The following is a 43,714-nucleotide window of genomic DNA, read 5'->3' as shown; positions in this document are numbered from 1 at the left end:
ATCGCGGACCACATGGTGGCGACCGCGTCGTGGGTCTGACCCCACGACAGCGCGGGCCGCACATCGCGCACGACCGCATCGGGGCCCTCGCCGCGGGGCTCCCGGGGGGGCGGGGGGGAGGCGGCGCGGCCGCGCGCCGGTGGCTCGGGCTGTTCGTGGCGCGCACGCCGGGATTGTCCGGACCGATCGGGCGCGGCCGGTGACTCGGGCCGCGCGTGGCGACCACCGGCGCGCGGGTCGGGCACGACCGGGATCGGTTCGGTTTCGTCGTTCATCTCGCCGTACAGTTTCACACCATCGTGCTGTGGAGAAGCTGAGAAATCGCTTCGGGGGTTGTGACATCCTGCACGATGAGCGCGGCGAATGCACATCCACTGCGGGTCTACCCGGTGCGCGCTGCGCGCAATCCCACCAGGGCGCACAGGCTGTCGAGGTGGCGTTCGAACACCTCGGCGCGGTCGGTGAAGGTGTCCGCACCGTACATGTCGAACACCTCGAAGCTCACCGCGCCGAACAGCCCCGTCCACAGCGAGATTCCGCGCACCAGCGCCCAATCCGGCAGTGTCAGACCGAATTCCGACCGGATCCGCACCAGGTCGCCCGCCAGTCGCTCCGACACCGCCGGCGGCTGCGCGGGTTCGGCGAGAAGGTCTGCGCGATAGGCGTTTTCGAGCACGACGAGCAGGGCGCCGATGACCCGCGTGCCCGGCGCGACGGTCTGTTCGGCCGGGGCGTGGTAGCCCGGCACCGGCGTGCCGAACAGCAGTCCGTAGCCCGCCGGTTCGCCCAGCGCCCAGGTGCGGACCGCGCGACCGATGACGCGCAGACGCTCGGCGGGGTCGGCCGGGGCCTGCGCCAGCGCGGCGTCGACGGCGTCGGCGAGTTCGGTGTAGCCGTCGACGACGAGCATGGTGAGCAGTTCGTCGCGGCTGCTGACGTACCGGTACACCGCCGAGGAGACGACGCCGAGATCGCGGGCCACCGCCCGCAGCGACAGCGCCGCCGCGCCGTGCTGGGCCAGGTGCTCGCGCCCGATGCGCACGATGTCTGCCATGGTGCGGGCGCGCGCACGCGCCCTCGGTGTCGTGGCCATGGTTTCACCATGCCATATCGAGAGCACCGCATCCACATGCGATCACCGCTTCCGGCACCTCGAATGCGATTGCGCTGGTGAGCACTACCGAGTGGTTAGGGGATACCGGGCGACACAGGTACTGTACTCGGTAGTAACGTAAGCAGCGTCACAGGCGACACCGAGCAAGGAGCGGCGACATGGCCCAGCCCGATACCGATTTCGACGTGCTCATCGTGGGCTCCGGTTTCGGCGGCAGCGTCACCGCGCTGCGGCTGGTGGAGAAGGGCTACCGGGTCGGTGTGCTCGAGGCGGGGCGGCGCTTCGCCGACGACGAACTGCCCGACACCAGCTGGGATCTGCGCAAGTTCCTGTGGGCGCCCAAGCTGGGCTGCTACGGGATCCAGCGCATCCATCTGCTGCGCGATGTGCTGATCCTGGGCGGCGCGGGAGTCGGCGGCGGCTCCCTCAACTACGCGAACACCCTCTACGTGCCGCCGGACCCGTTCTTCCACGACGCGCAATGGCGCGAGATCACCGACTGGCGCTCGGAGCTGACGCCCTACTACGAGCAGGCCACGAAAATGCTCGGCGTAGTGCGCAATCCGCACATCACGCCCGCCGACGAGGTCTTCCAGCAGGTCGCCGAGGACATGGGCGTGGGCGACACGTTCGTACAGACACCGGTGGGGGTGTTCTTCGGCGAGCCCGGCAAGCGGGTGTCCGACCCGTATTTCGGTGGCGTCGGACCGGACCGCACGGGCTGCCTCGAGTGCGGCGAGTGCATGACCGGCTGCCGCCACGGCGCCAAGAACACGCTCGTCAAGAACTACCTGTATCTCGCGGAACAAGCTGGCGCGCAGGTGATCCCGCTGACCACGGTGACGGCGGTGCGGCCGCTGGAAGGCGGGGCGTGGCAGGTCGACACCCAGCGCACGGGCGCGTGGCTGCGCAAGTCGCCGCAGTCGTACACCGCCGGGCACGTGGTGCTGGCCGCGGGCACTCGCGGCACCCAGCAGTTGCTGTTCGCGATGCGCGACAAGGGTGTCCTGCCGGGCCTGTCGCCGCGGCTGGGCGAGCTGACCCGCACCAATTCCGAGTCGATCGTGGGGGCGGCGACCCGCACCGTGGATCCGGATCGCGACTTCACCCGCGGCGTGGCCATCACCTCCTCGATCCATCCCACTCCCGACACCCACATCGAACCGGTGCGCTACGGCAAGGGCTCCAACTCGATGGGCCTGCTGCAGACGCTGATGGTCGACGGCGGCGGACGCGTGCCGCGCTGGCTGCGGTTCCTGTGGGAGGTGCTGCGCCATCCACTGCAGCTGCTGTCGATGCTGCGGGTGAAGAACTGGAGCGAGCGCACCGTCATCTCGCTGGTCATGCAGCACCTGGACAATTCGATCACCACCTACACCAAGCGCGGCCTGTTCGGGCGGAAGCTCACCTCGAAACAGGGCCACGGCGAACCGAATCCGACGTGGATCCCGGCGGGGAACGAGGCGACGCGCCGGGTGGCGGAGAAGATCGGCGGTATCGCGGGCGGCACCTGGGGCGAGATCTTCAATATCCCGCTGACGGCGCATTTCCTGGGCGGCGCGGCGATCGGCGCGGACGCCGAGCACGGGGTGATCGACCCGTATCACCGCGTGTACGGCTATCCGACGCTGAGCGTGGTGGACGGGGCGGCGGTGTCGGCCAATCTGGGCGTGAATCCGTCGCTGACCATCACCGCGCAGGCCGAGCGGGCGGCGGCGCTGTGGCCGAACAAGGGCGAGCAGGACACCCGCCCGCCCCAGCAGGCCCCGTACGAGCGGATCTCTCCGGTGGCCCCGCAGCGGCCGGTCGTGCCCGCCGGCGCGCCCGCGGCGCTGGTGCTGCCGATCGTCGAGATCCGCCGCGACACCGCCTGAGCTTTCCGCGCCCCGCCCGACGATCGCCGGTGGAGTCCGCGCCCACCGGCATCAGGCGGCACCGCGCACCCGGAAAGACGCCTGCGACGGCATGACATGCAATGGTGCATCGAATGCATCCATGCACCCAATGCCATTCCGGCGCAAGATTTTACGACCCGGCACCGGGCGAGCGCGGGCCTGCGCCGATGTTCACTGGTCGGGGATGTGGGCGAAGCCCATGGGCGAGGTGGGGGGCGGGGCGGTGGACACCGGTGCGCGGAATTCCTGGAGGGCGGTGAGGACGTCGACGTGGCGGGCGGCGTAGCAGCGGACCTGCGGGAGCGCGTGGCCGACCTCGCTGCGTTCCAGCGGTTCGGCGTCGAGGTAGCCGACGGCGGTCAGGTCGATGCGCAGCCGGTCGGCGATGCGGGCGATGGCCGCGGATTTACGTCCCCAGCCGACCTCGACGGCGGCGAAGGCGGCGTGCAGCCCGTGCCGGTGCAATTTGTCGCTGGTCCAGTCCCATTCGCCGCGGCTGGCGACGGCGTGCACGACCCCGCGGCGGGCCAGAGTGCGTAGCGCGCGCACGGCGTCGGGCCGCAGCGGCCCGCTCGTCGAATCGCACACCACGCCGTCCCACAGCGTGTTGTCCAGTTCCCAGACAAGGCATTTCACGGCCGGTGCTGTCATGTCGTCCCCACGCTCTCGTGTTTTCGGAACGGGCGGTTACAGATACGGCGCCACCAGTGGCACCGCCTCGACCGGATGCCCGGCCTCGATGGGCGCGCCGATCGAGGCCAGCCGCCAGTTGGCGTTCTCGCGATACACCTTCGCCACCACCATGGCGGTGTGCGGGCCGCCGCCGCGCAGATTGCCGCGCACGAGTTCGGCGTTGGTGGAGCCGTCGACCATGCGCCAGTAGCCGTTGCGGATGCGTTCGAAGGTGTGCCCGGCGTAGGAGGTGACGACGAAGACCATCGCCGTCACCTGTGTCGGCAACCGGCCCAGGTCGACGGTGATCACCTCGTCGTCGCCCTTGCCCTCACCGGTCAGGTTGTCCCCGGAGTGCCGCACCGCCCCGTCGCGGGACGCGAGTTGCTGGTAGAAGGCGACATCCACGAGGTCGTGGCCGACGAACAGCAGCGCCGAGGCGTCCAGGTCGATCTCGAGATCGCGCAGCCCGCGCGGGCCGTGCACCTTCACCGGGTCCCAGCCGACCGCCATCTTCACCAGCGACAGATCGCCTTTGCGGATCTCGCTTAGCGCGACTTCCTGCCCGGGGTCGAGCACCGCGGGACCGCGGTAGACCTCGGCGGCGGGACCGCCCACGGGGACGCCGTGCGCGGTGACCAGGGCGGCGAATCCGGCGGGATAACCGTGCCCGAGCGTGCGCACCTGCCACTCGGCGCCGGCGCGGTCCAGGTCGAAGGCGATGACCGCCGATTCCTGGCTCACATCGTCGATCACGTACTCGTACACCAGGTTTCCGGCGGCGTCCTCGATGAGGACCTGCGGCGGCGCGAAACCGGCGAACTGGGCCGCGGTGTCCTCGAGCGACAGCGACACCCGCACGTGCTGGATGTCGGGCGGCAGTTGCCGCAGCGCGATCGACAGCGTCGCGTGCTCGGGCGCCAACCGCACGCCGGGGCCCGCGGGATGGTTGTAGAAGACCAGGTCTTCGGCCGAGCGCACGCGGCCGCCGGTGTCGAGCAGCAGTGCGGAGAGGTCGATCGGCTCGCTGTGCCGAACCGATACCACGATGTCGTCGACGGCGAGGCGGTCGACTTGTCCCTTGGTCAGCTGTGCGGCCACCCGTCCTACTTTACGTTGCCCGGCCCGTGTTCCGGCTCATCCGAATCGGCCCGGCCGGTCTCGCAACCGGCTCGGCAGCAAGCGAATTGCCGCGCCCGCGGCCCGACCGGGTACGGTAGCGGCGCGAGAAGGCACGAGCAGGCAGGAGTTCGCGGTGCGCCACAGCGTCAGGCGGGTGGTCGGGGCGGTGCTGCTGGCGGCGGCGCCGGCGGCGGCCGGGTGCGGCGCCGAGGATCCCGCGCCGGTCGCCGCGCAGCCCAGCCTCACCACGACGATCACCCCGCCCGCCCGGACCGCCACGCCGACCGCGACGGGCACCGGGTCGACGTTCGCGGCGCTGCCCACCGTCGACGAGTACGCCGACAGCGCGCTGATCGACCGCAGCGAGTGGGGCGACGACCCCGACGGCCGCCGCCTGCGCGTCTATCCCAGTCCGGCCGGGCGCGCCGACACCTTCCCCGCCGCCCTGGACCGGGCCTGGGGCGAGGTGGTCACCGCGGCGCCCGACGCCGACAGTCCCGGCATGTACGACCAGTTCAAGTGTCACTGGGAGTGGGCGCGCCTCGTCGCACCGGACAAGCCGAGCTGGAATCTGGAGCCGTGGCGACCGGCGCCGGGGTATCAGGGCACCGTGCAGGCCCGCTGCAATCCCGGCGGGCCCGATCCGGCGGGCAACTGAGCGGCTGTCCGGAGTGCGTGCCCGGGTTCAGAATTCGTTCAGGTCACCCAGATCCGCCGAGAGCCAGTGGTCGGGCCGCATGTACACCGCCGACTGCTCGCCGAGGCTTTCGGCGAACTTCAGGTATCCGGCGACCTTGTCCTCGGGCAGGTAGCGCCGCACCATCGCCTCGTGCAGTGTGTCGGTGGCCGGGACGATCCGCGTGATGGGACCCTCCGCGGTCACGTACCTGACGGTCGGTTCGACGCGTTCGACCATGAGGCTGAACCGCCCCGCGGCCCGCAGCAGCGTCATCTTCTTCGATTCCGGACCGGTCAGCAACCACAGCTCGCCGCCGGGAACGTAGTCGTACCAGATCGGTACGGTGAGTGGTCCGCGGTCGGGTCCGGCGGCGATCGCCAGCGCCCCGACATGCGGTTCGGACAGGAACTTCTCGCGGTCTCGCGGAGTCAGCGCCATGGTGTCCACCGTACCGTGCGCCGTGCGCGCCGCGGCGGCGGCCGAAACTCGTTGTCCGGGAGAACCTTCGAACAGGTCGCGAAATATGCGTATCGTTGAGGGGTCGGATCGTTGGTGAGGTCGGAGCGTCACGACCCGAAGGGAGCGTCGCGTTGCGGTCATCTGCGTCATGGACTGTCCCCGACGGACCGCCACCGACCGTTCCCGCGGCGGCGCTGCGCGAGTTGTTCCCCGCGCTGGCCGAGTCCGCCGAGGTGTATCTCGACAGCGCGTCCACCACGCAGAAGCCGCGCCCGGTGATCGAGGCCGTGCACCGCTACCACAGTTCCCGCACCGCCAACGCCGGGCGCGGCAGCTACCCGTGGGCGACCACCCTCACCCGCGCCGTCGCCGGGGTCCGCGCCCGCACCGCCGAATTCCTCGGCGCCGCACCGGAAGAGGTCGTGTTCACCGCGGGCGCCACCGCGGGCCTCAACGCCGTCGCGCTGGCGTGGGGCCTGGCCACCCTCGACGACGGCGACGAAATCCTGTACAGCCCACGCGATCACTCCTCCAACGTGTATCCCTGGCAGCACCTGCAGGCGACGCTGCGCCGGTTCGGTCGCCACATCCGGCTGGTCCCCTACCGGGTGACCGCGCTCGGCGAGGCCGACATCGACGACATCGCCGCCAAACTCGGGCCGCGTACCCGCCTGATCACGGTCTCGCACCTGCATCACGTGTTCGGTGCCCGCACCACACTCGAGGAGTTGCGCGGCCGCCTCGATCCGCGGGTGCTGCTGTGTTTCGACTGCAGCCAGAGCGCCGGGCACATACCGGTCGACGTCGAGGAACTCGGCGCGGATTTCGCGGTGTTGTCGGCGCACAAGATGTTCGGCGCGCCCGGCACCGGTGTGCTGTATTGCCGCGGCCGCGTGCACGATCAGCTCACCGCGTTCCTGCCCGGCGGCAATTCCGGTGTGGCGGCGACGGATTCGGGGCTGGCGGCGGGCCCCATGCCCGACCGGCTGGAAGGCGGCACACCCAATCTGCCCGGTCTGCTCGCCCTCGGCGCGGCGCTGGAGTTCCTGGACACGATCGGGCTGGACACGATCGCCGCGCACAACCAGGCGTTGACCGGGCAACTGATCGAGGGCCTGCGCGCGGTGCCGGGGCTGGAGTTCCTGCCCGGCCCGGCGTACGCGCCGTGCGAGACCGGGTACGGCATCGTGTCGTTCACTCTCGACGGCATCGGCGCCACCGATCTGGGTTTCGTGCTCGCCGAGTCCGGATTCCTGGTCCGCACCGGCGCGCACTGCGTCCCGTCGGGCAGCGCCGCTGTCGCCGACGACGATTCGGTACGGGTGAGCACCCACCTGTACAACACCGCCGCGGAGATCGACCGATTCGTGCGGTGTGTCACCACCATTGCCACGGAGGTCCGATGACAACCGATCCGGCGCACCCCCGCTACGACCGGCGCGCGGCCTCCCGCGTCCTCGCCGGGCTGGCCCGCCCCGGCCTGTTCGCCGACCCGCCCGATCCCGGACCGCTCGAGAGCGAATACCGCACCGCGGCAATGCGTCCCGAACCCGGCGCCCATCTGACGCTGTCACAGCGGCTGTATCTGGAACGGTTCATGCGGCCCTGCCGCGCCGACCAGGTCACCAGCGCCACCCACCGGGTCGAGTGGACCGACTCCGACGGCATCCCCAACACCGGGCACTTCCATGCCGGCGGCCTGGGCCCGATCGTGCCGATCGCGATGCGGGAAACGGTGCTGCGGCTGTGGCACGCCCTGGCCGGCGACGCGGCCCTGGCCGGCCGGATCACCGCCCTCGGCCCGCGCGATCGCGCCGTGCTGGCGGGCACCACCACCGATCACGACCCGATCGACATCTTCCGGGTCGGGATCGAGGCGTGCGGGCGCGTACTGGCCCAGCACGCGCTGCTGGCCCGCTGGACGCCCTACCGCACACCGGCCGAATTCGCTTGCGGCATCCGCGATTCGGGCATCTTCGCGGCCGTGGCCACCCGCTGGTTCTGGGAGTTGCAGGCCTCCACCTACCGGCGCGGCATGATCCCGGTGACCCTCGCCGCCCAGCCCGACGGCACCGTGCGCTACACCGCCGACACCGTCGCCACCCTGCGCGCGATGAAGGACGCCACCATCACCGACGCGCACACCGTGATGCGCCGCGCCACCGGCCCGGAAGGATTGTCGGTGACCGCGGCGATCGAGAAGTACCACGACGAACTGGATCTGATCTCGCGCCAGTACGCGCTGCTGGCGCCGGGCACCCGCCCGTCGTGCCTGGCGGCGATGCCGCATCGGCTCGACGGCGAACACTCCAGTGTGCTGCCGACGGTGGTGGACCGGTTCGTGGACCTGTTCTGCGACACCATCGCCACGATCACGGTGACCGAGACGCCGGGCGAATCCGAGCCCGGCGCCGGCGATCTCGCCGCCGAGGACCAGATCTTCTATGTGCCGGACATGAACTGCAAACATTGCGTGCGCACCATCACCGGCGTGCTGGAGTCGATGCGGATCCGCGTGCACGAGGTCAATCTGATCAGCAAGCGCGTGGTGGCGGAGTTCCGCAGCCCGCGCAACCGCCACCGCGCGTTCGAGGCCCTGCGCGACGGCGGCTACAACCCGGTGCGGACCCGGCCCGCGGCCGAGCCCGTCGCGTCACGCGGCGCGGAAAGCGCGGTATGACCGCCGCGCTACCCGCGCTACCGGCCAAGATCCATCCGCTGGTGCGCGCGTTCCTCGACACACCGGGCGCGGCCGCCGACGCGCTGGCCCGCTTCGGCTCCCCCGCTCACCTGGTGTTCCCGCAGGTGTACGCGGAGAACCTGGCCCGGCTGCGCGCGGTGCTGGAACGGCGGTCGCCGCGGCACCGGATCTGCTACGCGCACAAGGTGAATCGGTCGCGGGCGTTCCTGCGCACCGCCGAACAGGCCGGGATCGCCGTCGATGTCGCCTCCGCCCAGGAGCTGGCGGCGGCGGCCGAGGCCGGGTTCGGGCCCGAGCGCATCGAGGTGACCGGGCCGAAGGGTGAGACGTTGCTGCGGGGTCTGGTCGATACCGGGGTGACGGTGAACGTGGACAATCTGTGGGAGCTGCGGAGGATCGCCGAGCTGGCCGGGGAGCGCGTGGCTGTCCCTGTCCTGCTGCGTGTTTCGGGGTTCGCAGCGAGTCCGGTGAGCCGGTTCGGGATCGCGCTGGGCGAGGCCGAGGAGGCGTTGGGGGTGGCGGCGGCGCAGCGTGACCGGATCGCGTTGCGCGGGTTCGCCTTCCATATCGATTCCGGCGAACCCGCCGAACGGGTGCGTGCGGTGGAGGCGTGCCTGGGCCTGGTCGAGCGCGCCTATTCCCATGGTCTGGCGCCGGCGGTGCTCGATATCGGCGGCGGCTTCCGGCAGGTGTTCACCGCCGACGCGGACCGTTTCGACGGCTATGTCGCCGCGCTGCGGGAGGCGCTGCTGGGCCGCGGCGAGCCGATGACGTGGGGCGGCAACACTTTCGGCTTCCATGTCGACGGCGCCGGCGTGCACGGCACGCCCGTGTTCCACAAGTACGCCAACACCGTGCCCGCCGCCCGCATGCTCGACGACCTGCTCACCGCGCCGCTCGACGCGCACGGCGGGCGCACCGTCGCGCAGCTGGCCGCGGAGAACCTGCTGGAGCTGTGGCTGGAGCCGGGCAAGGCGCTGGTCGATCACGCCGGAATCACCCTGGCCCGAGTGGAATTCGTCAAACAGGCCGCCGACGGCAGCGTGCTGGTCAATCTCGACCTCAGCCGCGACACCGTCACCCCGGCCGATCAGGAGGTGATGGTGGATCCGATCGTGCTCCCCGCCGCGGGCGACAGCGGCCCCGTGGCAGAGCCCGGCCCGGTGGGAGTGTTCTTCGCCGGGCGGCTGTGCCTGGAACGCGATCTGATCACCAATCACAAGGTGTGGCTGGACGCGCGGCCGCGCCCCGGGGATCTGGTGGTGTTCCCCAATACCGCCGCCTACCATTCCGACCTGTCCGCCGCGGCCGCCTCGATGCATCCGCTGCCGCCGAAACTGGCGGTGGCACACCGGTCCGGGGAGTTCCGGATCTGCCCCGACGCCGACTACGAGCCCGCCCTCGCCGCCTCCGGGACGGTGTGATGCGCTACGACCACATCACCGACCTGATCGGCAACACCCCGCTGCTGCGGCTGGATCCGGCCGTGCACGGGCTCGAGAACGTGCAGCTGTACGCGAAACTGGAGTCCTGCAACCCGTTCGGGTCGGTCAAGGACCGGGTGGCGTGGGGCATGATCCGCGACGAACTCGACGACATCACCGCCCGCGGGCAGACGCTGATCGAGGCGTCCAGCGGCAACACCGCCAAGGCGCTGCGCATCCTGGGCGCCCTGCACGGGGTCGGGTTGCGCGCGGTCACCAACCGCATCAAGGTGTCGGAGGTGCGGGAGCTGCTGCAGCTGTTCGACACCGAGATCGAGGAGCTGCCCGGGTTGTCGGAGTGCCCGGATCCCACCACCCCCAACGACGTGTACTCGGTGATCGAGTCGACGATGGCGAAAAACCCTGGCGCCTACCATCATCCGTCGCAGTACACCAACGAGAAGAACATCGAGGCGCACTATCACGGCACCGGACGCGAGATCCACGAGGACCTCGCCCGCGACGGCGTACACCGCGTCGACTACCTCGCCGGCGGTCTGGGCACCACCGGCTCCACCCGCGGCGCGGCGTCCTATCTGCGCAAGCACAATCCGGAACTGCGCGCGCTGGCGGTGGTGTCGGAACGGTCGGACTTCATCCCCGGTATCCGGTCGGAGACCGAGATGTGGGAGGTGGGGCTGTTCCGGCCCGACTTCTACGACCACATCCTGACCGTGGACTCCGGGCGCGCCATCGACGCCACCGTGGAACTGGCCACCGGCTACGGCGTACTGGCCGGGCCCACCAGCGGCGCCACCTACGCGGCGGCGCTGGATTTCCTGGGCGCACTGGACCATTCGGCCGCCGACACCCCGGTCGTGGCGGTCATCATCGTCTGCGACCGGCTCGAACCGTACCTGTCCTATATCAAGAAGCGACGCCCGGAGTTGTTCGGGCGCAGCGGTTCCCGCACCGAGCCGCCCTCTGCCGCGGAACTGGCCGCGGTGCCGGCGCTGTCCCCGGCGGCACTGGCCGAACTCGACGCCACCGCACACCCGACGATCGTCGACACCCGCGGCGCGATGGCCTACCGGATCGGGCACGTGCCCGGCGCGTCGAACATCCGAGACGACCAGCTCGACGACATGCTGACCCACGGCATACCGTTCTCACGATCGCGTCCGGTGGTATTCGTGTGCCCCGTCGGCGAGGTGTCGCGGCGGTTCGCCGCCCTGGCCCGCCGCGCCGGATTCGACGCGTCAACCCTCGACGGCGGCATCGTCGCCTGGCGAGACGCGGGCCTGCCCATGGAGTCCGCGCCGCGCTGAGTCTCCGCGGCGGTCGAGGGCTCACAGGAGGAGGCCCTTACCGATCGCGCTGGTCGCGGCGGGTGCTGGCAGGATGGGCGGGGTGCATATCGCTGTCGGGCTGGTGATCCTCGTCGCCGTGGCGGTCGCGCTGGCGGCGCTGGCGCGCCGGCTGGGCATGGCCGAGCCGCTGCTGCTGACCGTCGCGGGCGTGGTCGCCTCGTATCTGCCGTTCATACCCCAGGTCGACATCAACTCGGAGCTGGTGCTGCTGGGGTTGCTGCCGCCGCTGCTGTACACCGCGGCGATCAACACCTCGCTGATCGAATTCCGGCCCAAGAAGCTGTCGATCGCGCTGCTGTCGGTGGGCTTGGTGCTGGCGACGACGTTCGCGGTGGCGGCGGTGGTGTGGTGGCTGCTGGGGGTGCCGTTCGCGGCGGCGGTGGCGATCGGCGCGGTGGTCGCCCCGCCGGACGCGGTGGCCGCGATCGCGGTGGCCCGCCGAGTGGGCATGCCGCGGCGCATCGTGACACTGCTCGAGGGCGAGTCGCTGTTCAACGACGCGACCGCGCTGGTGTCGCTGCGCACCGCGATCGCGGCGATGGCGGGAAGTTTCAGCGTGTGGCAGGCCGGCGGCGACTTCTTCTACGCCGCCGGTGGCGGCGCGCTGATCGGGGTGGTCGCGGCGGCGATACTGGCGCTGCTGCGCCGGCGCATCACCGATCCGGTGCTCGACACGAGCCTGTCGCTGCTGGCGCCGTTCGCGGCGTATCTGCCCGCCGAGGCCGCGCACGCCTCGGGGGTGATGTCGGTGGTGGTGTGCGGGCTGATCCTGGGCCAAGGCGCGCCGGTCTGGCAGACCGCGGCCTCGCGCATCGCCGAGCGCACCAACTGGCGCACCATCCAGTTCCTGCTGGAGAGCGCGGTGTTCCTGCTGATCGGCCTGCAGGTGCGCCATATCGTCGAGGACGCCTGGAACAGCGGGCTCGATCGCCCCACGATCGTGGGAACCTGCGCCGCGGTGCTGCTGACGGTGGTCGTGGTGCGCCCGCTCTGGGTGTTCCCCGCCACCTATTTCGCGTGGTTCGTGGAATCGCGGCCGCGCGGCAAACCGCGCCCGGCGTGGACCGGCCCGGCGGTCGTGTCGTGGTCGGGCATGCGCGGCGTGGTGACCCTGGCCGCGGCGCTGCTGCTGCCCGACGACACCCCCGAACTGGCCACACTGAAACTGATCGCGCTGGTCGTGGTGGGCGGAACACTACTGCTGCAAGGCATTTCGCTGCCGATGCTGGTGCGGCTGCTGCGGCTGCGCGGGCCCAGCCGCGCCGAGGACGCGCTGCAGGAGGCCAATCTGCTGCAGCAGGCGACCACGGCCGGGCTGGCGGCGCTGGAATCGGAGATCGCGCCGGAAACGCCGCCGGAGGTGGTGACGGCGCTGCGGGATCGGGTGTCGCGCCGCGTGTTCGCCGCCTGGGAGCAGCTCGGGCGCGCGGAGTCGGTGCGGGTCACCCCCAGCGGCGAATACCGCAGGCTGCGGCTGGCGATGCTGGCCGCCGAGCGCGCCACCGTGCTGGAGGTGCGCGACGCGGGCACCGTCGACCACGAGGTCCTCGCGCACGTGCTGGGCGCACTCGACATGGAGGAGTCGACGATCGACCGGGTCGCCGAGGTCGACGACGAGCCGAGCGGGCCGCTGCGGGCCGCGGGCGGCGGTGACTGCGAGCATCTGCGCGAGGCCCCGCACACCGCCCGCCCCGATACGCCCGACGCCTGCGCCGAATGCGTCGCCGAGGGTTTGACCTGGGTGCATCTGCGAATGTGCCTGTCCTGCGGGCACATCGCCTGCTGTGATTCCTCGCCGGGCAATCATGCCGGTGGCCACTTCCGCGCCACCGGGCATCCGGTGATGCGCAGCGTGGAGCCGGGCGAGAAGTGGCGCTGGTGCTATGTCGATGAGCTGCTGGGCTGAGGGCCGTTAGGGTGGGCGCGTGCACACTGGTCAGGACTCCGCCGGCGCCGAACCTCGGATCTGGGGCGGCACGACGCTCACCGAACGCCGCGAGGCGCGACGCACCGCGCTGCTGGAGGCCGCGCTCGACCTGATCGGCGAGGCGGGCGCCGGCGCGGTGACGATGCGCGCGGTGTGCCGGACGGCCACGCTCACCGACCGCTATTTCTACGAGAGTTTCGCCAGCCGTGACGATCTGCTGGATACGCTCTACCGTCAGGTCGCCGAGGAGTTCCTGGCGCCGATGACCGCTTTCGCCGCCGCGGACAGTCCCGCGCGCGACCGGGAACTGGCGGGTGTGCTCGTGGACAAGGTGCTCGAGGACCCGCGCAAGTCGCGGCTGTTCCTGGTGGAGCCGTATTCGAGTACGGGCTTGGGGCAGACCACGATCGCGGTGATGCCGACGTTCACCCGGCTCATCCAGGACCACCTGTTCGGACACATACAGGATCCGGTGCGCCGCCGCATGGCCGCGGTCACCATGGCCTCCGGCAACGCGGGCATGTTCTCGGCGTGGCTGAACGGTTCGCTCAAGGTGACGCGGGAGCAGGTGGTGGATCACCTGGTCGAGGTGATCACCGTGTACCGCGCCCTCTACCGCGACTGACTGCGGCCGCACGACGGTGGTGCGATTCCGCTCACAGCAGGGTTGCCGGGCGCTGCCGGGCGGGTGTCTACTGTGCGACGCACGGTGAACAAGCCCGACCAGGAGTGCGCCGTCCGGCTGTCCGAGCCGGACCACTCCGCGGCGCGAAAGGAGGTGGTCGACGTGTCAGACGGTGACAGTACGCAATTCGCTTGTGCCGACACGATTTTCGGCGACCACTCCGCTGCGCGCCCCCGCCCGCCCCTGCGCGGGTAGCCCGCCGCGCGTCCCGGTCGCCACGAGCCTGCGGGAGGGCTGACTCATGACGACCTTCGACATGCTGGCGCGGCTGGCCACCGGCGTGGGCCTGGGCGTGGCGATCGGGCTGGAGCGCCAGTACCGGGCGCGGATGGCCGGGCTGCGCACCAACGCACTCGTCTCGGCCGGGGCGACGCTGTTCGTGCTGCTGTCCGCACACGGCTTCCACGGCGGCGCCGCCGACCCGACACGTGTTGCCGCGCAGATCGTTTCGGGCATCGGCTTCCTCGGCGCGGGAGTGATCATGCGGGAGGGCGCGAGCGTGCGCGGGCTGAACACCGCCGCCACGCTGTGGTGCTCGGCGGCGATCGGCGCGCTCGCGGGCGCGGGCATGTACGGCACCGCCGCGGCGGGCACGATCGCGGCGGTCGCGGTCAACACCGCCCTGCGCTGGGCCGGTCGCGCGGTGGACCGCCACCCCGAGTCGGGCCGCGAGCAGCGCGCGGACTACGTGTTCACCGCGGTCACCGACGACGCCGCCGAGGCGCACGTGCGGGCGCTACTGGTACAGGCGTTGGCGCGCACCGACTTCCGGCTGGTGTCGGTGTCGAGCCGCAACCTCGCCGAGCCGGGTGCGACGGCCGCGCGCGGGCGGGTGCGGGTGTGCGCCGAACTGTCCGGCGATCAGCGCGACGACCGCCAGATGGAGGCGGCGGTCAGCCGGCTGAGCCTGGAACCGTCGGTGACCAGCGTCGGTTGGAGCATTCCCGACACCACCGACGTCGTGGGATGACCCGTGCTCAGCGGGTCTCGCGGGCGGGTTCCTGCGATTGCGCGGCCCGCAGCCGGGCCTCGAGGCCGTCGAGCACGCACAGCAGGCCGAAGTCGTAGGCGACCATACGGGCGGTGGCGGGGTCGGTGGGCATGTATTCGCGGTAGTCGCGCAGCATCTCCGGGTAGTCGGGGGCGACCCGTTCCAGGGTGGTCATCGCATTGTCGTAGTCCCACTCCGGGCCGTCGGACACTCGTTTCAGGCTGATCTCCGGAAGTACCTGTCCCAGGACGAAACTCATCACCATGCCCGACGCCAGGTAGATGTCCAGGCCGGTGAATCCGGCCTGCACGAACGCCCGGCGCAGCCGGTCGCTGAGTTCGAACGCCTTCGGCCCGACCATGGGCATCTGCCCGATGAGCCCCGCCACCCAGCGATGCTCGAGCATGGTGACGCGCAGGCTGTAGACGAAGGTCGTGATCACCTCGCGCCAGGGCTTGCGCTCCGGGTCGGGCACCTCGACGTAGCCCCAGAACTCGTCGAGCACCAGCTCGAGCAGGTCGTTCTTGTTCGCAACGTGCCAGTACAGGCTGGTCGCCCCGGCGTGGAGTTTGGCGCCGAGCTTGCGCATGCTCAGCGCCTCGAGCCCCTCGGCGTCGAGCAGTTCCAGTGCCGCGGCCACGATCTGCTCGCGCCCGAGGCCCGACGTCCGCGCCGGGCGCGGCGGGCGGGTCCACACGGAGGAAAACTTCTCGGCCACCGCCTCACCCTAATTCACTGGCACAGTGTTCGAGTTTATCGTACGGTGTGCGAGTGGAATCGAACACTGTACGAGATTCGTCCGGCGAGGTCGCCCGCGATCCGCGCCGCTGGTGGATCCTGGCGGTCCTCTGCCTGTCCCTGCTGGTGCTCATGATCGACGGCACCGTCCTCAACCTGGCCATACCGTCACTGATCCGGGAACTCGGGGCCGGCCCCGCCGATATCCAATGGATCCTCGACGCCTACATCCTCGTGTTCGCGGGCCTGCTGCTCACCGCGGGCGCGCTGTCGGACCGATTCGGGCGCCGCCGCATGCTGATCACCGGACTCGCCGTGTTCGGCGTGGCCTCGCTGGTGGCGGTGCTGTCGACCGAACCGTGGCAGGTGATCGCCTCCCGCGCCGCCATGGGCGTCGGCGGATCGCTGCTGATGCCCTCGACCCTGTCGATCCTGATGACCACCTTCGCCGAGGACGAGCGCCGCAAGGCGATGGCCGGATGGTCGACGGTCTCGATGGTCGGCATCGTCGCCGGCCCGACCCTGGGCGGGCTGCTGCTCCAGCACTTCTGGTGGGGTTCGGTGTTCCTGCTGAACATCCCCGTCGCGATCCTCGCGATCGCCGCCGCCGTGGTCCTCATGCCGGAGACCTTCGGCGAGCAGCGGCCGGTGGACCTGGTCGGGGTGGGGCTGTCGATCGTGGCGCTCACCGCGACGGTGTACGTCATCATCGAACGCGAATGGAACATCCTGGTGATCGCCCTGGCGGTCCTGGCCGCGGCCGGATTCGCCTACTGGGAACACCGCTCCGAACATCCGATGCTGCCGCTGGAAGTGTTCCGCAACCGCGACTTCACCGGCACCTGCCTGACGCTACTGCTGATGGTGTTCGGCATGGGCGCGGTGCTGCTCATGCTCACCCAGTACCTGCAGTTCGTGCTCGACTACACCCCGATGAAGGCCGGGTTCGCGCTGCTGCCGTACGCGGTCGCCGCCGCGGTGTGCAACGGGCTGGGCGCCACGCTGGGCAAGACGCTGAGCAACAAGACGCTCATCGTGTCGGGCCTGCTGGTGATGGGCGCGGCCTTCGCGGTCCTCGCCAACGCCGACAGCTACCTGTGGGTACTGGTGTCGATGCTGGTGATGGGTGTGGGCGGCGGCCTGGCCGGGCCCTCGGCCTACGCCTCGATCATGAGCGCCATCCCGCTCGAGCACGCCGGTGTGGGCTCGGCCATGAACGACACCCTGCAACAGGTCGGCCAGGCGCTGAGCATCGCGGTACTCGGCAGCGTCCTCGCGGGCGTGTTCACCTCCCACATGCCCGCCGAGATCCCCGCCGCCGCCCGCGACAACATCGGCGCCGCCCTCCAGCTCGGCTTCACCGAACCCGCACGCTCGGCATTCACCACCGCCATGCACTACGGCTCCTGGATCAGCGCCGGATTCGCCATCGCCGCAGCCCTTCTGGGCCTGATCCTGCTCCGCACCCGCAAACCCAGCCAACACCAGGAACCCGAATCCGCCTCGGTAGCGTGACGACGCGCCGCGCCCGCCACTTCTCGGCGGGTGCGGTCCGCCACGTCCTCGGTCACCGCCGAATTCCGCCACTCGCTGCGGCACACCGTTCGGCAGATCTCGTCATGGACGGATTGCTCGGTCAGCGACTCAGATCTTCATCCAGCTTGTGTGGTGCTCGGCTGCTTTCTCGATGCGCACCCGGATGACTGTCGACCGACTCGTCACCTGGACCACAAGTAGGCCAACAGACAGCGGCGACGCATACGGCGGCCGGCATACCCACCGCCAGTGTGAGGCCGAGGATCACGAGCCCGCTCATCCGGGCCGCCCAGTCGACGCAACCGCCCAGCGGGCGAAACTCATTCGCGGGCAGACCGTTTCCACGTCGACGACATGCATCAGGGCGTGCAGGGTGATTGCGTCCAAGTGATCCGACGACGGCGTGATCACCACATCGACATCGGCCGAACGCACCTGATCGACCAATGGCAACACACTGGCAACCGGTGGCCACACCAAGACGTAGCCGAGACTGCGTGCCAGTCGTCCGACCCGCGCGGCGTCCCATCGCGGCGCTGTGGTCACATTCGGGTCGATCCACCCGAGCGCGGTCGGGAACGCTCTCAGCGCTGCCGCCCGAGAGGAGTCGGCGTCGCCATCGTGCTGGTCACCCATTCCGGCAATGTCATCGACCCGGCATCAGCTTCTCTCATCCCTGTTCCTCTCTCCGCGTGGCGTGCCCTCACAACGGTCGCAGGTGCGTGTAGTGGTGACACCTGCTGAAAGGAGCGCGAATCGCCCAGTTACCAGGTGATCTGACCTGCTGTTATAGCCAAAGAAGGCCTGTTGCCCATTGCGATGGGTAACATGGGCGCGCCGCGTTCGTTCCCAGAGAAGGGATACTCACCGTGGGAGTGCCGTCCAGCCCGTCGAGCGCAAATCTGCGGGCACACCGATCCGCAACGCCGCAGGCACGCGGTCGCGAGATGGCGGCTGCGGGCAAGAAGCTATGGACGGCTGTGGGATCGGTGGCACGCGCGGCAACGGAACTCATGGCGCTGTACCCGGATATACCGAGCTTGCAAGCATTTCGGTACGCGGCCGGCCTGTCTCAAGATCAGGCTGCTGAGCGCTACAACGAGGTGACCGGCTATCAGACAAGCTTGGGCGGTACTTCCATCAACGCATGGGAGAGTTGGGCTCGTGGGCGAGGTCGAGGGTCACCGCCGTCGTTGTCGAGCATATTGATCCTCTGCGCCGCATACGGTCGCGGACCATTGGGTGCTGCCGAAGAATCCATATCGCCGACCGCGCTGATCGCCGAGGCCTACGAACGGTTGCCCATCGAGGACCAACTGTCTCTCAAACAGTTCACGTCCGAATCCCGAACCGCTGCCGAGCATAACCCGCTACCTCTACCTGCCACCAAAGACGGCGCACTCCCATCGGGCTCGCCGACATGTCAAATCGGCGAGGAATTCACCCTGTCGGCGCCGACTATCGAACACGGCAATCCCGAACTCAGTGTGTTCACGCTGCCGAATCCTGATCCCGGCCGATTGTTGGACTTGACATGGGAGACATTCGGGTACGGGGTGGAACGACTATCGGCACAGATCAAAAATGTCGGAAGACGTTTGGACGTCGATATCTGTTTCGGTGTGAACGAGGCGGGGCTGGTTATGGCCACCTTTCTGGCATCTTCTAGGTTCTCCCGCTGCAAGATCGGCTATCTGCGCTGCAACAAGATTCGCGATGGGATCGATCTCGACGACGCTTCGTCTCTCCCCGATGCTCCCGATGCGACGACTATTGTCATCTGCGACTTCGAGGTGAAACACGCTGACGTCATCGGTTATCTGACGCGACGAGTTCGCGCGAAGTACCCTACGGCGGATTTGTACTTCGCCGTGTTCGGGGCCATGACAAAGAGCCGCGACCTGAGGGTGAAAAGCTTCGATGAACTCACCGGAGTGAAGATCATGCAGGCCGCCGATCTTCAAGCGGTCTTTATCGCTGCCACCATGAGCCCGCCCGGAATCGAGCCACCACTGGAGTTGCGATGATCGGCGATGAAAGGGACCAGCCGACTACTCACGGCGAGACGAGTCACGATCTCGCGCGGCACATCGCCGACCTGACACGGCGAATGATGAGCGAGATCCGGCCCCGGCTGGTCGAAGCCGCTCTGACCGGCCGCCGGGCAGAAAACGAGAACGTGCGCCACGCCGACAACTTCCTGTCCGACTACGACCTGTGGATGCATGAGCGCTACAAGGAGCGATTGGCGCAGTTCATCCCCTCGTTCGTCTATGCCTCCGAAGAAGCGGATCCGGAGATTATCGGAGAGGACCCCGACCCGGATCTGTGTGTCCTGGTCGACCCTCTCGACACGAGCGAACTGGCGGTGCGGGCATTGCACGGCTACACGCATGTGCTCGTGTACTCGCGCAGTCTGGCTCGCCCTGTCGTCGCCGTCGTGGGCGACATATTTCACCATGTGCAACTTTATGTCGCCGCACGTAATCGCGAGGGCAGGGATCGCGCATTCATGGTCACTGCCGACAGGACGGAATACGCGCTGACGCGGCCCTCGACTGCGGCCCTCTCCGATGCGTTGGTCACCAATTACATGATGCGACCCGAGCAGAGGTTCCGGCCCCTCGCCCGCCAGGACGATTTTCTCGATGCTCTCAGTGCTGTCTCCGACCGTGGCAGGGCAAACGGCCGCCTCGGAGTCGACTTCGGTTCAATCGGTCTCTGTCATGTGGCCGCGGGATTCTCCGACGCGATGATCGAATTCGCGAAGGGCTTCGCTATTTGGGACCTTCTCCCGGGCCACTACGTCCTCTACGCCGCTGGCGGCGTCGTCACCGATTTGCTGGGGATGCAGATAGAACTGGACTACGGCTTGGGTTCCATCGCGAGCATCGGCCAGGCGATGGGCCGGCGCCGAACGTTCATCGCTGCCGGTACCCACCGCCTTGCCGAGGAAATCCGGCAATCGCTTCGCGTACGCGATTGACAGGTGGCGTGGAGGTACCGGCAGCGAATTACTCAGTGCCCCATCATCACCGGGGCATCGGTGACCGCGTCCGGGTTGGCCGGTTTCTTGCGGGACAGGAACGCCGCGGGGATCAAGGTGGCGGCGACGAGGACGACCGCCACGATGAAGGTGTGGGCGAAGGAACTCGCGGCCTCGGACAGGCCCTCGTCCAGCGCGCCCGGCGGCAGCTTCGCCGCGATGGACGGGTCGAAGTTCGCGCCGATCGCGGCCTGCGCGAACTGCTTGTCGTTGAGCAGGTTGGTCAGCACCACCGACATCGTGGCGGTGCCGATCGAGGCGGCGGTCTGGTTCACGATGTTCATCAGCGTCGACCCGCGCGCCACCTGCTGGTGGGTGAGGGTCTGGATGGCGGCGGTCATCGTCGGCATCATCGTGCAGCCCATGCCCAGACCGGTCACGAACAGCGCCGCGCCCATCATCCAGTACGAGGTGTCGGCGGCGAGCTGGGTGAAGAACGTCATGCCGACCGCGATCACCGCGAGACCGGTCATCACGATCTTGCCCGGACCGATCTTGTCCACCAGCCGCCCCGCGATCGGCATCGTCAGCATCGCGCCCAGGCCCTGCGGCGCGAGCAGCAATCCCGCGTGCAGCGCGGACTCGCCGCGCACCTGCTGCAGATAGCTGGGCAGCAGCAGCCCGGATCCGAAGAACGCCACCGCGAACAGCAGCATCGTCAGCACCGCGAAGGTCAGATCGCGGTTGCGGAACAGGTGCAGATCGATCAGCGGATGCTCGGTGCGCAGCGCGTGCAGCACGAACAACACCAGCAGCACCAGCCCGAGCACGGCCGGCACCAGGACCTTCGTCGCGGTCACGGTGTGCTCCTCGGGAATGGAGGACACGCCGAAGAGGAACAGCGCCAGGCCCGGCGAGGCCAGCAGCATGCCGAGGAAGTCGAACGACTGCGACGGCTCGGGCCGGTCGGACTGCAGCACCACGTACGCCAGCACCAGCGCGACCGCGCCGATCGGGACGTTGATCAGGAAGATCCACTGCCAGTGGAACCCGATCAGCCAGCCGCCCAGGATCGGGCCGCCGATGGGTCCCAGCAGCATCGGGACGCCCATCACCGCCATCACCCGGCCCACCCGCTGCGGCCCGGCCGCGTGGGTCATGATCGTGATGCCCAGCGGCATCAGCATGCCGCCGCCGAGGCCCTGGATCACCCGGAAGGCGATGAGCGAGGGCATGTTCCACGCCGTCGCGCACAGCGCCGAGCCGAGGACGAAGAACACCAGCGCAAGCATGTACAGACGTTTGGTGCCGAAACGGTCGGCCGCCCAGCCCGTCACCGGGATGACGCTGGCCAGCGCCAGCGTGTAACCGGTCATCGCCCACGCGGCGATGGCGTAACTGGCGCCGAATTCGGTCTGGAACTTGGGAATGGCGACGGTGACGACGGTGATGTCGAGAATCGACATGATCGCGCCGATCACCACCACACCGGCCACCTTGAACACGGCGGCATCGAGCTTGTCGGAAACCGGTCCCGACTGCGGCCCGGGAGTATCCGGAGGTAGGGTCACCGCTTCAGCCTGCCAGGTGCCGCCCCGAAGCACCAGAGGCCACACCGAAACCGGGCATCCGACCATATCCGCCGCCGGTAGGCTGGACGACCACTGTCGTACACCGTTGCCGGGCAAGGAGTTCCCACTGATGACCGACCCGGTGCAGGGGTTGACCGGTACGCTCACATCGCCGATCCGGGGCGCAGACATGCTCGGGGAGGTCCTGGTCGCGATCCGAGGGGGAACCGAAATCTACATCGCGCGCGCCGCCGAGCCGCTCGACGCGGGCACCACCGTGCTCGTCGTCGCCGTCAACCCAGGCCGCATCGTCGATGTCGTTCCCTGGGTGCCGCTCGACTTCGGACCGGGTGGGGACACAACGAAATAGCAAGGGAGACAACAGTGCTGGGGTACCACGTGCCCGATCCCGACGAGGCCATGCTCGTCAGCGGCGGGCGCGCCGCGGACAATGCGCCGTTCCGGGTCGTCATCGGTCGCGGCAATTGGGTCATGCCGTTCTTTCGCAAGGTCAGCTACCTGTCGCTGGCCATGTTCGAGGCCGAGATCTCCGAACGATGCGTCACTAAACAGGCGATCCAGCTCGACGTGCGCGCCGTGATCGCCTTCAAGGTGGCCAACGACACCGTCTCGATCGTCAATGCGGCACAACGATTCCTGTCCGAACAGGAACGGGAGATGTCCGTCCTGACCGGACGCATCTTCTCCGGCCACCTGCGCTCGATCGTCGGCTCGATGACCGTCGAGGAGATCATCCGCGAACGCCAGAAACTCGCCGACGAGGTACTGGTGGCGTCCAAGGTCGAAATGAGCAACATCGGACTGTGGGTGGACTCGTTCCAGATCCAGTCCATCGACGACGGCAACCTCGGCTACATCACCGCACTGTCCGCGCCGCACAACGCCGCCGTCCAGCGCGACGCCAACATCGCCCAGGCCCAGGCATCCCAGCTCGCCGCCCAGGCCCAGCAGGAATCCGAACGCCGCCAGGCCGAATACGCCCGCGAGACGGCCCTGCTGCGCGCCCAATACCAGCGCGACATCGACAAGGCCAACGCCGAAGCCGCCCAAGCCGGCCCGCTCGCCCAAGCCGTCGCATTGCGGGAAGTGCTCACCGCCCAGGCCGAGCAAGCCCGCAAACAAGCCGAACTCCGCGAGGAACAGCTACAGGCCGAAGTGGTCAAACCCGCGCGCGCCGAAGCCGAACGCGTCCGCATCCTCGCCGAGGCCGAAGCCGACCGCACCCGCATCCAGGCCGAGGCCGCCGCCTCCAACAACCGCATCGCCCTCGACCAGCTGCTCATCGAGCAACTCCCCGAAATCGTCAAACAAGCAGCTCAAGGCCTGTCCCAAGCCAACCTGACGGTCCTCAACGGCCCCGACGGCGTCAGCGAACTGGTCAACGGAATGGTCGGCCAGGGCCTGACCGTGTACAACTCCCTGCAAAAAGCTCTTTCCTCCGACAACAATCAACAGGACGGTTAGAGTGACCGCACCAGGGACTGCGACGAGGAGCGGGTGTAGGTGTCCATCGGGAAATTGGTGTCCTTCGATAGTTCTCGGGGATTCGGCTTCATCCGCCCGGAAGACGGTGGCCCCGACGTGTTCGTGCACGTCAACGACATAGGACTGGACGAAGACGAACTGCGGCAGGGGCGGGTGTTCGAGTTCGAGGTGACCGAGGGCGACCGCGGACCCAAAGCGGTCAACCTCACCGCGGTCGGCGGCGCGCCCGCGGCCGCGGCTCCCGCCGCACCGCGCCACCGCAACCGGGAGCGCACCTCCGGCCAGCTCACCACCGCCGAACACCGGCGGCTGATCACCGAGCTGTTGCTGGACGCCAGTCCCGCCCTCACGGCCGGGGAGATCCTCACCATCCGCGACCGGCTGACGGCCTTCGCCGATCAGCACGGCTGGCTGGAGAACTGACAACTCGGGCATACGATCTTGCTGAACGGTTGCGGGCGATGAATCCACGTCGCCCGCACCGTCGGTATCGGTGAGACCGACCCGAGGAGGATCGTGTGGACCTGCCCGTCATGCCGCCCGTCAAGCCGATGCTGGCCAAATCGGCCTCCGACCTGCCGCACGACCCCGGCCTCTACTACGAACCCAAATGGGACGGATTCCGCTGCATCGTGTTCCGCGACGGCGACGAGATCGAACTCGGCTCCCGCAACGACCGCCCCCTGACCCGGTACTTCCCCGAACTGGTCGAACTGCTGAGCAAAGCCCTGCCCGACCGCTGCGTCATCGACGGCGAGGTCGTCGTCGTCACCGACAAGGGCCTGGACTTCGACACCCTGCAGCAGCGCCTGCACCCCGCCGCGTCCCGAGTCAACAAACTCGCCGTGGAAACCCCCGCCAGCTTCGTCGCCTTCGACCTGCTCGCCCTCGGCGACGACGACCTCACCGACAAACCGTTCGCCGAACGCCGCCGCATCCTCGAAACCCTCCTCACCGGCACCTACGAACGACTGCACCTCACCCCACTGACCTCCGACCCGCACACCGCGCAGGACTGGTTCACCCGCTTCGAAGGCGCCGGCTTCGACGGCGTCATGGTCAAAGCCACCGACCTGCCCTACCTGCAGGACAAACGCGTCATGGTCAAGGTCAAACACGAACGCACCGCCGACTGCGTCATCGCCGGATTCCGCTGGCACAAGGACGGCCAAGGCGTCGGATCACTGCTGCTGGGCCTCTACGACGACGAAGGCAGCCTGCACCACGTCGGCGTCGCCAGCAGCTTCACCGCCAAACGCCGCAAGGAACTCGTCGACGAACTCGCCCCGCTGCGCGAGAACGCCCTCGAACACCACCCGTGGCGCAGCTGGGCCGACGCCGCCGCCCAAGCCAAGGCCGACGGCAAGATGCCCGGCGGCATCAGCCGCTGGACCGGCGGCAAAGACCTCTCCTGGGAAGCACTGCGCCCCGAACTAGTCGCCGAGGTCCGCTACGAACACGTCATGGCCGGCCGATTACGCCACGGCGGCCGCCTGGTCCGCTTCCGCGACGACCGCACCCCCGAATCCTGCACCTACGCCCAACTCGACGAGGTCGCCCCCGCCGAACTCGCCGACATCTTCGCCGAGGCCAAGCAATGAGCGCCGGCATCGACCTCGAGGTCGACGGCAAAACCGTCACCATCAGCAACCCCGACAAGATCTATTTCACCAAGCGCGGCGAAACCAAACTCGACCTCGTCCGCTACTACCAGGCCGTCGCCGAACCGTTCCTGCGCACCGTGCGCGACCGGCCCGTGCTGCTCGAACGCTATCCCGACGGCGCCGGCGGCAAATCATGGTTCCAGAAACGCGTCCCGAAATCGGTACCCGACTGGCTACAGACCACCGTCGTCTCCACCCCCAACGGCACCACCAGCGACGCGCTGGTGGCCGCCGACCTCGCCCACCTCCTCTGGGCAGTCAACCTGGGCTGCTTGGGATTTCACGTCTGGCCCACCCACGCCCGCGCCGCCGAGCACAGCACCGCACCCGAGGTCCACGACGCCGCCGGGCAACTACTGCCACCCACCGGCGTCACCGACGAACTACGCATCGACCTCGACCCCTCCCCCGGCACCGCCTTCGACGACCTGCGCAAGACCGCCGCCCTGACCCGCGACCTGTGCGCCGAACTCGGCATCGACGCCCGCCTCAAGACCTCCGGCTCCCGCGGCCTGCACATCTACGTCCTGCTCGAACCCCGCTGGGACGGCTACCAGGTCCGCGCCGCCGCCGTCGCCCTGGCCCGCGAACTCGAACGCCGCCACGGCGACCTCATCACCGCGCAATGGTGGAAAGAGAACCGCGGCAGCCGGATCTTCATCGACTACAACCAGAACGCACCGCACCGCACCGTTTTCGGCGCCTGGTGCGTGCGGCCCAAGGTCGGCGGCCAGGTCTCCACCCCGCTCGCCTGGGACGAACTCGACACCGTCGTCCCCGACGAACTCACCCTCGCCACCGTCCCCGCCCGCGTCGCCGAACTCGGCGACCCCTGGGCCGACCGCACCCCGCAATCCATCGAGCCACTGCTCGAAATGTCCACGCGCGACCTCGAATCCGGGCTCATGGACGCGCCCTGGCCGCCGGTCTACCCGAAGATGCCCAACGAACCCCCACGCGTCCAGCCCAGCCGGGCACGCAAGGAGCAGAGGGACAGCGCCCCCTAGCCCTCGTTCTCGATCTTCGGGAAGGACTGGGTCACCAGGGTCAGCAACATGTCCGTCAGCAGATGGTGAACCTGCTCGCGCGACAACGTGCCACGCGTGATCCATTCGCGCCCAGCGGCTTTCACCAAACCGCCGTAGGCACGGACCAAGGCGCGCAGCTCACTGCCGCGCTTCGAGCCGGACAGGCCGACCATCTGCAGCAGCCGGTCGGCCGCCGCGTCGTCGGCCGCGTCCAGGATGCGCTCCACATCCGGGTCGTCGCCGATGCCCTCGTGACCGGTCACCTTGACCCACGTGCTGCCGTGCTCACCGATGGTGTCCAGCAGCCACGCCACGCTCGCCTCCACCCGCTCGCGGGTATCGCCCGTGGGCACCGCCATGTGATCGGGGCGCGGCAGCGTCACCATCCGCCGCACCACCGCCAGATACAGATCACGCTTGTTGCCGAAATAGTGATTGATCAGCCCGCGCGCGACACCCGCGCGCTGCGCCAGCTCCGCGGTCGACACGGCCGCGTACGGGCGCTCACCGAACATCTCGATCGCGCATTCCAGAATCTGCGCGCGCCGTTCATCGGGCTCCAGCCGACGCCGCCGCGCCAACGGGTCGGCGGCGTCCACTGTTTCGCGGGTCGTTTCAGATCGACGCTGCCGGGCAATGAGATCCTGCTCGGGTGCGTCGATGTTGTCGGTCGTTTCAGATCGACGCTGCCGGGCAATGAGATCCTGCTCGGGTGCGTCGATGTTGTCGGTCGTTTCAGAGTGAGCGGGCAATGAGATCCTTCATCACCTCGTTGGAGCCGGCCAGGATGCGCAGCACCCGGGCGCCCGTGTACAGCTGGGAGATCGGGTATTCCGTCATATATCCGTAGCCACCGAACAGTTGCAGACAGCGATCCACCACAATACCCAACTGGTCGGTGAGCCAGTATTTCGCCATCGCCGCGGTCGGGATGTCCAGCTCACCACGCAGATGCTTGACAATGGCATCGTCCAAAAACGTCCGGCCCACCTTCGCCAGCGTCTTGCACTCGGCCAGCTCGAACTTCGTGTTCTGCATCGCGAACAGCGGCTTGCCGAACGCCTCGCGCCCCTTGGTGTACTCGACCGTCAGATCGACGGCCTTCTCCATCATCGCCACCGCCATGATCGCGGTCACCAGCCGCTCCTGCGCCAGCAACTGCATCATCTGATAAAAGCCCTGACCCTCCGACGCACCGAGCAGATTCGACGCCGGAACCCGCAACCCGTCGAAGAACAACTCCGCGGTGTCCTGTCCCTTGCCGCCGATCTTCGACAGAATCCGGCCCCGCTCGAACCCCGGCGTGTCGTCCCCCACCTCCGCGAAGATCAGCGACACCCCGGCGGCGCCCTTCGTCGGATCGGTCTTGGCGGCAATGATGATGCCGTCACACAGCCAGCCGTTGGAGATGAAGATCTTCGACCCCGTGATGATGTACTCGTCACCCTCACGCACCGCCCGGGTCTTGATGTTCTGCAGATCCGACCCGGTGCCCGGCTCGGTCATCCCGATCGACAGCACCATCTCCCCGCTGGCCGCCCGCGGCAGCACCCGCCGCTTCAGCTCCTCGGAACCGAACTGATGCAGATAGGGCGCGATGATCGTCGAGTGCACCGGCATGCCCAGCGCGCCGTCACCTTGAAACGTCTGCTCCTCGATGATGGCCGCCTCGTGCGCGAAAGTGCCGCCCCCGCCACCGTATTCGGCCGGAATCGAGGCGCACAGCAGCCCCAGCTCACCGGCCCGGTTGTACAGCTCACGGTCGGGATGGCCCTGCGCGACGAACTTCTCCTCGTGCGGAACGACCTCCTTGGCGAAGAAGTCCTTCGCCAAGTCGCGTACGGCCTCGACCTCGTCGTCGCTCCATGGGGCGCGCACCATCGTTGTTGCCCTTCGTCTCGTGCCCGGCCGGCACCCACCGGCCCTCCGAGCACCAGCGTGGACGACTATTGGCGGAATGTCAACAACGTTCGCGGCGCGGCCGTCACCCCGCCTCGCGCGCCTGATTCACCTCGGCCAGAGTGGTGAAAATCGGCGTCTCCGGATCCGCGGCCACCCCCTGCCGCCGCAGGAACCCATCGATCAACCCCCACACCAGCTCACTGGCCTCCACCACGAACTCCTCCGCCCCCTCCTCCGGCGGACCCTCCAACCACAGATCCGTCGTCGCCACCACCACACCGATCACCGCACGAGACAGATAATCGATCCCACCCACCTCGATCGGCACCGCGTCGGCGATCGCCCGCGCCAACCTGGTGAACCGCTGCGCCGCGGCCCGCCCCAAATCGAACTGCAACACCGAACCGTCCCGATCACCACCCGACGCCGGCAGCACCGGCGCCTGCGCCAGGAACCGAAACACATTGGGATGCTCCAGAATCCCCCGCGCGTAATCACCGAACACCCGACGCAACGCCGGCCGCGGCGGCTGCAACAGCAACGTCATATCCTCACCCGTCGCGGCGAACGCCGTACGCGACATGCGCTCCGCGACCGCCGTGTACAGATCCGCCTTGTCCGCGAACTGCCGGTACAACCGCGGCTTGGTGATCCCGGCCTCGCGCGCGATGCCGTCCATACTCGGCCGCGGACCCGTCCGATCGATCACCCGAATCGCCGCATCGACAATCTCATCGCGAGTCACTCGCGGCGAATGGGTATTACGGCTGGGACGGGGCACGATCGACTCGACTCCCTGGGGCGTGGGCTCACCGCGAAGACTACACGTACCAGCAGTACGGAAGCAGCCCGCACCGAATGTGAACGTATACAGGGAAAACACGACGCGCACCGTCTACCAACCCAATATCGCCGTACTCTCGGTAGCGTCTAACGTACCGGCGGTACGATCCAGCGGGACAGCCCGGCACTGCGAGGTAGACACAATGACCCACCTGCCCGACACCGACCCACTCCGGCCACGCCGGCGCACCGTGCGCCACCGCGGCCTCGAGCTCGCCGTCTACGAACGCGGCAACCCGAAGGCCGACACCCTCGTCCTCGTCCACGGCATCACCGATACCCACGGGATCTGGGACGACGTCGCCCGGATGCTGGCCGACAGCTTCCACGTCGTCACCTACGACGTGCGCGGCCACGGCCGCTCCGCCAAACCCCCTCGCACCCAGGACTATCGGCTCACCGACCTGACCGACGACCTCTACGCCGTACTCGACGCCGTCAGCCCCGACCGCCCGGCACACATCGCGGGCCACGGCTGGGGCGCCTTCCAACTGTGGGCCGCACTCGGCGACCCCCGCGCCAACACCCGCATCGCCTCCGGGACCGCACTGTGCGCACCCGACCTCGGCCGCCTCGCCCTCGCCCTACGGCACCCCCGACTGCCCGAAACCCCCTGGTGGAAACTCCCCGGCCTCGGCTGGCTCGTCCTCGGCCGCCGCCTGCTCGGCTGGCCGCGCGTGCGCGCCCGTCTCCGCCACGGCACACCACCGCTCGCCCCCACCTGGATCACCGATCTGCTCGCCGGCGCCCGCATCGTGCACGCCAACCTCGTCCACCACCTGCGCCACCCCCGCGAAACCCACACCGCCGTACCGGTCCAGCTGATCGTCGACCGCGCCGACGCCCTCGCCCTGCCCACCGCCGCCGACCACGTCCGCCGCGGCGCCGACCGGCTGTGGTGCTACCGGCTGCCCGCCGACCACTGGCTGCCCATCACCGAACCACTGCTGGTCGGCGAGGCGATCGCCAACTTCATCGACGACCTCCGCGCCGACAACGCGCCGATCGAATACTCGCCGCGATAGCCGAACATCGGCCACCGAGATCGGCCCCGGGCCCACGATGCGACAATGAGTCGCCAGCTCACCAGCGCACGAAGGACAGATCCGCACCACGATGGCCCACAACGACCCGACGACCCGCACCGCATCGCCGGAGCCCGCCATCGACCCGGCGGACCTCGCCGCCTGCCTCCGAGTACTCGACCTGGCCGCGCAACTCGACAAAGAACACCCCGACTCGGTCGCCGTGCAGCACGCCGTCGGGCACATGTTCAAGAAGCTGAAGCAGCGCCGCCGGGTAGCCGCCCGCGACGCCAAGTCCGCCGCCGACCGCGCCGTGGTCGCCGCCACCGCCACCGGCTCACCGAACCGCATCGATGACGAGACGGCCGGAATCCCGTTGTCCCCCAACAGCACCGGCGCTACCGCGGGCACCCTCGTCCGCCCGCGACCGTGCTACATCTGCAAACAGCGATACACCCGCGTCGACACCTTCTACCACCAGCTCTGCCCCGACTGCGCCGCCCGCAGCCACGCCAAGCGCGACGCCCGCACCGACCTCAGCGGCCGACGCGCGCTGCTCACCGGCGGCCGCGCCAAGATCGGCATGTACATCGCACTGCGACTGCTGCGCGACGGCGCCCACACCACCATCACCACCCGCTTCCCCAACGACGCCATCCGCCGCTTCAAGGCCCAGCCCGACAGCGCCGACTGGATCCACCGGCTCCGCGTCGTCGGTATCGATCTGCGCGACCCCGCCCAGGTCGTAGCGCTCGCCGACGACGTCGCGGCACAGGGACCGCTGGACATCCTCATCAACAACGCCGCCCAGACCGTCCGCCGCTCACCCGGCGCCTACAGCGCACTCGCCGACGCCGAGAACGGTCCGCTGCCCGCAGGCGAGCTGCCCGATACGGTCAGCTTCGGCAAGACCATGCAGGCACACCCCACGGCGCTCACCGCATCGCTGGCCCCTGCGCTCTCGGCCGCCGACGTCACCGACCTCGCGCTCGTCGCGGGTTCGGCCACGCCCGAACGCATTTCGCGCGGTATCGCCATCGATGCCGGCGGCCTGGTGCCCGACCTCGCGCACACCAACAGCTGGGTGCAGACCGTCGCCGAAGTCGACGCCACCGAACTGCTCGAGGTGCAGCTGTGCAACTCGGTCGCACCGTTCGTACTCGTCTCACGACTACGCCCCGCCATGGCCGCCGCACCCGCCCACCGCAAGTACATCGTCAACGTCTCCGCCATGGAAGGCGTGTTCAGCCGCGCCTACAAGGGCCCCGGCCACCCGCACACCAATATGGCCAAGGCCGCGCTCAACATGCTCACCCGCACCAGCGCCGACGAGATGTTCGAGTCCGACCGCATCCTCATGACCGCCGTCGACACCGGCTGGATCACCGACGAACGCCCGCACTACACCAAACTCCGCCTCGCCGACGAAGGCTTCCACGCGCCCCTCGACCTGGTCGACGGCGCCGCGCGCGTCTACGACCCCATCGTTCAAGGTGAAGAAGGCGTCGACCTGTACGGCTGCTTCCTCAAGGACTACGAGCCGTCGAGCTGGTGAGGCTCCCGGTCATGGCCGAGCCGTCCCGCTGAGGGTTCCTGGCCTCATTGCTTCTTTTGTTGTGAGTTGATGTGAAGGTTCTCGACGTGGTTGATCAGATTTACATGCATAAATTCGCATAGGGTGATATCGATATCTTCAAACCGACCAAGCGCCCCGGAGGCAGCCGGCTCCAGGAGCCAACAGCCGAAACCTTTGGCGCGCAGACCTATTGGTCGGCGATGTGACATCTCGAGGGCGAGACACTCCCCTCGGCGGGTATCTCGCGCCGCTGCCGCGCCCCTCCCCCATCAACGATCCGAGTCCTCCGACATCGCGTCCCGGTTTCGTCGTCGATGCTGGTTGTTGGTGGCGCATCTATCCTCTTCAGTCGCTGACACGCTGAAGTGTGTAATACATGCCTAGATTCGCATATCGGTATATAGGTATTGAAATAGCCTGCGGACGTCGCCGGTCGGAGCCGAAGTTGGCCGGGCGGAAGATCTCTGGGCAACCCGGTCCGGCCCTTCTAAGCTGGATGTGTGATGTACCGGCTGCTGGCAGACGTCACCGCGGGCGTGCACTATTTGTTCGTCGTCTACCTGGTGACGGGCGGGTTCCTCACGTGGCGGTGGCGCTGGACGATATGGACGCATCTCGCGGCCGTCGGCTGGGGGTTCAGCACGGTGCTCTTCGGCGCCGACTGTCCGCTCACCCATCTGGAGAACTGGGCGCGGCGCCGGGCCGGTGACGCGGAACTGCCGCCGGGCGGGTTCATCGACCACTACATCACCGGGGTGCTGTATCCGCAGGACGCGTTGGACCTGGTCCGCGTGCTGGTTGTGATCGTGGTGGCGATGTCGTGGGCCGGGTTGTGGTGGTTGTCGCGCCGGCGGGACTACCTCACGCCGTCACCGCAATAAGCGCGACAGGATTCGTCAGGGCAGGCGGGCGGCCACGAAATCGGCCACCTCGGCGACTTTCTCATCGAGGTAGAAGTGCCGTCCGGGGAGGGTCTCCAGCTCGAATTCGCCGGTGGTGTGGGCACGCCACTGCCCGGCCTGCTCGACGGTGACGGTCGGATCTGCGTCGCCCAGCAGCGCGGAGATGGTGCAGCGCAACGGCTCTCCGGGTTCGAACGCGTACGTCTCGACCGCCCGGTAATCGTTGCGAACGGCGGGCAGCACGAGATCGGCCAGACCCGGTTCGGTGCGCAGTACGGCCACCGAGGCGGGATCGTTGGCGAGCCGCTCCAACTCCGCGATCAGATCCGCGTCGGGGGCGTCGTGCAGACGGCCGGGGTAAGGCGCCGACGGCGCGATCCGACCCGAGACGAACAAGCGGGTCAGGTCGTGGCCCGCGGCCTCCAGCCGGCGCGCGGCCTCGAAGGCGACGGTGGCACCCATGCTGTGCCCGAACAACGCCGGCTCGCCGGGTAAGGCCAGCGCCGTCAACTCGCGTGCCACCGCATCGGCCATCGCGCCGATATCGGCGATCATCGGCTCCCCCAGCCGGTCCTGCCGCCCGGGATACTGCACGGCGACGACCGTGACGCCGTCCATCCGCTGCGCGAGCGAACGGAACGCACTCGCCGAACCGCCGCCCGGCGGGAAACACACCAGCACCGCACGCGGCCGCGCTTCCGTCCGGAACTCCCGCAACCAGGTGCCGCTGCCCTCTACCGCCACGTTGCCTCCTTACGCCTTCCGGTCGGGGCTTCCGGCACGAGCATCCCATTTCGGCGGGTATCGCACAGCGCGGACACCGGCTTCCGTTCCCGCTGTGCATGTCCGCACCGCGTGCAGCCCCGCACTCGACGCAGGTGCGGCCGATGTCATTTTTCGCGCAATGCCCGCACCGCGAGTGCCACGTCCTCGCCGTGCAGCAGGTCACCGCCGGGAGCGAGCAGCGCCAGCATGGCGTAGCCCTGGAACAGCACGAAATAGAGTTTGGCGACCGCACGCGCCTCCTTCGCCGACAGGTCCGGATGCATCTCGCGCAATACCGCACCCAGGTCGGCGTAGGCACCCTCGGTCGCCTCGGACAGATACGCCTGGAGCTCCTCCGAGCGCGCGACGCGGATCCCGTTCTCCATGCTCAGCAACAGCTGCTCGTGGTTCTTCTGGATGACGTCGAGCATGGCGTTCCACGTCGGTTCGATCGCTTCCCGAAGCGAACGCCCCTCCCCCGCCTCGCGGATCGCGGCCTCGATGCCGTCGCCGAGGTCGGTGCCTATCGACTCGGTGATCGCCTCGGACACCAGCCGGTCCTTGGAGCCGAAGTGATAACCGATGGCCGCCAGGCTGACACCGGCCGCCGCCGCGATGTCCCGCGCGGTGACCTTGGCGAGTCCCCGCTCGAGGATCGCCTTGCGAGCACCTGCCAGCAGATCTTCCCGGTTTCCCATGAGCCCACCCTACCAGCGTCTTAGACATCTGTTCTAGACATACGTGCTAAACCTGTGTTAGACATTTGTCTAAGACGTTCGAACCAAAGAACAGGAACTCACCGTGACTGCCTCCGCACAGACTCCTCACGTCCTCGTCTCCGGCGGCGGCATCGCCGGCAATGCCGTTGCGCTGCAACTGCTCCGGGCCGGTGTCCGGGTCACCGTCATCGAGCGTGCCGACGCTCCCCGGCCCGGCGGGCAGGCCGTGGATCTGCGTGGGCCCAGCCGCGAGGTCGCCGAGCGGATGGGGCTGATGCCGGGCATTCGCAAGTACCAACTGCAGGAGTTGGGCATGGCCTACGTCGACGCCCAGGGCCGCGAGTTCGCGACGATGCCGATGGAGATGTTCGACGGCAAGGGACCGGTCGCCGAGATCGAGATCACCCGCGGCGACCTCAATCAGGTGTTGCTGGACGAGGTCACGAGCGTGGGCGGCGAACTGGACTATCGCTACGGCGATCGGGTCGAGGCCCTGCGCCAGGACGACACCGGCGTGGAGGTCACCTTCGCCGCCGGCGGCGCCGAACGATTCGACCTCGTCGTCGGCGCGGACGGCGTGCACTCGGCCACCCGGCGGCTGGCATTCGGGCCGGAGGAGCGGTTCGCGACGTTCCTCGGCGGGTACGGGGCGTTCTTCACCATCCCGACCCCGCCGGATGTGCGGCCGGGCTGGTTCGCCCTGCATCCGATGCGCAGCGTGGCCGTCGGCATCCGGCCCGACGGCGATCCGAGCACCGCCAAGGCCATCATCACGCTGCGCGCGGACGCGAATCCCGCACTGCGGCGCGATGTTTCGGCGCAGCAGCAGCTGATCCGGGACATGCTGGCCGAGGCCGGCTGGCACGCGCCACTCGTGGTCGAGGCGATGCGCACGACCCCGGACTTCTACTTCGACGAACTCGCGCGCATCGACATGCCGACGCTCTCCGCCGGACGAGTGACCCTGGCCGGGGACGCGGGCTACTGCGGCTCCCCCATGACGGGCATGGGCACCGCGATGGCTCTGGTCGGCGCCTACATCCTGGCCGGGGAAATCACCGCCACCCCGGACGATCTCCCCGCCGCGCTGGCACGGTACGAGGAGAAGGTGACGCCGTTCCTGGCCGAGGCCAAGGAGATGCCCGGCGGTGGGATCAAGATGATGTTGCCGCACAGCCGGATCGGCGCTGCCCTCGCGCGCACGTCCGCGCGGGTCATGCTGTCGCGGCCGCTGCGGCCGGTGATGATGAAGGCGTTCTTCTCCAAGACCGACAGCTACGACCTGCCCGCCTACTGAACGGGCCGGACAGCCGAGCGGCCCGTGAATCGGGCCGCTCGCTAGGCTCGACTCGTGCGGCAGAAGATCATGATGGATGTCGACACCGGCATCGACGACGCGCTGGCCCTGCTGTACCTGCTCGCCAGCCCGGACGCCGAGATCGCCGGTATCGCCGCCACCGCGGGGAACGTGCCCGTGGCGCAGGTGGCCGCGAACAACCTGGCCCTGCTGGAGCTGTGCCGGGCTCCCGACATCGAGGTCGCCCTGGGGGCGGCCGAGCCGCTCGCGATCCCGCTGCGCACGACCGAGGACACCCACGGTCCGCAGGGCATCGGGTACGCGCAATTCCCGCCGCCGACCAAGACGCTGTCACCACGGTCGGCGGCGCGGCTGTGGGTCGACACCGTGCGGGCGCATCCCGGCGAGATCATCGGGCTGTGCACCGGGCCGCTCACCAATCTGGCGCTGGCCCTGCGGCTGGAGCCCGAACTGCCCCGGCTGCTGCGGCGCCTGGTGGTGATGGGCGGCGCGTTCCAGCATCCCGGCAACACGACCCCCACCAACGAATGGAACGTGCACGTCGATCCCGAGGCCTGGCAGGAGGTCCTCGCCGCCTTCGCCGTGGCGCCGACCGATCGGCGGCCCCTGATCTGCGGGCTCGACGTCACCGAGACCATCGAGATGCGCCCCGATCACCTGGTGCGACTCGCCGAACGGGCGCACAGCCTGCCCGTGGAGGTCCTCAGCGAGACCGACGCGCCCGGTGCGGTGTCCAAGGCGGGCAACGCGGTCGTCCGGTTCGTCACCGACGCCGTGCGGTTCTACTTCGAGTTCCATCACGCCTACGGCCAGGGGTACATCGCGCACATGCACGATCCGTTCGCCGCCGCGGTCGCCCTGGACCCCGCGCTCGCTCGCACCCGGCCCGCCACCGTCGACGTCGAGCTGGCCGGAACCCTCACCCGGGGAGCCACCATCGCGGACTGGGCGGGGATGTGGGGCCGGGAACCCAACGCCGACATCGTGATCGGCACCGACCCGGCGGACTTCTTCGACCGGTTGATCGCCCGCGTCGGCGACTTCGCCCGCACGACTTCCGCACAGGCGTAGGCCGAGATGAGCGCCGAGGACACCACCTACATCGCCGAGTTCCGGCAGCGGCTCGGGCTGCCTGGTCTGGTCGACATCCACACCCACTTCATGCCCGACCGCGTGCTGCGCAAGGTCTGGGCGTACTTCGACGACGCCGGGCCGCTCATCGGCCGGCCCTGGCCGATCACCTACCGCGACGAGGAGCAGGTGCGGCTGAAGACGTTGCGCGGCTTCGGGGTTCGCGCGTTCACCGCGCTGGTGTACCCGCACCGTCCGGATATGGCGGCCTGGCTCAACGAGTGGGCCGCCGACTTCGCCGCCCGCACGCCCGACTGCCTGCACACCGCCACCTTCTATCCCGAGCACCACGCCGCGAGTTATGTGGAGGCGGCGATCGAGTCCGGTGCACGGATCTTCAAGGTGCACATCCAGGTCGGCGATTTCCATCCGTGCGATCCGCTGCTGAACGACGTGTGGGGGATGCTGGCCGAGGCCGGAATCCCGGTGCTCATCCACTGCGGATCGGGCCCTGCGCCGGGCGAATTCACCGGACCGGAGCCGATGCGCGAACTGCTGCGGCGGTTTCCGCGGCTGCGCCTGATCATCGCGCATATGGGCGCACCGGAGTACACCGAGTTCCTGGATCTCGCAGCCGAATTCGACGGCGTCCACCTGGACACCACCATGAACTTCACCGACTTCTTCGAGTCACAGGACCCCTTCCCCGTCGCCGAGCGCGGCCGGTTGCGCGATTTCGGTGACCGCATCCTGTTCGGCAGCGACTTCCCCAACATCCCCTACTCCTACGGTCACGCGCTGTTCGCGCTGGAGCGACTGGATTTGGGTGCCGACTGGCTGCGGAAGGTGTGCTACGACAACGCCGTGCGCATGTTCGAGCTCGGCTAGTCGCGCGGCCGCGCCAGCCGGGTGGGCTGCACCCGGCCGCGCAACACCACCGATTCGCCGGTGCGCCACCGGTGCTGTTCGGCTTCCACGGCGGCCTCGACGGTGACCGCGGCGGCGAGTACCCGGCCCGGGTCCTGCTTGGCCAGCTCGCACAGGCGGGCGGCCTCGTTGACGGCATCGCCGATCACGGTGAACTCGTAGCGGCGGCGCGCGCCTACGTTGCCCGCCACCACTCGCCCGGACGACACTCCGATCGCGGCATCGAATTCCCTTGCGCTCTCGGACAATCGGCGGCGGATGGCACGGGCGGCGGCGAGCGCGGAGCCCGCGAAGTCGGTGAGCGGGGCCGGGGCGCCGAAGATCGCGAGCGCGGCGTCGCCCTCGAACTTGTTGATCAGGCCGCCGCAGCGCTCCACCTCGTCCACCACGATGCCGAAGAAGTCGTTGAGCATCGCGACGATCTCGTCGGCGGGCCGGGTCGCCGCCATCGTGGTGGACCCGATGATGTCGATGAACAGCGCCGCGGCCTCGACCTCCTCGCCGCCGAGTTCGGGGTTGCGGGCCAGGGCCGCGTCGGCCACGTCGTCGCCGACGTGGCGGCCGAACAGGTCCCGGATCCGCTCGCGTTCGCGCAGCCCGTCCACCATGCGGTTGAAACCGCTCTGCAGCTCGCCCAGTTCGGTGCCGTCGAAGACGGTGACGTGCACGTCGAGCTCCCCGTTCTCGACGCGGCGCAGCGCCCGGCGCACGGTGCGCACGGGCGCCACCGTGGCCGCGAAGGTCTGTGTCATCAGCAGCAGACCGAAGACCAGGGTCGCGCCGCCCAGGGACAGCACGCAGATCGCCAGGCGCGCCTCGCTGAAGTCCATGCCGCACAGCGACAGCACCGCGAGCACCATCGCCAGCGTCACCGGCACGCCGGTGGCGAGGGTCCACACGAGCACCGAGCGGCCGAACACACCGAAGCCGCGCAGCCGCCGGGCCGGGGCGGCCTCCAGCACCCGCGCGGTGACCGGGCGCAGCGCGAACTCCGCGATCAGATAGCTGTTGGCGCACACGACAACCACGGTGAAACCCATGCCCAGCAGTACCTTCGGCGCGTACGCGATATCCACCAGGCCGTAGAGCGGAGCCAGGACGGCCGCGCCGCCGAGCCACAGCACCGCCTGCTGCATCACCAGCCGCCGCGGCACCCGGACCGCGGCGGCCTGTTCGGCCGGGGTGGGGACGCGGTCGGGATCGATCGCCCAGCGCAGGGTCCGCACGCCCCATACGGTCCCCCACACCGTGCCGACCACCACCGCCAGCGCCGTGTACAGCGGAGTCGCGATGACGTTCTGCAGGATCAGCCGGCGGCTGAACATCGACGGGCCCGGCAGCACGAAGCCCACCAGGGCGATCACCACGGCAATGCCGATGAGGTTCGCGACCAGCAGCGGGATCGTCAGCAGCGCCTGCACCCGCAGCCGTCGCACCCCGGACGTCTCGTCCGCCGAACCCAGCAGCCGCGACCCCCAGGGCGCGGGCCCCAGCGCGGCGGGACTCACGTCATGATCGACCATGGATGCAGCCTAAGCGCGCCCGGCGACACATCGGCCGCAGCCCGTCCGTCCCTGCGCGATCCCGGTGCCACGTAATGCCCCCAGGAGGGGGCACTGTGTCAGCGTTCGTCGAAGGCGCGCAGGATTTCCTCAGCGGCCAGGGCGGGGGTGAGCGAGCCGTCGCGGACGCCCTTTTCCACTTGCGCGCGAATCGACTTCACGGCGGGGTTGTCGGCGAGGCGGCGCAGGAGCTGGTCGTGCACCATGGTCCAGGTCCAGTCGACCTGCTGACGGCGGCGCTTCTCGGCGAATTCGCCCGCTTCGGTGAGTACTCGGCGGTGCTCGAGGACGGTGTCCCAGAACTGGTCCAGCCCGGTGCCGTTGAGGCCACTCATGGTGAGCACCGGTGGGCGCCACAGTGATTCGCGCGGATGGATGAGGCGCATGGCGCCCTGCAGTTCCCGGGCCGCCGACTTGGCCTCGATCTCGTGGCGGCCGTCGGCCTTGTTCACCGCGACCAGGTCGGCCAGCTCCAGCACGCCCTTCTTGATGCCCTGCAGCTGATCTCCCGTGCGGGCCAGGGTGAGGAAGCAGAAGACGTCGACCATGTTGGCGACGGTGACCTCGGACTGGCCGACGCCGACGGTCTCGACCAGGATCACGTCGTACCCCGCGGCTTCCAGCAGCACGATGGTCTCGCGCGTCGCCTTCGCCACGCCGCCGAGCGTGCCCGCGGTCGGCGAGGGCCGGATGTAGGCGTCGCGTTCCACCGCCAGCCGGGCCATGCGGGTCTTGTCGCCGAGGATGGAGCCGCCGGTGCGGGTCGAGGACGGGTCGACGGCGAGCACCGCGACCCGATGGCCCGCCCCGATCAGATACATGCCCAGCGCGTCGATGAAGGTCGACTTGCCGACGCCCGGAACGCCGGTGATGCCGACCCGGTTGGATTCGATCCGGCCGATGTCGGGGGTCAGCTCCAGCAGCAGACGCTGCGCGGCGTCGCGATGATCGGCCCGGGTGGATTCGACCAGCGTGATGGCCCGGGCCAGGCCCGCACGTTCGCCGTCGCGCACCGACCGGGCGAGCTGCTCCACATCGACTTCGCGCCGCCGCCCGCCGCCGCCCGCACCGCCGGAGCCCGCGCGCAGCGCCGGGGGTAGTCCGCGTTCGGTCGACAACGCTTGCGTCCCAGGGATATTCACTGCCTCACCACGCTGCCCTGCGGGCGCGCCGTCGCCTCCACTCGCCGATGTCCGCTCGCTCATTCGGCTCCGGTAACAGCGTCACCGCCGATCTCGTGGCCGAGTTCCACGGCGAGCTTCCGCAGCAGCCCGACGGCGGCGTCGGCGATCACGGTGCCCGGCGGGAAGATGGCCGCGGCGCCCGCCCGGTACAGCTCCTCGAAATCGCCCGGCGGGATGACGCCGCCGACGATGACCATGATGTCGGGCCGCCCGGCATCCGCCAGCGCCTGCCGCAGGGCGGGCACCAGCGTGAGGTGGCCGGCCGCCAGCGACGACACGCCCACGACGTGCACATCGTTGTCGGCCGCCTGCCGCGCCACCTCTTCGGGGGTCTGGAACAGCGGGCCCACATCGACGTCGAAGCCGAGATCGGCGAAGGCCGTGGCGATCACCTTCTGGCCGCGGTCGTGCCCGTCCTGGCCCATCTTGGCCACCAGGATGCGGGGACGGCGGCCCTCGGCCTCGGCGAATTCCGCCACGAGGTCGATCGCCTTGCTGATGTTGGTCACCTTGCCGGCCTCCTCGCGGTAAACGCCTGAGAGAGTACGGATTTCCGCCTGATGCCGCCCGTACACCCGCTCCAGCGCGTCGGAGATCTCGCCGACGGTGGCCTTGGCGCGCGCGGCGTCGATGGCGAGGGCCAGCAGGTTGTTGTCCATGCCGCCCTCGGAAGACGCGGCGGCCCTGGTCAATTCGGCCAGCGCCCGCTCGACCTCGGACGAGTCGCGTTCTGCGCGCAGGCGGCGCAGCTTCTCGGCCTGCTCGGCGCGCACCCGGGAGTTCTCGACCTTGAGGACCTCGATCTGCTGGTCCTCGTCGACCTGGTACTTGTTCACGCCGATCACCGGCTGCTGCCCGGTGTCGATGCGGGCCTGGGTGCGGGCGGCGGCCTCCTCGATGCGCAGCTTCGGGATGCCCTCCGAAATCGCCTGCGCCATACCGCCGTGCGCCTCCACCTCGGCGATGTGTGCGCGGGCGCGTTCGGCGAGTTGGTGGGTCAGCCACTCCACGTAGTAGGAGCCGCCCCACGGGTCGATCGGCCGGGTGGTGTTGGACTCCTGCTGGATCAGCAGCTGGGTGTTGCGGGCGATGCGGGCGGAGAAGTCGGTCGGCAGCGCGAGGGCCTCGTCCAGGGCGTTGGTGTGCAGCGACTGGGTGTGGCCCTGGGTCGCGGCCATCGCCTCCACGCAGGTGCGTGCGACGTTGTTGAACACGTCCTGCGCGGTCAGCGACCACCCGGAGGTCTGCGAATGGGTGCGCAGCGACAGCGACTTCTGGCTCTTGGGCTCGAATTTCGAGACCAGTTCGCTCCAGAGCAGCCGTCCCGCACGCAGTTTCGCGACCTCCATGAAGAAGTTCATGCCGATCGCCCAGAAGAACGACAGCCGCGGCGCGAACTGGTCGATCTCCATGCCCGCGTCCAGCCCGGCGCGCAGGTACTCGACGCCGTCGGCGAGGGTGTAGGCCAGCTCCAGATCCGCTGTGGCACCGGCCTCCTGGATGTGGTAGCCGGAGATGGAGATGGAGTTGAACTTGGGCATCTTGGCCGAGGTGTAGGCGAAGATGTCGGAGATGATCCGCATCGACGGCTTCGGCGGGTAGATGTAGGTGTTGCGGACCATGAACTCCTTCAGAATGTCGTTCTGAATGGTTCCGGCCAGCTGTTCGGGCTTGACGCCCTGTTCCTCCGCCGCGACGACGTACAGCGCCAGGATCGGGAGCACCGCGCCGTTCATGGTCATCGACACCGAGACCTGGTCCAGCGGAATGTGATCGAACAGCTCGCGCATGTCCAGGATGGAGTCGATCGCCACGCCCGCCATGCCGACGTCACCGGTCACGCGCGGGTGATCGGAGTCGTAGCCGCGGTGCGTGGCCAGGTCGAACGCCACCGACAGGCCCTTCTGACCGGCCGCCAGATTGCGCCGGTAGAAGGCGTTGGAGTCGGCGGCGGTCGAGAAGCCCGCGTATTGGCGGATCGTCCACGGCTGGTTCACGTACATGGTCGGGTACGGTCCGCGCACGAACGGCGCGACGCCGGGCACCGAGTCCAGCGGATAACCCTCGGCGGCGATGCGGTCGCGGTCGGCCTTGGTGAATACGGGCGGCACGTCGATGCCCTCCGGGGTCGACCACACCAGCTCTTGCGGCGCTTGGTGATTCGCGGCGGCGGCCGCCCGCACGAACGCGTCGACCTGCGCGCCGCTCACCTCCGCCGCGGCGGCGCTGTCGAGCGGCACGTCGGCGAAACTGCCGATCACATGCTTGCTTTCTCGTGTGGTCATCTACGCTCCCAGCTTTTCCAGCAGGCCGGACAGGGCCGTCACCGCGTCCATACGCGCCGTCAGGAATGCGTCCGGCCGCTCCGTGCCGGACAGTTCGGCCACCGCCTTCTCCGGCCCGGCCAGCAGCACCGTCGCGATACCGGCGCTGCGCAGCTGCTCCACCGCGGCGCCGGCCTCGGCGGCGTAGCGGGCGTCGGTGCCGCACAGCACGGCGATGGTGGTACCCGATTCGGTTGCGGCCGTACCGATCCCGGCAATGTCGAGGGTACCCGGGTTGATCGTCTCGATACCGCCCGAGGCCAGCAGGTTCGCGGTGAAAGTCACCCGCACGTTGTGCTCGGCCACCGGGCCGAGCGGCACCAGCAGGGCCCGCGGCCGGACGCTGTGCGTGGCCAGGTAGGCGTCGGAGCGGTCGCGCAGCGCCTCGAACGCCGAACCGTACCGGGCGACCTGGCCGGGCCGTCGCGCCGCCTCCGACAGCGGCTGCTCGGCCAGGTTCGGGAACTCGTTGACGCCGGTCACCGCCGTCTTCCGGTGTGCCACATCGGTTTCGCGCCGCGCGCGGACCGCGGCGATACGATCGGTCAGCAGCCCGGAGTCCAGCGCCGCCGGATAGCCGCCGGCGCGCTCGATCTCCTGCATGAACTCCCACGCGCGCTGGGCCAGCCGATCGGTGAGGCTCTCCACGTACCACGAGCCCGCACCGGGGTCCCGCACGTGTCCCAGATGCGATTCCTCCAGCAGCAGCAGCTGGGTGTTGCGCGCCATCCGCGCCGAGAACGCCTGCGACACCTCGAGTTCGCCGGGCGGCAGCGCGGCGTCGAAGGGCAGCACCGTGACGTAGTCCGCGCCGCCCACGCCCGCGCCGAACGCCGCCAGCGTGGTGCGCAGCATGTTCACCCACGGGTCGCGCTGGGTCATCATGGCCGCCGAGGTCACCGCGTACTGCGGCGCGTTGCCGAACGCCGGAGCGCCCAGTTCGTGCGCCACCCGCGCCCACAACCGCCGGGCGGCACGGAATTTCGCGATCGTCGCGAACTGGTCGTCGGTGGCGGCGAAGCGGAACAGCAACTGCCCCAGTGCGTCCGCGACATCCACGCCCGCGCCGGTGAGCAGCCGCAGGTACTCCAGGCCCGCGGCCACCGCGGCGCCCAGTTCCTGTGCGTCGGAGGCGCCCGCGTTGTGGAACGCGACACCGCAGACGGTGATCGCCCGCACGGTCTCCGCTCGCGCGATCGACTGCCGGGCCAGCGTGACCGCCGCGTCCGTGTCGATGTGGGTGGTGCCGTTGAAGCGGCTGGTCAGCGGTGTGGCACCGAGCGAGATCTGGATGTCGGCCCGATTCGGGTCGGCGACACCCTCGATGCGGTAGTCGTCGAGCACGGCGAACAGTCGCGCCGCCCCCTCGGCCGCGCCCGCGCCGGCGGGCCGCCGCCCGCGGCTGCACGGCCAAGGTCGCGCGTTCCTCGGTCCGGCTGTGCAGCAGGGTGTCGAGCAGTTCACGCCCCAGTCCGGCGCGACGCCGAAACCGTTGGACCGCAAGGTCGATGACCGCGAAGGTACGCCC

39 protein-coding genes and 1 pseudogene are annotated in these 43,714 nt (G+C 69.0%); 23 read left to right on the top strand and 17 right to left on the bottom strand.

Annotated features, from left to right (window positions below; translation table 11 throughout):
- Positions 1-275, bottom strand: a pseudogene (locus QH470_RS33215) (hypothetical protein); the annotation flags it as partial.
- A 107-nt stretch (positions 276-382) separates the two neighbouring features.
- The gene (locus QH470_RS33210; protein WP_280276337.1) at positions 383-1,093 is read right to left on the bottom strand and encodes a TetR/AcrR family transcriptional regulator; all 711 of its coding nucleotides are present in this window, start codon (positions 1,091-1,093) and stop codon (positions 383-385) included.
- Positions 1,094-1,272: 179 nt separating this feature from the next.
- Here QH470_RS33210 and QH470_RS33205 point away from each other — a divergent pair, with 179 nt between their 5' ends.
- Entirely contained in the window at positions 1,273-2,988 is a 1,716-nt protein-coding gene (locus tag QH470_RS33205) for a GMC family oxidoreductase (RefSeq protein WP_280276336.1), read from the top strand.
- A gap of 192 nt (positions 2,989-3,180) precedes the next feature.
- Here the strand turns inward: QH470_RS33205 and QH470_RS33200 are convergent, their stop codons facing one another.
- Together QH470_RS33200 and QH470_RS33195 are read right to left on the bottom strand one after the other, a co-directional pair.
- Positions 3,181-3,660 carry a hypothetical protein gene (locus QH470_RS33200; RefSeq protein WP_280276335.1) on the bottom strand — a complete coding sequence of 160 codons (480 nt, stop codon included), beginning with the start codon at positions 3,658-3,660 and terminating at the stop codon, positions 3,181-3,183.
- A 36-nt stretch (positions 3,661-3,696) separates the two neighbouring features.
- Positions 3,697-4,782, bottom strand: coding sequence for a TerD family protein (locus QH470_RS33195; RefSeq protein ID WP_280276334.1), 1,086 nt, complete (start codon positions 4,780-4,782; stop codon positions 3,697-3,699).
- 154 nt (positions 4,783-4,936) lie between these two features.
- Here QH470_RS33195 and QH470_RS33190 point away from each other — a divergent pair, with 154 nt between their 5' ends.
- Entirely contained in the window at positions 4,937-5,461 is a 525-nt protein-coding gene (locus tag QH470_RS33190; protein WP_280276333.1) for a DUF2599 domain-containing protein, read from the top strand.
- 27 nt (positions 5,462-5,488) lie between these two features.
- Here the strand turns inward: QH470_RS33190 and QH470_RS33185 are convergent, their stop codons facing one another.
- Positions 5,489-5,920 carry a pyridoxamine 5'-phosphate oxidase family protein gene (locus QH470_RS33185; protein ID WP_280276332.1) on the bottom strand — a complete coding sequence of 144 codons (432 nt, stop codon included), beginning with the start codon at positions 5,918-5,920 and terminating at the stop codon, positions 5,489-5,491.
- A gap of 152 nt (positions 5,921-6,072) precedes the next feature.
- Between QH470_RS33185 and QH470_RS33180 the strand changes: the two genes are divergently transcribed.
- From QH470_RS33180 to QH470_RS33150, 7 genes are all read left to right on the top strand, one after another.
- Complete coding sequence (locus QH470_RS33180; protein WP_280276331.1) at positions 6,073-7,347, top strand: aminotransferase class V-fold PLP-dependent enzyme; 1,275 nt, start codon at positions 6,073-6,075, stop codon at positions 7,345-7,347.
- Positions 7,344-8,621, top strand: a complete 1,278-nt coding sequence (locus tag QH470_RS33175) for a heavy-metal-associated domain-containing protein (protein WP_280276330.1) — start codon at positions 7,344-7,346, stop codon at positions 8,619-8,621. Before QH470_RS33180 ends, QH470_RS33175 begins: the two co-directional genes overlap by 4 nt.
- Positions 8,618-10,066: a type III PLP-dependent enzyme domain-containing protein gene (locus QH470_RS33170; protein ID WP_280276329.1), complete on the top strand. Its 1,449-nt coding sequence runs from the start codon at positions 8,618-8,620 to the stop codon at positions 10,064-10,066. Before QH470_RS33175 ends, QH470_RS33170 begins: the two co-directional genes overlap by 4 nt.
- Entirely contained in the window at positions 10,066-11,394 is a 1,329-nt protein-coding gene (locus QH470_RS33165; RefSeq protein ID WP_280276328.1) for a pyridoxal-phosphate dependent enzyme, read from the top strand. The genes QH470_RS33170 and QH470_RS33165 overlap by 1 nt, the downstream gene beginning before the upstream one ends.
- A gap of 73 nt (positions 11,395-11,467) precedes the next feature.
- Positions 11,468-13,342 carry a Na+/H+ antiporter gene (locus QH470_RS33160; protein WP_280276327.1) on the top strand — a complete coding sequence of 625 codons (1,875 nt, stop codon included), beginning with the start codon at positions 11,468-11,470 and terminating at the stop codon, positions 13,340-13,342.
- A 19-nt stretch (positions 13,343-13,361) separates the two neighbouring features.
- Entirely contained in the window at positions 13,362-13,988 is a 627-nt protein-coding gene (locus tag QH470_RS33155) for a TetR/AcrR family transcriptional regulator (RefSeq protein WP_280276326.1), read from the top strand.
- Between the two features lie 301 nt (positions 13,989-14,289).
- Positions 14,290-15,018 (top strand): MgtC/SapB family protein, encoded by a 729-nt coding sequence (locus QH470_RS33150; protein WP_280276325.1) that lies wholly within the window; start codon positions 14,290-14,292, stop codon positions 15,016-15,018.
- A gap of 7 nt (positions 15,019-15,025) precedes the next feature.
- Here the strand turns inward: QH470_RS33150 and QH470_RS33145 are convergent, their stop codons facing one another.
- The gene (locus QH470_RS33145; protein WP_280276324.1) at positions 15,026-15,757 is read right to left on the bottom strand and encodes a TetR/AcrR family transcriptional regulator C-terminal domain-containing protein; all 732 of its coding nucleotides are present in this window, start codon (positions 15,755-15,757) and stop codon (positions 15,026-15,028) included.
- A 53-nt stretch (positions 15,758-15,810) separates the two neighbouring features.
- On the opposite strand from QH470_RS33145, the gene QH470_RS33140 reads away from it, so the two are divergent.
- A complete protein-coding gene (locus QH470_RS33140) occupies positions 15,811-17,292 on the top strand; it encodes an MFS transporter (RefSeq protein ID WP_280276323.1) in 1,482 nt (493 codons plus the stop codon).
- Positions 17,293-17,589: 297 nt separating this feature from the next.
- On the opposite strand, the gene QH470_RS33135 is transcribed toward QH470_RS33140, so the two are convergent.
- On the bottom strand, positions 17,590-17,949 hold the full coding sequence (locus QH470_RS33135; protein WP_280276322.1) for a hypothetical protein: 360 nt from the start codon (positions 17,947-17,949) through the stop codon (positions 17,590-17,592).
- Positions 17,950-18,182: 233 nt separating this feature from the next.
- Here QH470_RS33135 and QH470_RS33130 point away from each other — a divergent pair, with 233 nt between their 5' ends.
- Together QH470_RS33130 and QH470_RS33125 are read left to right on the top strand one after the other, a co-directional pair.
- A complete protein-coding gene (locus QH470_RS33130) occupies positions 18,183-19,340 on the top strand; it encodes a helix-turn-helix domain-containing protein (RefSeq protein WP_280276321.1) in 1,158 nt (385 codons plus the stop codon).
- Positions 19,337-20,299, top strand: a complete 963-nt coding sequence (locus QH470_RS33125) for an inositol monophosphatase family protein (protein WP_280276320.1) — start codon at positions 19,337-19,339, stop codon at positions 20,297-20,299. Before QH470_RS33130 ends, QH470_RS33125 begins: the two co-directional genes overlap by 4 nt.
- 32 nt (positions 20,300-20,331) lie before the next feature.
- Here QH470_RS33125 and QH470_RS33120 read toward each other — a convergent pair whose 3' ends face one another.
- Positions 20,332-21,870, bottom strand: coding sequence for a DHA2 family efflux MFS transporter permease subunit (locus tag QH470_RS33120; protein ID WP_280276319.1), 1,539 nt, complete (start codon positions 21,868-21,870; stop codon positions 20,332-20,334).
- Between the two features lie 130 nt (positions 21,871-22,000).
- On the opposite strand from QH470_RS33120, the gene QH470_RS33115 reads away from it, so the two are divergent.
- From QH470_RS33115 to QH470_RS33095, 5 genes are all read left to right on the top strand, one after another.
- Positions 22,001-22,240 carry a hypothetical protein gene (locus tag QH470_RS33115; protein ID WP_280276318.1) on the top strand — a complete coding sequence of 80 codons (240 nt, stop codon included), beginning with the start codon at positions 22,001-22,003 and terminating at the stop codon, positions 22,238-22,240.
- Between the two features lie 14 nt (positions 22,241-22,254).
- Entirely contained in the window at positions 22,255-23,355 is a 1,101-nt protein-coding gene (locus tag QH470_RS33110) for an SPFH domain-containing protein (RefSeq protein ID WP_280276317.1), read from the top strand.
- Positions 23,356-23,412: 57 nt separating this feature from the next.
- Positions 23,413-23,799: a cold-shock protein gene (locus QH470_RS33105; RefSeq protein WP_400182764.1), complete on the top strand. Its 387-nt coding sequence runs from the start codon at positions 23,413-23,415 to the stop codon at positions 23,797-23,799.
- A 95-nt stretch (positions 23,800-23,894) separates the two neighbouring features.
- Positions 23,895-24,977: an ATP-dependent DNA ligase gene (locus QH470_RS33100; RefSeq protein ID WP_280276315.1), complete on the top strand. Its 1,083-nt coding sequence runs from the start codon at positions 23,895-23,897 to the stop codon at positions 24,975-24,977.
- Positions 24,974-26,047: a DNA polymerase domain-containing protein gene (locus QH470_RS33095; RefSeq protein WP_280276314.1), complete on the top strand. Its 1,074-nt coding sequence runs from the start codon at positions 24,974-24,976 to the stop codon at positions 26,045-26,047. The genes QH470_RS33100 and QH470_RS33095 overlap by 4 nt, the downstream gene beginning before the upstream one ends.
- On the opposite strand, the gene QH470_RS33090 is transcribed toward QH470_RS33095, so the two are convergent.
- The 3 genes from QH470_RS33090 to QH470_RS33080 all read right to left on the bottom strand — a co-directional run bounded on the left by QH470_RS33090 (position 26,044) and on the right by QH470_RS33080 (position 28,715).
- A complete protein-coding gene (locus QH470_RS33090) occupies positions 26,044-26,667 on the bottom strand; it encodes a TetR/AcrR family transcriptional regulator (protein ID WP_280276338.1) in 624 nt (207 codons plus the stop codon). The two genes, QH470_RS33095 and QH470_RS33090, sit on opposite strands and share 4 nt — an antisense overlap.
- 136 nt (positions 26,668-26,803) lie before the next feature.
- On the bottom strand, positions 26,804-27,949 hold the full coding sequence (locus QH470_RS33085; protein WP_280276313.1) for an acyl-CoA dehydrogenase family protein: 1,146 nt from the start codon (positions 27,947-27,949) through the stop codon (positions 26,804-26,806).
- 103 nt (positions 27,950-28,052) lie between these two features.
- Positions 28,053-28,715, bottom strand: coding sequence for a TetR/AcrR family transcriptional regulator (locus tag QH470_RS33080; RefSeq protein ID WP_280276312.1), 663 nt, complete (start codon positions 28,713-28,715; stop codon positions 28,053-28,055).
- 241 nt (positions 28,716-28,956) lie between these two features.
- Here QH470_RS33080 and QH470_RS33075 point away from each other — a divergent pair, with 241 nt between their 5' ends.
- The 3 genes from QH470_RS33075 to QH470_RS33065 all read left to right on the top strand — a co-directional run bounded on the left by QH470_RS33075 (position 28,957) and on the right by QH470_RS33065 (position 32,295).
- Entirely contained in the window at positions 28,957-29,838 is an 882-nt protein-coding gene (locus QH470_RS33075; RefSeq protein ID WP_280276311.1) for an alpha/beta fold hydrolase, read from the top strand.
- Positions 29,839-29,929: 91 nt separating this feature from the next.
- Complete coding sequence (locus QH470_RS33070; RefSeq protein WP_280276310.1) at positions 29,930-31,393, top strand: SDR family NAD(P)-dependent oxidoreductase; 1,464 nt, start codon at positions 29,930-29,932, stop codon at positions 31,391-31,393.
- A gap of 521 nt (positions 31,394-31,914) precedes the next feature.
- Positions 31,915-32,295 (top strand): DUF2784 domain-containing protein, encoded by a 381-nt coding sequence (locus QH470_RS33065; RefSeq protein WP_280276309.1) that lies wholly within the window; start codon positions 31,915-31,917, stop codon positions 32,293-32,295.
- A 15-nt stretch (positions 32,296-32,310) separates the two neighbouring features.
- On the opposite strand, the gene QH470_RS33060 is transcribed toward QH470_RS33065, so the two are convergent.
- Together QH470_RS33060 and QH470_RS33055 are read right to left on the bottom strand one after the other, a co-directional pair.
- Positions 32,311-33,060 carry a thioesterase II family protein gene (locus QH470_RS33060; protein ID WP_280276308.1) on the bottom strand — a complete coding sequence of 250 codons (750 nt, stop codon included), beginning with the start codon at positions 33,058-33,060 and terminating at the stop codon, positions 32,311-32,313.
- 146 nt (positions 33,061-33,206) lie between these two features.
- Positions 33,207-33,779 carry a TetR family transcriptional regulator gene (locus QH470_RS33055; protein WP_280276307.1) on the bottom strand — a complete coding sequence of 191 codons (573 nt, stop codon included), beginning with the start codon at positions 33,777-33,779 and terminating at the stop codon, positions 33,207-33,209.
- Positions 33,780-33,882: 103 nt separating this feature from the next.
- Between QH470_RS33055 and QH470_RS33050 the strand changes: the two genes are divergently transcribed.
- The 3 genes from QH470_RS33050 to QH470_RS33040 all read left to right on the top strand — a co-directional run bounded on the left by QH470_RS33050 (position 33,883) and on the right by QH470_RS33040 (position 37,077).
- Positions 33,883-35,097: an FAD-dependent monooxygenase gene (locus QH470_RS33050; RefSeq protein ID WP_280276306.1), complete on the top strand. Its 1,215-nt coding sequence runs from the start codon at positions 33,883-33,885 to the stop codon at positions 35,095-35,097.
- A gap of 69 nt (positions 35,098-35,166) precedes the next feature.
- Positions 35,167-36,189 carry a nucleoside hydrolase gene (locus tag QH470_RS33045; protein ID WP_425302827.1) on the top strand — a complete coding sequence of 341 codons (1,023 nt, stop codon included), beginning with the start codon at positions 35,167-35,169 and terminating at the stop codon, positions 36,187-36,189.
- A gap of 6 nt (positions 36,190-36,195) precedes the next feature.
- Positions 36,196-37,077, top strand: a complete 882-nt coding sequence (locus QH470_RS33040; protein WP_280276304.1) for an amidohydrolase family protein — start codon at positions 36,196-36,198, stop codon at positions 37,075-37,077.
- Here QH470_RS33040 and QH470_RS33035 read toward each other — a convergent pair.
- The 4 genes from QH470_RS33035 to QH470_RS33020 all read right to left on the bottom strand — a co-directional run.
- Entirely contained in the window at positions 37,074-38,639 is a 1,566-nt protein-coding gene (locus QH470_RS33035; RefSeq protein WP_280276303.1) for an adenylate/guanylate cyclase domain-containing protein, read from the bottom strand. The two genes, QH470_RS33040 and QH470_RS33035, sit on opposite strands and share 4 nt — an antisense overlap.
- Positions 38,640-38,737: 98 nt before the next feature.
- Positions 38,738-39,883 (bottom strand): methylmalonyl Co-A mutase-associated GTPase MeaB, encoded by a 1,146-nt coding sequence (gene meaB, locus QH470_RS33030; protein ID WP_280276302.1) that lies wholly within the window; start codon positions 39,881-39,883, stop codon positions 38,738-38,740.
- Positions 39,880-42,147, bottom strand: coding sequence for a methylmalonyl-CoA mutase (gene scpA / locus QH470_RS33025; protein ID WP_280276301.1), 2,268 nt, complete (start codon positions 42,145-42,147; stop codon positions 39,880-39,882). Before scpA ends, meaB begins: the two co-directional genes overlap by 4 nt.
- On the bottom strand, positions 42,148-43,714 hold a 1,567-nt coding region (locus QH470_RS33020), incomplete at its 5' end, for a methylmalonyl-CoA mutase family protein (protein ID WP_280276300.1).

Source organism: Nocardia wallacei (assembly GCF_029868745.1).
Classification (GTDB): Bacteria; Actinomycetota; Actinomycetes; order Mycobacteriales; family Mycobacteriaceae; genus Nocardia; species Nocardia wallacei_B.
Note: the sequence above shows the minus strand (reverse complement) of the source record. Positions and strands in the feature narration are given on the sequence as shown.

Coding starts and splice junctions, on each gene's coding strand:
- QH470_RS33165 (WP_280276328.1), top strand. CDS start 10,066: ATGCGCTACGACCACATCACCGACCTGATCGGCAACACCCCGCTGCTG.
- QH470_RS33185 (WP_280276332.1), bottom strand. CDS start 5,920: ATGGCGCTGACTCCGCGAGACCGCGAGAAGTTCCTGTCCGAACCGCAT.
- QH470_RS33135 (WP_280276322.1), bottom strand. CDS start 17,949: ATGGGTGACCAGCACGATGGCGACGCCGACTCCTCTCGGGCGGCAGCG.
- QH470_RS33150 (WP_280276325.1), top strand. CDS start 14,290: ATGACGACCTTCGACATGCTGGCGCGGCTGGCCACCGGCGTGGGCCTG.
- QH470_RS33210 (WP_280276337.1), bottom strand. CDS start 1,093: ATGGCCACGACACCGAGGGCGCGTGCGCGCGCCCGCACCATGGCAGAC.
- scpA (WP_280276301.1), bottom strand. CDS start 42,147: ATGACCACACGAGAAAGCAAGCATGTGATCGGCAGTTTCGCCGACGTG.
- QH470_RS33170 (WP_280276329.1), top strand. CDS start 8,618: ATGACCGCCGCGCTACCCGCGCTACCGGCCAAGATCCATCCGCTGGTG.
- QH470_RS33035 (WP_280276303.1), bottom strand. CDS start 38,639: ATGGTCGATCATGACGTGAGTCCCGCCGCGCTGGGGCCCGCGCCCTGG.
- QH470_RS33125 (WP_280276320.1), top strand. CDS start 19,337: ATGATCGGCGATGAAAGGGACCAGCCGACTACTCACGGCGAGACGAGT.
- QH470_RS33070 (WP_280276310.1), top strand. CDS start 29,930: ATGGCCCACAACGACCCGACGACCCGCACCGCATCGCCGGAGCCCGCC.
- QH470_RS33115 (WP_280276318.1), top strand. CDS start 22,001: ATGACCGACCCGGTGCAGGGGTTGACCGGTACGCTCACATCGCCGATC.
- QH470_RS33205 (WP_280276336.1), top strand. CDS start 1,273: ATGGCCCAGCCCGATACCGATTTCGACGTGCTCATCGTGGGCTCCGGT.
- QH470_RS33085 (WP_280276313.1), bottom strand. CDS start 27,949: ATGGTGCGCGCCCCATGGAGCGACGACGAGGTCGAGGCCGTACGCGAC.
- QH470_RS33160 (WP_280276327.1), top strand. CDS start 11,468: ATGGGCGGGGTGCATATCGCTGTCGGGCTGGTGATCCTCGTCGCCGTG.
- QH470_RS33045 (WP_425302827.1), top strand. CDS start 35,167: ATGATGGATGTCGACACCGGCATCGACGACGCGCTGGCCCTGCTGTAC.
- QH470_RS33040 (WP_280276304.1), top strand. CDS start 36,196: ATGAGCGCCGAGGACACCACCTACATCGCCGAGTTCCGGCAGCGGCTC.
- QH470_RS33095 (WP_280276314.1), top strand. CDS start 24,974: ATGAGCGCCGGCATCGACCTCGAGGTCGACGGCAAAACCGTCACCATC.
- QH470_RS33200 (WP_280276335.1), bottom strand. CDS start 3,660: ATGACAGCACCGGCCGTGAAATGCCTTGTCTGGGAACTGGACAACACG.
- QH470_RS33175 (WP_280276330.1), top strand. CDS start 7,344: ATGACAACCGATCCGGCGCACCCCCGCTACGACCGGCGCGCGGCCTCC.
- QH470_RS33075 (WP_280276311.1), top strand. CDS start 28,957: ATGACCCACCTGCCCGACACCGACCCACTCCGGCCACGCCGGCGCACC.
- meaB (WP_280276302.1), bottom strand. CDS start 39,883: ATGAGCGAGCGGACATCGGCGAGTGGAGGCGACGGCGCGCCCGCAGGG.
- QH470_RS33055 (WP_280276307.1), bottom strand. CDS start 33,779: ATGGGAAACCGGGAAGATCTGCTGGCAGGTGCTCGCAAGGCGATCCTC.